Here is a 57,179-nt window from a genome sequence, read left to right on the forward strand (position 1 = left end):
AAGTCCGTGACCGCCCGCGCGCTGTTCCTGGCCGCCGCCGCGGACGGGGTGACCGTGCTGCGCGACCCGCTGCTGTCCGACGACACCGACGGGTTCGCCGAGGGGCTGACCCGGCTCGGCTACGACGTGCGGCGCGACGACGGCGCGTGGCGCATCACCGGCAGCCCGGCCGGACCGCCCGCCGCCCAGGCCGAGGTCTTCACCCGGGACGCGGCCACCGCCTCCCGGTTCCTGCCCGCGCTCGCGGCGGCCGGCCAGGGCACGTTCCGCTTCGACGCCTCCGCGCAGATGCGCCGCCGGCCGGTCGCGCCGCTGACCGAGGCGCTGCGTGCGCTCGGCGTGGACCTGGTGCACGAGGAGGAGGACGGCCGGCTGCCGCTGCGGGTGGCGGCGCGCGGCATCAAGGGCGGCGCGATCGACCTCGACGCGAGCCTGTCCTCGCAGTTCCTCACCGCGCTGCTGCTGGTCGGCCCGCTCACCGCCGAGGGCCTGCGGATCAGGGTGACCGGCATCGTCTCGGTGCCGTACGTCGAGATCACCCTGGCGATGATGCGGCGGTTCGGCGTCGAGGTGGCCCGTGACGGCGACACCTTCGTGGTGCCGCCCGGCGGTTACCAGGCGCAGGACTACCCGATCGAGCCGGACGCCTCCACCGCGAGCTACGTCTTCGCCGCGGCCGCCCTGGCCGGCCGCACGGCGACCGTACCGGGCCTGGGCAGCGGCACCATGCAGGGCGATCTGCGGTTCGTGGACGTGCTGCGCCGGATGGGCGCGCAGGTGCGCACCACCGCCGATGCCACCACCGTCACCGGCACGGGGCGGCTGTCCGGCGTGACGGTGAACATGCGGGACATCTCCGACACGATGCCCACCCTGGCCGCCCTCGCGCCCTTCGCGGACGGCCCGGTCCGGATCGAGGACGTCTACAACACCCGCGTCAAGGAGTGCGACCGGCTGGAGGCGTGCGCGGAGAACCTGCGGGCGCAGGGCGTCGAGGTCGCCACCGGCCGGGACTGGATCGAGATCCGGCCGGGCACCCCGAAGCCGGTCGAGATCGCCTGCCATGGCGACCACCGCATCGCGATGAGCTTCGCCGTCGCGGGCCTGCGCACGCCGGGAACGACCTTCGACGACCCGGGGTGCGTGAAGAAGACCTTCCCCGGGTTCCACGCGTTCTTCGCCGAGTTGCGCCGTACCTGGGACGTCTGAGGAGGCCGGCCGCCCGGGGCCGTTCTACGGTGCGGCGGCCAGGGCCGGCTCGCTGTCCAGCGCGATGCCGAAGTGCTCCCGGTAGGCGGCCAGCACCTCGGCGGGGCCGGGCAGTTCGCGCTCCCGGCGGGAGCCGCCGGCGGTGCTCACCAGGGTGCGTCCGCTGAGGGTGACCCGGCCGTCGGCGGTCAGCCGGGAGCACACCAGGGACTGCCGGAAGTGCGACAGCGGTGAGGTGCGCTGCCACCAGCAGGTGGCGGTGAAGTCGTCGAGCGCGCGGGCACGCTGCTCGACGCGGTACTGCGGCTGCCCGTCGCGCAGCACGTCCACGTCGCCGCCCGACGCCGGCCGTATCCGGAACACGCCGCCGGGCTCGCGCTGTTCGGCCCGGCTGTCCAGGGCGAGCGGGAAGTGGCTGTGCCGGCCGAAGCCGACGTCCGCCAGCCAGGCGGCGCCGTCCCCGGTGCGCACCCGCAGCGCCATGTGGTCGAAGGGCGGGCCGAGCGCGCCGCCCTCTCCGAAGGACCGGCAGGCCAGCAGCTCCACGTCGTACCCGAGCGTGCGCAGCAACACGGCGAAGGCGCCGTTGAGTTCGTAGCAGAAGCCGCCGCGCCGGGCATCCACGATCTTGGCCACCAGCGGTTCGGGCGCCAGCACGATGTCCTCGCCGAGGTGGACCGAGAGGTTCTCGAACGGCACCGCGCGCAGGTGGGCGAGGTGCAGCGCGCGCAGGGCGGCCGGGTCGGGGCGGTCCGGTCGTGCGGCGCCGATCCGCCGGAGGTAGGCCGCGGCCCGCTGTTCGTCCATGCCCCCGTTATCCCCCACGGCGTGCCCCGGCGTCATCCTCCCGGAGTCGGGCTTCGACCGGTACCCGGGACGTAGGCGGTGCGGGCCGGCCGTCACCCGGGTGCGGTCGGGACGCGCGAAGGCTTGACGGATACTGGGGCCGCCGGGAGGGTCACACGCAGCACTTTCATCCCGGCTGCACCAAGGATCGTAGCGAAAGGCAGGGCCACGTGGCGGAGGCAAGGGCGGGACGCGACCGCGGCGACCGCGGGGGGAAACGAAGGACACGTCGGGTGGTCGGGGCGGTGCTCGCGGCGGCACTCGCGGCGGCGGCCCTGGCCGGGTGCAGCGCCACGGGCGGCAAGCGCGCGGAGGACCGGGCGAAGCAACTCGCCGCCAACGGCTCCGCGGTGAACACCCCGCACTGGACGTTCGCCATGGTGACCCACTCCGGCGCCGGCGACACCTTCTGGGACATCGTGCAGAGCGGCGCGAAGCAGGCGGCCCAGAAGGACAACATCAAGTTCCTCTACTCCAACAGCGACCAGGGCGACCAGCAGGCGCAGCTGGTGCAGGCCGCGATCGACGAGCACGTCGACGGCCTGATCGTCACCCTGGCGAAGCCGGACGCCATGAAGGCGGTGGTGGCGAAGGCGGAGAAGGCGGGCATTCCGGTGATCACGGTCAACTCCGGTGCCGAGCAGTCCAAGCAGTTCGGCGCGCTGACCCACATCGGGCAGGACGAGACCGTCGCGGGCAACGCCGTCGGCGACGAGCTGAACCAGCGCGGCCGCAAGCACGCCCTGTGCGTGCTGCACGAGCAGGGCAACGTCGGTCTGGAGCAGCGCTGCGCGGGTGCCAAGGCGCACTTCCACGGCACCATGGACAAGCTCTACGTCGACGGCACGAACATGCCCGACGTGCAGTCCGCGGTCGAGGCCAAGCTGCAGTCCGACCCGTCGATCGACGCGGTGGTGACGCTGGGCGCCCCGTTCGCCGCGACCGCCGCGAAGGCCAAGCAGCAGGCGGGCTCCAAGGCGGAGATCGACACCTTCGACCTCAACGCGCAGGTGGCCGGTTCGCTCCAGGACGGCACCATCGGCTTCGCCGTCGACCAGCAGCCCTACCTGCAGGGCTACGAGGCGATCGACCTGCTGTGGCTGTACCGCTACAACAAGGACACCCTCGGCGGCGGGCAGCCGGTGCTCACCGGCCCGCAGATCGTCACGAAGTCGGACGCGGACGCCCTGCTGGCGTACACCAAGCGGGGCACCCGATGAGCGCCCTGGACGTGATCGGCACCGGTGACGAGCGGCTGGCGCCCAGATCCGTGGCGCGCCGGCTGCTCGGCCGGCCCGAACTGGGCGCGGTGGTCGGCGCGGCCGCGGTGTTCCTGTTCTTCTCGGTCGTCGCCGACTCCTTCCTGCGCGCCTCCAGCATGGGCACCGTGCTGTACGCGTCGTCCACGATCGGCATCATGGCGGTGCCGGTGGCGCTGCTGATGATCGGCGGCGAGTTCGACCTGTCCGCGGGCGTGATGGTGACCAGCTCCGCGCTGGTCTCCTCGATGTTCAGCTTCCAGATGACCGCGAACACCTGGGTCGGCGTCGGGGTGTCGCTGCTGGTGACGCTGGCGCTGGGCGCGTTCAACGGGATCATGCTGGTGCGCACCAAGCTGCCGAGCTTCATCATCACGCTCGGCACGTTCCTGATGCTCACCGGTCTCAACCTCGGCCTGACCAAGCTGATCAGCGGCACCGTCGCGACCAAGTCGATCAGCGACATGCAGGGCTTCCCGACCTGCCGCGACCTGTTCGCCTCGCACTGGACGGTCGGCTCGGTGGACCTCCAGGTGACCATCCTGTGGTGGCTGGGCCTGGTGGTCGTCGCCACCTGGGTACTGCTGCGCACCCGGGCCGGCAACTGGATCTTCGCCGCGGGCGGCAACGCGGACGCGGCGCGCGCGGTCGGCGTGCCCGTGGCCCGTACCAAGGTCGGCCTGTACATGGCAGTGGCGTTCTGCGCGTGGATCTCCGGGCAGCACCTGCTCTTCTCGTTCGACGTGGTGCAGTCGGGCGAGGGCGTCGGCAACGAGTTCCTCTACATCATCGCGGCCGTGATCGGCGGCTGCCTGATGACCGGCGGCTACGGCAGCGCGATCGGATCGGCCGTCGGCGCGTTCATCTTCGGCATGGCGAGCAAGGGCATCGTGTACGCGCAGTGGAACCCGGACTGGTTCCAGTTCTTCCTGGGGGCGATGCTGCTGCTCGCCACCCTGCTCAACGCGTGGGTGCGCAAGCGGGCGGAGGCGAGCAAGTGATCACGGTGGACGGGAACGACGCGAGCGGCACCCCCGGCCCGTCAGGCGACACGCCCGACCCCCTGGTGGCGCTCACCGGCGTCAGCAAGTCCTACGGGAACGTCCGCGCGCTGCGCGACGTGTCGCTGGAGGTGCACGCCGGGGAGATCACCTGCGTGCTCGGGGACAACGGCGCGGGCAAGTCCACCCTCATCAAGATCATCGCCGGCCTGCATCCGCACGACGCGGGCGGCTACACGATCGAGGGCGAGCAGGTGCGGCACAGCTCGCCGCGGCAGGCGCTGGACCGCGGCATCGCCACGGTCTACCAGGACCTGGCCGTGGTGCCGCTGATGCCGGTGTGGCGGAACTTCTTCCTCGGCTCCGAGCCGACCAGGGGACGCGGCCCGCTGCGCCGCCTGGACGTGGCCCAGATGCGTGCCACCACCCACCAGGCGCTGCTGCGGATGGGCATCGACCTGCGGGACGTCGACCAGGCGATCGGCACCCTGTCGGGTGGCGAACGCCAGTGCGTGGCGATCGCGCGCGCGGTCCACTTCGGCGCGAAGGTCCTGGTGCTGGACGAGCCGACCGCCGCGCTGGGCGTGAAGCAGTCCGGGATGGTGCTGAAGTACGTGGCCGCGGCCCGCGACGCCGGTCTGGGTGTGGTGCTCATCACGCACAACCCGCACCACGCGTACCTGGTCGGTGACCGTTTCGTCCTGCTCAAGCGGGGCGCGATGTCCGGCAGCCACCTGAAGGAGGACATTACGCTGGACGGGCTGACCCGCGAGATGGCCGGCGGCAGCGAGCTCGACGAGCTGACCCACGAGCTGAGCCGGTCCCGGAAAACCGGCACAATGGATGGGGACGCCGCCACGTCCGATGCCGCACCGGCCACCCCGGCCCCCGCGGCACCCGAGCCCACCCCCCACGCCGACCCAGCCGACCCGGAGACCACCGCTTGAGTGCCAATCGTGAACGCGTCTACCGCGGCGGTGCCGCCCGTGCCACCGTGTGGCAGAGCGTGGGCATGCGCGACCGCAGGGAGCGCCGCTCGCACCTGACCGCGCCCCGCGTGCCCACCGTGGGTATCGACATCGGCGGTACCAAGGTGATGGCGGGGGTGGTGGACGCCGACGGGAAGATCCTGGAGACGCTGCGCACCGAGACGCCCGACAAGTCCAAGAGCCCCAAGGTGGTCGAGGACACCATCGTGGAGCTCGTGCTCGACCTCTCCGAGCGGCACGACGTGCACGCCGTCGGCATCGGTGCCGCCGGCTGGGTGGACGCCGACCGCTCCCGGGTGCTGTTCGCGCCGCACCTGGCCTGGCGCGACGAGCCGCTGCGCGACCGCCTCTCGGAGCGGCTGCTGGTCCCGGTCATGGTCGACAACGACGCCAACACCGCGGCCTGGGCCGAGTGGCGCTTCGGCGCCGGCCGCGGTGAGGCCGACCTGGTGATGATCACCCTGGGCACCGGCATCGGCGGCGCGATCCTGGAGGACGGCCACGTCAAGCGCGGCCGCTACGGGGTGGCCGGCGAGTTCGGCCACATGCAGGTGGTGCCCGGCGGGCACCGCTGCGCCTGCGGCAACCGCGGCTGCTGGGAGCAGTACAGCTCCGGCAACGCGCTGGTCCGCGAGGCCCGGGAGATGGCCGCCGCCGACTCGCCGGTGGCGTACGGCATCAACGAGCGGGTCGGCGGCAACGTCCGCGACATCACCGGGCCGCTGATCACCGAACTGGCCCGCGAGGGCGACCCGATGTGCGTGGAGCTGTTCCAGGACATCGGCCAGTGGCTCGGCGTCGGCATCGCCAACCTCGCCGCCGCGCTGGACCCGTCCTGCTTCGTCATCGGCGGCGGGGTCAGCGCCGCCGACGACCTGCTGATCGCCCCGGCCAGGGACGCCTTCCGGCGCACCCTGACCGGCCGCGGCTACCGCCCCGAGGCGCGTATCGCCAAGGCCGAACTCGGCCCCGAGGCGGGCATGGTGGGCGCGGCGGACCTGGCGCGGCTGGTGGCCCGCCGGTTCCGCCGGGCGAACCGGCGCCGCGTGGAGCGGTACGAACGGTACGGACGAACCCTCGGACGACAGGCAGCCCAACCGTGACCACATCCCAGCACAGCGGCCCCGACCCGGCCGCTGTGGACGACCTCGCGGAGGCCGAGGCCGAGTTCGCCGCCGCGCCCCGGCTGCCGCGCAACCCGCCGCGCTGGGTGCGCTGGACCGTCGTGCCGCTGCTGGTCCTGGTGCCGATGGGCTACGTGGTGATCTCCGCCGCGCAGAGCCGCGGCAGCGGCGAGGACGTCCGGCACGAGCTGGCCGGCCGCCAGCTCACCCAGGTGTACCCGACCCAGCTCCAGCAGCGGATCTACCAGGTGACGATCCCGGTCGGCTCGCGCTACGTCCGCAACCTGGAGACCAACTCCTGGGACACCAGCGTGCTGTACGCCGAGTTCATCACCACCACCGGCGGCCTGGACACCTTCCTCGCGCAGATCGGCACCAGCCGGGCCGACCTCCAGGACGGCAAGGTGGCCATGACGGCCGCCCAGTCCAAGGCGGCCGGCTGGAACTTCACCATCCCGCACGACTGGGCCGGCATCAGCCTGCACCGCCCCGGCGACAAGCCCGACCACGACATCACCGTCGACATGACCAACCCGGACCACCCCCGGGTCTATGTCGTGTCCACCGTCAACTTCCAACACGGGTTCGGGGGCGGCTGAGTGCCACCCCGAGAGGGAGGCGCCTGCCGTGTCCCGCCCTTCACTCGATAGCGTGAGGCGATGAGCGACGCGACCGACCAGACCGCCGACCGGCTCGGCACGTACGCCGCCGCGGCCCCGTACTCCCCGTACGCCGGCCCGGTCGGCGCCCCAACCGACCGCGACGGCGGCCCAACCGACCGCGACGGCGGCCCCGGAGCCGACGGGGACGACGAACGGGACGACCTGCAGCCGCCGCTGCAGTACCGGTTCGACGGCCCCGACGACGCCCCCGTGCTGGTCCTCGGACCCGCGCTCGGCTCGACCTGGCACATGTGGGACCGGCAACTGCCGGTGCTCACCAAGCAGTGGCGGGTCCTGCGGTACGAACTGCCCGGCCACGGCGGCGCTCCGGCCGAGCCCGCCTCGACCGTCGACAACCTCGCCCGGCGGCTGCTGGCCGTCCTCGACGACGAGGAGGTCGACAGCTTCGGGTACGCCGGCTGCGAGTTGGGGGCGGCCGTGGGCGCCCGGCTCGCGCTGCTGCGGCCCGACCGGGTCGCCGCGCTCGCGCTGGTCTCCGCCGCCGCCCGCTTCGGCACCGCCGACACCTGGCGGCAGCGCGGCGTGGTGGTCCGCGCCAACGGCCTGGACCGCACCGCCGCCAACACCCCCGAGCGCTGGTTCACCGGGCCCTTCCGGACCACCCAGCCGGCGATCACCCAGTGGGCCGTGCAGATGGTGAAGACCACCGACAGCGCCTGCTACATCGCCGCGTGCGAGGCACTGGCCGCGTTCGACATCCGCGACCAGCTCGGCCACATCACGGTGCCCACCCTGGTGCTGGCCGGCGCCGACGACACCGAGACGCCGCCGGCCGACGCCCGGCTGCTGGTGGCCGGCATCCACGACGCGCGGCTCGCCGTCGTGCCCGGCACCGGGCACCTCGCGCCCGTCGAGGAGCCCGCGGCCGTCGGCACCCTCCTGGTACGGCACTTCGAGACCACCTGGTCGGCCGACCGCCCGTCCGTCCCGATGCCGTACGTACCCCCGCCGCCGCCGGTGCAGCCGCGCGCCGCCGCGCCCGCCCCGCCGCCTCCGCCGCCCGAGCCCGACGCGTACGACGAGGGCCTGCGGATCCGCCGCGAGATGCTCGGCGAGGCCGAGGTCGACGCGGCCGTCGCCCGGACCAAGACGTTCGGCAGCGGGTTCGACGAGTTCGCCACCCGGTGGGACTGGGGCGAGACCTGGACCCGCCCCGGTCTGGACCGGCGGAGCCGCACCTTCGTCGCCCTCACCGCGCTCACGGTGCTCGGCCGGCTGGACGACCTCGCCGACCACACCCGCGCGGCTCTGCGTGGCGGGTTCACCCCCGCGGAGATAGAGGAGACGCTGCTGCAGACGTCCGTCTATTGCGGATTGCCTGCGGCGCGGGCAGCGGTGGACCGGGCGCGCTCGGTCATCGAGCGCGAGGCTCCCAAGGGGAAGTCCTGAGCGGACCCGCCCGGCGGCCCCGTCCTGTGGACGACGGGACCTTGCGGTCGCCGGTGGCTTGTCGCGCGGTTCTCCCCCAGCCTGGCGGCTGGGAGGTGCCCCCACGCGCCCCTTGGTGGTGAGGCTCTTTTCGCGGAAGGAGCCGCGCAAACCCAGGGGCGCGGGGAACTGCGCGAGCCACCCACCACCGGACCGCAGGGTCCCGTCGTCCACAGGACGGGGCGCCCCGGCGGGTCCGGGCGCCCTGGAAACGGCAAGATGGCCTCATGGAGCTCACAAAGAAATCGCATGCGTGCGTCCGCATCGAGCAGGACGGCCGAACCCTCGTCATCGACCCGGGCGCCTTCAGCGAGCCCGACGCGGCGATCGGGGCGGACGTCATCCTCGTGACCCACGAGCATGCCGACCACTTCAGCGAGGACCGGCTGCGGGCGGGTCTGGAGGCGAACCCCGCGGCGGAGCTGTGGACGCTGGCGAGCGTGGCCGACAAGATGTCCGCCGCGTTCCCGGGCCGGGTGCACACCGTGGGGCACGGGGACAGCTTCACCGCGGCCGGCTTCGACGTGCAGGTGCACGGCGAGCTGCACGCGGTGATCCACCCGGACATCCCGCGGATCACCAACATCGGCTTCCTGGTGAACCGCGCGGTGTTCCACCCGGGTGACGCGCTGACCCTGCCCGGGCACGCCGTGGACACGCTGCTGCTGCCGGTGATGGCGCCGTGGAACAAGATCTCCGAGGTGATCGACTACGTCCGCGAGGTGAAGCCGCGCCGGGCGATCGACGTGCATGACGCGCTGCTGACGGACCTGGCCCGCCCGGTCTACGACCTCCAGATCGGCAACCTGGGCGGTGCGGACCACCTGCGGCTGTCGTCGGGCGAGGGCACCACCGTCTGAGCGCGGAGCGGGGCTGTCGTACCCAGCCGCTAGGTTGGGTGGCATGCGTATCGCGACCTGGAACGTCAACTCGATCACCGCGCGGCTGCCCCGGCTGCTGGCCTGGCTGGAGAGCAGCGGCACCGACGTGCTGTGCGTCCAGGAGACCAAGTGCACCACCGAGCAGTTCCCGCACGACGAACTGCGCGCGATCGGTTACGAGGCCGCCGTCGAGGCCACCGGCCGGTGGAACGGCGTGGCGGTCATCTCCCGGGTCGGCCTGGCCGACGTGGTGCACGGCCTGCCCGGCGGCCCGACCTACGAGGACGTGGCCGAGCCCCGCGCGCTGTCCGCGACCTGCGGCCCGGTCCGCGTCTGGTCGGTCTACGTGCCGAACGGACGGGAGGTCGACCACCCGCACTTCGCGTACAAGCTGCGCTGGCTGGAGGCGCTGACCGCCGCCGTCGCCGAGGACGCCGCCGGGCCCCGCCCGTTCGCCGTCCTCGGCGACTACAACGTCGCGCCGGCCGACGCCGACGTGTGGGACATCACCGCCTTCGAGGGCGCGACCCACGTCACCGCCGCCGAGCGGGACGCCCTGGCCACGCTGCGCGGCACCGGCCTGAGCGACGTGGTCCCCCGCCCGCTGAAGTACGACCACCCGTACACGTACTGGGACTACCGCCAGCTCGCCTTCCCGAAGAACCGCGGCATGCGTATCGATCTGGTGTACGGCAACGCGCCGTTCGCGAAGGCCGCCTCGGACGCCTACGTGGACCGCGAGGAGCGCAAGGGCAAGGGCGCGTCCGACCACGCCCCCGTGGTGGTGGACCTGGAGGTGTGAGGGAGGCGCCCGCAAGGGCGCCGGGAGGGTCCGCGGCGGCCCAGGGTCACTACAGCGGGGGACGGGAATGGCGTGTCAGCCGCGGAAGGGCCGGAAGCCCGCCGCCGCGCGTGCATGATGGCGCCAGCGGATTCCCGGGGCGCTCGGTCGCCCGGACGCTGACCCCCTCTCAGACCACCCTCACCACCGGCTCGCACGGAGGCACGACGTGGACTCCCTTCAGCAATTGCCGAACATCGGGGCGGTGCTGGCCGATCGGCTGCGCCGCGCCGGAGTGGACGACGCGGGCGAACTGCGCCGGCTCGGATCCGGCCGTGCCTTCGAGAAGATCCGACCGGAGCTTCCGGAGGATGCCCGCACCCACACCCTCCTCGCCCTGGAGGGTGCCCTGCGCGGCATGCGCTGGACCGCGATCCCGCAGACGGAGCGTGACACCTTGGTGCACCGCGTCCTCGGCTGCCCCTGATCTGATCGGTCCTCCCTGACCCCCGCACCGTCGGGGGCGCGCGACGTCCGCTCCGGGGCCACCCGACGGTGGACGGCCGCGCACCAGGTTCCCCACCCTGGGCCCCACCCGGTCCCGGGGCGCGAGACGCGGCGCGTTGCGGTCCGCGGCACCTGCGGCGAAGCGACGTGCCCGGCGAAGGTTCCGGCGCCCTGTTTGCCCGGCGTGCCGTCGGGCAGCCGCATCGAGGGGGACCGTCGCAGAAGGGAGAACCGCGCAATGCCCCCCACCGTCACGCAGGACGCCGTCCTCACGGACTCGCAGATCGCCGAACTCGCCCAGCAGCTCAGGGTGGACGCCGTTCGCGCCGCCGACGCCGCGGGCTCCGGGCATCCGACGTCGTCGATGTCCGCCGCCGAGCTCTTCGCGGTGCTGCTCGCGCGGCACCTGCGCTACGACTTCGACCACCCCGAGAACCCCGCGAACGACCACCTGATCCTGTCCAAGGGCCACGCCTCCCCGCTGCTGTATGCCGCGTACAAGGCCGCCGGCGCCGTCACGGACGACGAACTGCTCACCTTCCGCAAGCTCGGCAGCCGGCTGGAGGGCCACCCGACCCCGAAGATCCCCTGGGTCGACGTGGCCACCGGCTCGCTCGGCCAGGGCCTGCCGATCGGTGTCGGGGTGGCCCTGGCGGGCGCCCGGCTGGACCACCTCCCGTACCGCACCTGGGTGCTGTGCGGTGACAGCGAGATGGCCGAGGGATCGGTGTGGGAGGCGTTCGAGCAGGCCGGGATGGAAGGGTTGCAGAACCTCACGCTGATGATCGACGTGAACCGGCTCGGCCAGCGCGGTCCCACCCGGCACGGCTGGGACCTGGACGCGTACGCCCGTCGGATCCGGGCCTTCGGCTGGCACACCGTGGAGATCGACGGCCACGACATCGACGCCGTCGACGAGGCCATGGCGACGGCCCGCACCAACCGCGGCGCGCCCACCGCGATCATCGCCCGCACCCGCAAGGGGCGGGGCGTGGCCGCCGTGGAGAACCAGGAGGGCAAGCACGGCAAGCCGCTGCCCGACGCCGAGGCCGCGATCCGCGAGCTGGGCGGACTCCGTGACCTGCGCGTGCAGGTCCGCAAGCCCGCCGACGCCGAGCGGCAGCCGCGCGAGGCGGCCGACCCGCACGCTCCGCTGCCGCGGTACGACAAGGGCGCCGCGGTCGCCACCCGGACCGCCTTCGGCGAGGCGCTGGCCGTCCTCGGCGACCGGCGCGCCGACATCGTGACCCTCGACGGCGAGGTCGGCGACTCCACCAAGGCGCAGCTCTTCGCGGCCGGCCACTCCGAGCGGTACATCGAGTGCTACATCGCCGAGCAGGAGCTGATCGGCGCGGCCGTCGGCGTCGGGGTCCGCGGCTGGACGCCGTACGCGTGCACGTTCGCGGCGTTCCTGACCCGGGCGCACGACTTCCTGCGGATGGCCGCGGTCTCCCGCTCCGACCTCAACGTGGTCGGTACCCACGCGGGTGTCGCCATCGGTGAGGACGGCCCGTCCCAGATGGGCCTGGAGGACCTCGCGATGCTGCGCGGGATCCACGGCAGCACCGTGCTCTACCCGTGCGACGCGAACCAGACCGTGCAACTCGTCACGGCCATGGCCGAGCGCACCGGCATCACCTACCTGCGGGCCAGCCGCGGCGAGTTCCCGGTGATCTACGGTCCCGACGACGCGTTCCCGATCGGCGGCAGCAAGGTGCTGCGCTCCGGCGACGAGGACCAGGTCACCCTGATCGGCGCCGGCGTCACCGTGCACGAGGCGCTGGCCGCGGCCGACAAGCTCGCCACCGAGGGCATCCGCGCCCGGGTGATCGACCTGTACTCGCTCAAGCCGGTCGACGCGAAGACGCTGCGCGCGGCGGCCCAGGCGACCGGCCGGTTCGTCACGGTCGAGGACCACCATCCCGAGGGCGGCCTCGCCGACGCGGTCCTGGAGTCCTTCGGCAACGGGCACCCCATGCCGCGGCTGACCCGTCTCGCGGTGTACTCCATGCCCGGCTCCGCCACCCCGGCCGAGCAGCTGGACGCGGCCGGCGTGAGCGCCCCCTCGATCGCCGCGGCGGCCCGCAAGCTCGTCGCGGACTGAGCGGGCCCGGGCACAGCATGAGGGGGCGCCGCCCGCGGGCGGCGCCCCCTCATGCTGTGCGGCGCTCGTCGGCGTCAGTCGATGTTGGGTCCGCTGTGCCGCCGCGGATGGCTGCGGACGCGGCCGGAACGCACGCCGCTGTCGTGCACCTCGTGCGGGAAGCGGCGGCGGCCGTCCTGCGGCATCTCGTCGGGCACGACGCCCCGCGCGTCATGGCTGCGACGCCCGTCCCCCTGGTGGCCCGGCCCGTGGTCCTCGGGCGCCCCGGTCTCGTGTTCCTGGCGGGTCTGCCACGCACCCGAGCGCGGCCGGAGACCGAACGGCACGGCTGGCTCCTTGCCCAGCCGCCTCATCCCGAGCCAGACGGCCGCGACCAGGACGATCACGATGCAAATACCGATCACCAGGGGACCGACCGCACCGGCGGGGAGCGCGAGCTGGGTCATGTGCTGTTCGGAAACGGACATATCGGCACCTCCTCTCCAGACGGATGCCCGCGATCAGCGCGGGAACACGAAGCAGGAGCAGGAAAAGCGGAACCGGACAGGCACGAGCACCGAGCGTGACCGACAAGGGCGGTACTGATGGCAGGGAAGTCGCGGGACGAGGGCACACGCAGCGCGGTCCTGGTCGCGCTGGGGGCGAATCTCCTGATCGCCGCGGCCAAGACGGTCGCCGGACTGTTCGCGGGCTCCCCGGCCCTGCTGTCGGAGGCCGCCCACTCGGTGGCCGACAGCCTGAACGAGGTCTTCCTGCTCACCTCGCTGCGCCGCAGCCACCGCCGCCCCGACCGCCGGCACCCCTTCGGCTACGGCAAGGAGCGCTACTTCTGGTCGCTGCTGGCCGCGGTCGGGATCTTCGTGCTCGGCGGCTGCTTCTCCTTCTACCAGGGCGTCCACGCGCTGGGCGACCACGGGGGCGAGAGCCACGAGGGGTACATCGCGGGCCTGGTGGTCCTGCTGGTCGCGCTGCTCGCCGAGGGCGGCTCGCTGCTGCGGGCAGCGGTCCAGGCCCGCCGCTCCGAGGAGGGCAGCGACGACCCGGCGCTGCGCACGGTGCTCGCGGAGGACGCCACCGCCGTGATCGGCGTGCTGCTGGCCGCCACCGGCATCCTCGTACACATGGCCACCGGCGACGCCACCGCGGAGGCGGCCGCGTCGATGGCGATCGGCGTGCTGCTGATGATCGTGGCCACCGGCCTCGCGCGGACCGCGCACCGCCAGCTCATCGGGCTGGCCGCCGACCCGGGGTTGCGCGACGAGATCGAGGAGCTGCTGGCCCGGCAGCCGGAGGTCGACACCGTCGAGGAACTGCTGACGATGCGGCTCGGCCTGGACTCCACGCTGGTCGCCGCCCGGATCGACCTGGTGGGCGGGATGGACAGCGAACGGGTCGAGGAGGTCAGCATGCGGATCCGCCGTACCGTGCGCGACCGCTGGCCCACCGCGGACCGGGTCTTCCTCGACATCACCGACGCCCGCACCGAGCGTGCGGAACGCGCCGAGCGGGCCGGCGCCCGGCGCGAGGCCGGCTGAGCGGACCCGCCGCCACCCGTGTCCCTCCCGCCCCACCACGCTCTGACCGGGCCGGACACCCCGCAGGACGGGGCACCCGGATTCGCCAGCGTCAACGGCGTCCTGGATCATTGCCGCATGCCGGTCCTGATAGCCACGTGCGCCTTCGTGATGACTCTCATCGGCGGTGTGGTCGCTCAGCGGATCGGTGACCGCCGCCATCTCGTCCTCGGACTCGCCGCCGGGCTGATGCTCGGCGTGGTCGGGTTCGACCTGCTGCCCGAGGCGCTGGAGACCCAGCCGCGGCACGTCTTCGGGGTCCCGGCGGCGCTGCTGATGTTCGTCGCGGGGTTCCTCGCGCTGCACATCGTGGAACGCTCGGTCGCCATCCACCGCGCCCACGAGGGCGAGTACGCCTCGCACACCCACGGCCACGGCCACGCGCACGACCCGGTCAAGGGCATCGGCGTCGCCGCGGCCGGCGCGCTGGTCGGGCACAGCGTGATGGACGGCTTCGCGATCGGCGCCGCCTTCCAGGCCGGCAACACCGTCGGCATCGTCGTGGCCATCGCGGTCATCTCGCACGACTTCGCGGACGGCTTCAACACCTACACGATCACCCGGCTCTACGGGAACGGCCGGCGCCGCGCCCAGACGCTGCTGGCCGCCGACGCGCTCGCCCCGGTGGCGGGCGCCGCGATCACGCTCGCGTTCACCATCCCGTCCGGAGCGCTCGGCCTCTATCTCGGCTTCTTCGCCGGATTCCTGCTCTACCTGGCCACCTCCGACATCCTGCCGGAGGCCCACAGCCCGCACCCGTCCAGTTCCACGCTGATCTGCACCGTCGTGGGGGCGGGGATCATGTGGCTGGTGATCGGTCTCGCTGACTGAGGCCCTTGGGCGGCGTGGTCGCCGCCTTGGTGACGTCCGCGACCAGTTCCACCACGTCGGAGCCGTACGCCTGCGAGTTGACCACCCGCAGCAGCAGGCAGAACGTCGAGTCCAGGCCGTGCTTGCGCACGAGCCGGACGTGGTGGCGGGCCAGGTAGCGGGTCGCGGCCTGGTTGGCTATGCCGCGCTGGCCCGACGCGAGGAACACCGGCCGGTCGTTGCCCGAGTCGCGGCCGGACGCCAGCCGGGCCAGCAGCACGTACTCCACCGCGCCCTTCTCCAGCCGGTACGTCTCCCCGGCCACGGTGATGGCGCCCTGGTCCGGGCCCTGGTCCGGGTCGGTGTTGATCTCCACGCCGGGCAGCATCGAGTGCAGGTGTGCGGCCAGCCGGTAGTTCGCCGCGGGCCCGCCGATGCAGAACTCGGTGCGGGCCCCGAAGCCCTGCCACGCCGTGTCGTGCGCCAGCACCTCCGCGTGCGCGCCGCACTCCTTGATCACCGCGGCCAGTTCGAGCAGCGCGAATGCGTCGTGCCGGGCCAGGCTCCAGCCCCGCGCTCCCGGGTCGCGGGGCACCACGAGCAGGCACTCGGAGTCCTTCGGCAGCCCGAAGAAGCGCTGCCTGCGGTGCAGCCGGCGCCGCCACAGGTAGCCGCGGACGGCCCAGCCCAGCAGGCCGCCGATCACCAGTCCGGCCAGCGTCAGCACGAGATCGCGCACGTCGTCGCTCATGGCGGGGCATCGTAGCGGTGTTCGAGCCGGACCGTCGCCCCCCTGGCTCCAAGGGCGCCCGGTGAACAGGGGCCGCACGCACGCGAAGCCGCCGCCGGCCCGGGCAGGGCACGGCGGCGGCCGAAGGAGGGGCCGGGCGCTTCCGCCCGGCCCCGCGCCGGCTCCGGATCGTCTCCGGGCCGGTCCGGCTTCACTTCGCGGCGGGCAGGAGCGCCAGGATCTCGTCGGTGCTGCCGGTCTCGGCGAGGCGCGGGAAGATCCGCTGCAGCGAGTTGGCGTGCGCGTCCGCGTCGGTGTCGGTCACCGCGTCGGTGGCGATGGTGATGTGGTAGCCGGCCTCGTACGCGTCACGGGCGGTGGACTCCACCCCGATGCTGGTGGAGATGCCGACCAGCACGATCTGGGTCACCCCGCGCCGGCGCAGTTCCATGTCGAGTCCGGTGCCGTAGAAGGCGCCCCACTGCTTCTTGCTGACGGTGATGTCCTCGGGCTGCTGGTCCAGCTCCTTGACCAGGTCGGCCCAGCCCTCGGGGAAGGACACGTTGCCGCCGGGGCCGCCGTCGTTGCGGCCGGGCGCCATGCCGGTGACGTTCACCAGCACCACGGGCAGGTCGCGGGCGCGGAAGGCGGCGGCCAGGCGCGCAGACCGCTCGATCACCTCGGCGGACGGGTGGACGGTCGGCAGCGCGGTGATGCCCTGCTGGAGGTCGATGACGACGAGCGCGGTGCGCGGGTCGAGGGTGGTGGCGGTCATGGCGAAGTGCTCACTTTCACGGGTTGGGTGGTGCGTGATCCGGTACGGAAATGGTTCGGGGGGCGTTCAGCGGTCGTACGGTCCGGGTCGTCCGCGCCGGGTCGTCCGCGCGGGGCCGTACGGTCCGCGGTGGCGGAGTCGCGGCCGGGGGTCACTCGCCCGCCCCGCCGGTCCGGCGCAGCGAGCGGTCGGCCACGGTGAGGGCGAGGACGGCCACGCCGAGGACGGCCGAGGTCAGGGCCATCTCGTGCAGCCCGGCGTCGGTCGCCCGCTGGCCGTAGAACAGGCCGATCAGGCTCGCCGCGGTGATCGCGCCCAGGTACTGGGAGGTGCGCTGCAGCCCGGCGGCACTCCCGGTCTCGCCCGGCGGGGCCTGCGCGTACACCGCCGCCTGGTTGCCGGTCGAGGTCAGGCCCTGCGGCAGTCCGAACAGCGCGCCCGCCGCGCCCAGGGCGACCGCGGGGGTGGTGTGCCCGGAGAGCAGCAGCACCCCGCTGCCCGCGACCAGCAGGATCGCGGCGACGGTCAGCGGCGCCCGGATCCCCTTCGTCCGCGCGCCGAGCAGGGACGTGATCATCGCGGCCACCGACATCGGGAGCAGCAGCAGTCCGGCCGCGGCCGAGGAGTAGCCGTGCGCCTCCTCCAGCCACTGCGCGTAGCCGTACATCACGCAGTACACGACCAGGTACGTCATGCCGTGCCGCAGGTACGTCAGCGACAGCGGCCGGTTGCGGGCCAGCATCCGCAGGTCGAGGAAGGGCGCGCGGCGGCGCAGTTCCCACCAGGTCAGCACGCCGCCGAGCACGGCGGCCACCGGCAGCAGCGGCCACGGCGGGGCGTCCAGCCGCATCAGGAACAGCATCAGGGCGGTCAGCAGCGCGGCGAACAGGGCGATGCCGACCGGGTCGATGCCGCCCGTCGACGCGCTCGCGCCGGCGGTGCCGGCGGCCCGGTCCTTCGCCGGCGCGGGCGTGCGCGGCAGCCACAGCAGCGCGAGGACGAAGCCGACCAGCGCGAGCGGGAGGTTCACCGCGAAGACGGCACGCCAGCCGAGCGTCGCGGCCAGCACACCGCCCAGGACCGGGCCGACCGCCGCGCTCGACAGGCCCGCGAGCGACAGCAGTCCCAGGACCGGGCGCGGGGTGGGGACGCCGATCCGCAATGAGTGCGCCCGCAGCAGCGCCATCGCCGCCGGGTACGCCGCGGACGTGCCGATGCCGAGCATCACCCGCGACACGATCAGCCACGCCAGCGAGGGTGCCGCCATCCCCACCAGTCCGGCCGCCGCCACCACCAGCAGCCCGGTCAGGAACACCCGGCGGGGCCCGAGGCGGTCGGCCAGCCGGCCCATGGCGGGCTGTGCGACCGCGCTGGCCAGGTACAGGCTCGACACCAGCCACGCCGTGTCCGCGGCGCCCACGTGGAAGCTGGCGCCGATCGCGACCAGGGTGGTCGCGATCATCGTGGAGTTGATCGGGTTGAGCACCGAGCCGAGCATCAGCGGGGCGATCAGGCGGGGCCCGAAGGCGGTGGAGGCATCGGCGGGGAGCCCGTCGGCGGTGGAGGCGCCGGTGGGAACGGGGTGGGTCGTCGGCGCCGAGCGCGCGGGGAGGGTGCGCGTGACCGGGTCCGCCGGTGAGGCCGGTGCTGCCGAGTCGCGGCCGGGGGTCGGGTGCGGGGTGCGGGGTGCGGGGGTCATCAGGAGGCTGCCGTCATGCGGCGACCGCGGGCGGGTATCGCCTTCGCGGTCGCGGTGGGGTGGGTGGATCGGGTGGACCACGTGGACCACGTGGATCGGGTGGACCGGAACGTGCGGGTCGGGCGGGCGGAGCGGAAGATGCGGACGGCCGGGCGGGGCGTGGCGATCACGACTCCACCAGGCGCCGCAGCAGCGGGACCGCCTCGGTCATGGCGCGCTGCTCGGCCGGGCTGAGATGGGTCTCCATCGCCTCGGCGAGCCAGCCCCTGCGGGCCTCCCGGCCGGTACGCAGCAGGTGGGCGCCCTCGTCGGTGAGGGAGAAGACCACCTGGCGTCCGTCGGTCGGGTGCGGGGCGCGCACCACGAGGGCGCGCTCCTCCAGCGCGGCCAGCGTCGCCCGCATGGACTGCGGCCGGACGAGTTCGCCGCGGGCCAGCGCGGCCGTGGTGGCCGGGCCCTCGCGGTCGAGACGGCTGATCACGGACTGCTGGGAGGGGGTGATCTCGGCCCCGGCGGAAGCCGTGCGCATGCGTCGCGAGAGCTGCGCGACGAGCGTGGTCAGCTCGTCGGCGGTGCGGATGCGTTCGGCCCGGGACATGTCTCCAGCGTAGGAGATCAACAGGAAGACTTGCAAGTTTGCCTGTCGAACGGGGCGGGTGCGGAAGTGGCTGCTGGGTGGCTGCGGGTCGGGTGGGTCAGGTGGGGGTCGGGCTCGGGTCCGGCGGGGGTCCGGTGCGGGTCTCCCGCGGGGTCGGGTGCGCCGGACCCGGGCGGGCGTGCGCGGAGCCGAAAACTCGCTGTAGCAAGCCCGTAACGGAGCGGGTGTCCAATGCCGGACGGAGGCCGGACCCCCGCGTGGCCCGGCGCGTGACGGTGGAGGGTGTGATGGCGGGCGAATTCGCGTACTACTACCGGTCCTTGCTCGCGGCCCTCGGCGAACGGCCGGGCTGGTACGGGGTGTTCGCCGAGCGGGACCCGGAAGCCGCGGCCGCGTACAGCAGCGGCCGCCAGGTGCCGCCGTGGGACGTCGTCCGTACGATGCTGCGCGACGTCGCGGCCAACGCCGGTGCGGCCGACACCGATCCGGCCGAGGCAGGCCGGGCCTACGCGCTGCACCGCGCCGCGACCGCGGCCGAGGACGCGGCACAGGGTGCCCCCCATGTGCTGCGCGGGCGCCTCGAATCGGCGGTCCGGGCACGTGACGGAGCGGCGGCGCGCGCCCGTGGCGCCGCGCGTGCCTACGAGGACGCGGGTGGCGCCTCGGGTCCGGCCGCCGCCCGGCTGGCGAACGGGCTCGCCTGGGCGCGGGACGACCTGGCGCGGGCGTCGGCGCGCTGCGAGGAGTTGCGGGGGCGGCTGACGGGGGTAGCGGGCCCCACCGGTTCAACAGGTCTGGCAGGACCGGCGGGAGTCGCGCGACCGGGACCCGCGGATGAGCGTCCGGAGACGGTCGCGCCCACCCCGACGGGAGTGGACAGGCCGGCCGAGGAGACGGTGGTGCCGCGGCGGCCCACGGGAGCGCGGTTCGCCGGTTCCGGGGGCGGGGAGTCCGCCGGATCGACCGCCGAGGGCGCGGTACCCGCCGCCGGGGGCCGGGTGCGGTCGGCCGCGCCGCGCGGGGCCCGCTTCGCCGGGGCGCCCGCCGCCGTCGTCGTCGAGGCGGTGCTCCCGGGGCAGGCCGGGCCCGCCACCGGGCCGCTGCCGAGTGGTGCGCGGTTCGCCGGCGCCCCGAAAGCGTCCGAACCCGCGGCCGCGGCGGCGCCCGCCCGCGACCCGCGCTGGACCGCCGAGGCGCAGGCCGGCGCGGCCCGGCTCGGCGCGCTGCGACGGGCCGGGGAGAGCGGCGCCGCCTACCTCGTCCTGTGCGCCGCCGCCGAGGGGCCGGCAGACCGTATCCCTTACGTCGTACGGGAGTTGGAGCGCACCGGGCTCGGCGCCGACGTGGCCACCCTGCTCTGGGAGATCGCCGCGCTCCCGCCGCACCCGCTCGCCGAGGCCGTCGCCGCGCTCGCCGCCGACGGTCGCGGACCCGACTGCCGTACCCTCCTGCGCCAGGCCGCGGGCCGGCCGCCCGAGGACGTCGCCGTCGTGGCCGACCTCCTCCAACAGGCGGGCCGCACCGGCGAGTCCGGCGAGCTTCTCGAAACCCTCGCCCGGTCGCGCCCCGCGGCCACCGCGGCTGCCGTCGCCCGGACCCGGACGTCCCTCGCCGAACCCCTCCTCGCGGCCGCCGCCCGCGTCTCCCGCGCCTGCCGGCGGGACGTCTCCGCCGCGCTGCGCGGCTGACAGCGCGCGGCGGCGCCGCCCCGCGGCAGGCGCGGACGGAGTCGAACCGGGCTCAGCCGACGAGCAGTTCGGCCTTGAGCCGCTTCAGCGTGCCGGTGCCGAGCCCGAGGCCCTTGGCGAGGTAGGCGTCGAACGAGCCGTAGTTCTTGTGGACTTCGGCGAATCCGTTGGCGAGGTACTCCGGGCGCACGTCCAGCAGCGGCTTGTAGATCGCGGCCTGGGCGGCGGGCATCGACGCCAGGGTCGCGGCGTTGGACGCGGCCAGGTACTGGTTGCTGGCGAGGTAGTCCTGCTCCACCCTGTTCCGGGGCACGCCCAGCGCTGTCAGCAGGGTTGCGCTCGCCCATCCGGTGCGGTCCTTGCCGGCCGAGCAGTGGTACAGCGCGTTGAGGTCCTGCGACTGCGCCAGACCGGTGAAGACGCCGTGGTAGGCGGTCTGCGCCTGCTGCGAGTCCACCATCTGCGCCTCGCCGTCGACCATCATCTGCTCCGCCTGCGCGGCGGTGGTCGGGTTGAAGCCGGAGATGCTGCCGACCACGTTCTCCTGGATGTCGGTGGCACCGGCCGGGACCTGGTCGGGCGAGGCGGTGCGCTCGGCGTCGGTGCGCAGGTCGTAGACGGTGTGGATGCCGAGCCGCCGCAGCTCGGCGAGGTCGGCGGCGGTCAGCTTCGAGAGGTCGCCCGAGCGGTACACCACACCCATCCGCACCCACTGGCCGTCGCTGGTGCGGTAGCCGCCCGCGTCAAGGAAGTTGGGTGCCGACGCCAGGTGCAGGCTGCGGTCGGCCAGCGTCAGGCCCTCGCCCCGGCGGGGGACCAGTCGGAACCACCAGCGGTCCGCCGCGCCCAGCCCCTTGACCTCGACCGTGGCGCTCGTGCCGCCGTGCGCCACGGGGTGGCGGTAGTCGATGCCGTCCTGGGTGCGTCCGGCGTAGACCGTGACACCGTTCGACCGCGCGGCGGACCAGTTGATCGTGAAGGTCCCGTCGTCACCCCGGGTGACGGTGGCCGTGGTGAAGGGGATCGCGGGGGCGCTCGCGTGCGCGGGCTTCCGGCCGTGGTCGTCCGCCGCCTGCGCGGCCGGCGCGACCAGCGTCGCGCCGAGCCCGAGGGCGGTGAGCGTCGCCGCGGCGACGGCCAGACGCCGCCGCCCCCGCGGCACCTCGGCGACGGGAAGGGCGGAGCGGGTGGGGTCGTACGTGCTCTCGTTCATGCGGCGGACGCTAGGTGTACGACACACGTAAACGGTTGACCCGCGATGGCCCCGGGGTTGCGGTCGGGTGAACGCGAGAACGTCCGCGGTGCGGCTTGCGGGAACGGGTGCACCAGGGGTGCGTGTGGTGCGAGCGTGGTGCACTCACGACGTTTCCCGTGCGAGCCGCAGACGTGCGTCGTCCGGAGCGGCGGCCTGGTCCTGCTGATGTGCAACCTCACCGCTCCCGGGGGAGGCAAACCGCAGCCCGCCCTCGCGCTCAATCCCGCCCCCTTCGCATCCTGAACCCGCCCGGCGGATCCCGTGCCGGCCTCGTTCCGATGCCGCCGTATGGGTCGGGCGACCGCGAAACAAGCCCGTCGTCGGCTGGTAACCGCACGGGCCTTGCCAGAGTGGGGCGTGGGTTCTACGTTCGTCGGACGGCTGGATCTACGGGCGTAGAACCGACGTGAGGTCGCGTCAGAGGAGCTGCGGATGAGCAACGTCGTACGGGCCGCCTTGGTGCAGGCCACGTGGACCGGGGACACCGAGTCGATGATCGCCAAGCACGAGGAGCATGCGCGGGCCGCGGCCGCGCAGGGCGCGAAGGTGATCGGGTTCCAGGAGGTGTTCAACGCCCCCTACTTCTGCCAGGTGCAGGAGGCCGAGCACTACCGGTGGGCCGAGCCGGTGCCGGACGGGCCGACGGTGCGCCGGATGCGGGCGCTCGCCGAGGAGACCGGAATGGTCATCGTGGTGCCGGTCTTCGAGGTCGAGCAGTCCGGCCACTACTACAACACCGCCGCGGTGATCGACGCGGACGGCAGCTACCTCGGCAAGTACCGCAAGCACCACATCCCGCAGGTCAAGGGCTTCTGGGAGAAGTACTACTTCAAACCCGGCAACCTCGGCTGGCCCGTCTTCGACACCGCGGTCGGCCGGATCGGCGTGTACATCTGCTACGACCGGCACTTCCCCGAGGGCTGGCGCGCCCTGGGCCTGGCCGGGGCGCAGCTCGTCTACAACCCGTCGGCCACCAGCCGCGGCCTGTCGGCGTACCTGTGGCAGCTGGAGCAGCCCGCGGCGGCCGTCGCGAACGAGTACTTCATCGCGGCGATCAACCGCGTCGGCACCGAACCGTACGGCGACAACGACTTCTACGGCTCCAGCTACTTCGTCGACCCCCGCGGCCAGCTGGTCGACGGCGCCGCCTCCGACACGAAGGAGGAACTCCTCGTCCGCGACCTCGACTTCGACCTGATCGACGAGGTCCGGCAGACCTGGGCGTTCTACCGCGACCGCAGGCCGGACGCCTACGGCGACCTGACGGAGGCGTGAGCCGATGGCCACCGTGACCGAGAGCGCGCACGCCGCACTGTACGCCCGGCACCAGGCGGTCCTGCCGGACTGGCTGGCCACCTACTACGCCCGGCCGATCGAGCTGACGCACGGCGAGGGCCGGCACGTCTGGGACGCCGAGGGCAACCGCTACCTGGACTTCTTCGGCGGCATCCTCACCACGATGACCGCGCACGCCCTTCCCCAGGTGACCGCCGCCGTCGCCGAGCAGGCCGGGCGGATCCTGCACACCTCGACGCTCTACCTCAGCCGGCAGGCGGTCGAGCTGGCCGAGCGGATCGCCCAGCTGTCCGGCATCCCGGACGCACGGGTGTTCTTCACCAGTTCCGGCACCGAGGCCAACGACACCGCGCTGCTGCTGGCCACCACCCACCGCCGTTCCAACCAGGTGCTGGCGCTGCGCAACAGCTACCACGGCCGCTCCTTCACCTCCATCGGCATCACCGGCAACTCGGCCTGGTCGCCGACCAGCCTCTCCCCGCTCCAGACCCTCTACGTGCACGGCGGGGTGCGCACCCGCGGGCCGTACGCGCACCTGACGGACGCGGAGTTCACCGCCGCGTGCGTGGCGGACCTGGAGGACCTGCTGGGGCAGGCGAACGGGACCGTCGCGGCGCTGATCGCCGAACCGGTGCAGGGCGTCGGCGGGTTCACCTCCGGGCCGGACGGCCTGCTGGCGGCGTTCAAGCGGGTCCTGGACCGGCACGGCATCCTGTGGATCACCGACGAGGTGCAGACCGGATGGGGCCGTACCGGCGACCACTTCTGGGGCTGGCAGGCGCACGGCGAGGCCGGCCCGCCGGACATCCTCACCTTCGCCAAGGGCATCGGCAACGGCATGTCCATGGGCGGTGTGGTGGCCCGTGCCGAGGTGATGAACTGCCTGGACGCGAACTCCATCTCCACCTTCGGCGGCAGCCCGATCACCACCGCGGGCGCGCTGGCCAACCTCGCGTACCTGCTCGACCACGACCTGCAGGGAAACGCCCGCCGGGTCGGCGGCCTGCTGAAATCGCGGCTGGACGCGGTCGCCGCCCGCAGCGGGATCGTCCGCGAGGTGCGCGGCCGGGGCCTGATGCTCGGGGTGGAGCTGGTCGAGCCCGGCACCGACACCCCGTCACCGGCCGCGGCCTCGCTCGTCCTGGAGGCCGCACGCGAGCACAGCCTGCTGATCGGCAAGGGCGGCCGGGCGGGCAACGCGCTGCGGATCGCGCCGCCGTTGACGCTCACCGTCGCCGAGGCGGAGGAGGGCGCCGACGCGCTGCGCGCCGCCCTGGAGGACGCGCAGGCCGAACTGGAGAAGTCCGGGACGCGGAAGGGGGAGACGCGATGACCCGCACGCTGATCCGGGGCGGCCTGGTGATCACCGCCGCCGACGAGGTCCACGCCGACGTGCTGATCGAGGGCGGCCGGATCGCCGCGCTCGCGGCCCGCGAGAGCGACACCGCGGCCGGCTGGACCGCCGACACCGTCATCGACGCCACCGACCGCTACGTCATCCCCGGCGGCGTCGACGCGCACACCCACATGGAGATGCCGTTCGGCGGCACCGTCGCCTCCGACACCTTCGAGACCGGCACCCGCGCCGCCGCCTGGGGCGGCACCACCACCATCGTCGACTTCGCCATCCAGCAGATGGGCGGGAGCCTGCGGGCCGGGCTGGACGCCTGGCACGCCAAGGCCGACGCGCGGTGCGCGATCGACTACGCCTTCCACATGATCGTCGCCGACGTCAACGAGCCGGTGCTCAAGGAGATGGACATCCTCGTCGAGGAGGGGGTGACCAGCTTCAAGCTCTTCATGGCCTACCCCGGCGTCTTCTACAGCGACGACGGCAGGATCCTGCGGGCGATGCAGCGCGCCTCGGCCAACGGCGGACTGATCATGACGCACGCCGAGAACGGCATCGCCATCGACGTGCTGGTGCAGCAGGCTCTCGCCGCGGGGAAGACCGACCCGCGCTACCACGGCGAGGTCCGGCACGCCCTGCTGGAGGCGGAGGCGACCCACCGGGCGATCCAGCTCGCCCGGGTCGCGGGCGCGCCGCTGTACGTGGTGCACGTCTCCGCGCAGCAGGCCGTGGCCGAGCTGATCACGGCCCGCGACCAGGGCCTGCCGGTCTTCGGCGAGACCTGCCCGCAGTACCTGTTCCTGTCCACCGACAACCTCGCCGAGCCGGGCTTCGAGGGCAGCAAGTACGTGTGCAGCACCCCGCTGCGGCCGCGCGAGCACCAGGCCGCGCTGTGGCAGGGCCTGCGCACCGACGACCTCCAGGTGGTCTCCACCGACCACTGCCCGTTCTGCTTCACCGGGCAGAAGGACATCGGCGTCGGCGACTTCTCCAAGATCCCCAACGGCCTGCCCGGGGTGGAGAACCGGATGGACCTGCTGCACCAGGCCGTCCTGGACGGCCACCTCACCCGCCGCCGCTGGATCGAGATCGCCTGCGCCACCCCGGCCCGGATGTTCGGGCTCTACCCGCGCAAGGGCACCCTCGCCCCGGGCGCCGACGCGGACGTGGTGGTCTACGACCCGCACGCCGAGCAGGTGCTCTCCGCGCAGACCCACCACATGAACGTCGACTACAGCGCGTACGAGGGCCGCCGGATCACCGGGCGGGCCCAGACCGTGCTCTCCCGCGGGGTGCCGGTGATCCAGGACGGCGCGTACGTCGGCAGGGCCGGGCACGGGCAGTACGTGCCGCGCGGCACCTGCCAGTTCCTCGGCTGACCCGCGCGCCGCCCCACCCGTGATCCGCCGCCCACCGTGACCTCCCACCCATGATCCGCCCTGAACGAGCGCCCCCGTTGAAGGAGTGATGCCGCCATGGACTTCGGCCTCGTCCTGCAGACCGACCCGCCCGCCTCCGACGTCGTCGGGCTGATGCGCCGCGCCGAGGCCAACGGCTTCAGCCACGGCTGGACCTTCGACTCCGCCGTGCTGTGGCAGGAGCCGTTCGTCATCCACAGCCGCATCCTCGACCACACCGACCACCTCACCGTCGGCACCATGGTCACCAACCCCGGCACCCGCACCTGGGAGGTGACCGCCTCCACCTTCGCCACCCTCAACTCGATGTACGGCAACCGCACCGTGTGCGGCATCGGCCGCGGCGACTCCGCGATGCGGGTGGCGGGCCGCCCGCCCAACACCCTCGCCCGCCTCGGCGAGGCGATCGGCGTCATCCGCGACCTGGCCGAGGGCCGCGAGGCCACCGTCGACGGCACCGCGCTGCGGCTGCCGTGGGTGGAGGACGGGCGGCTGCCGGTGTGGATGGCCGCCTACGGCCCGAAGGCCCTGGCCATGGCGGGGGAGCAGGCCGACGGCTTCATCCTGCAACTCGCCGACGTCTACCTGACCGAGCAGATGGTCAAGGCGGTGCGCGCCGCCGCCGAGCGGGCCGGCCGCGACCCGGCCGCGGTCACCGTCTGCGTGGCCGCGCCCGCGTACGTCACGGACGGCTCGGCCGAGGGCCTCGCGCACGCCCGAGAGCAGTGCCGCTGGTTCGGCGGCATGGTCGGCAACCACGTCGCCGACCTCGTCGCCCGGTACGGCGAGCACTCCGCCCTGGTGCCCGACGAGTTGACCGCCTACGTCAAGCAGCGGCGCGGCTACGACTACGCGCACCACGGCCGGGCCGGCAACCCCGACACCGCCTTCGTGCCCGACGACATCGTGGACCGCTTCTGCCTGATCGGCCCGCCCCAGGCCCACCTGGACAAGCTGGCGGCGCTGCGCGCCCTCGGCGTCGACCAGTTCGCCCTCTACGCCATGCACGACGCCAAGGAGGCCGTCGTGGACGCCTACGGAAAAGACATCATTCCCGCGCTGAGGTGAACCGCACCGAGATGAGGTCCTCATGGCCATAGCCGAGACCGCGGGCGACCGCGTCGATCTCCCCGCCGGGGCGGCCCCGCCCGCCGGCACCTACGCCAACCCCGACCTGCTGCCCGTCCCCGTCGCCCGGCGCACCTGGACCACCTACAACTTCGCCGCCCTGTGGGTCGGCATGGCCCACAACGTCACCTCCTGGACGCTCGCGTCCGGCCTGGTCGCCCTCGGCATGGACTGGAAGCAGGCCGTGCTCACCATCGCGCTGGCCAACGTCATCGTCCTGGCCCCGATGCTGCTGGTCGGGCACGCCGGGCCGAAGTACGGCATACCGTTCCCGGTGCTGGCGCGCGCGGCGTTCGGGCTGCGCGGGGCCAACCTGCCGGCCGTGGTGCGCGCGGCGGTGGCCTGCGCGTGGTTCGGCATCCAGACCTGGATCGGCGGCCAGGGCATCTTCGTGCTGCTCGACCGGGTCATGCCCGGGAACTGGGCCGGCGCGGCGAGGATCGGCGCCTACCCATGGCCGCTGTGGCTGTGCTTCGGGCTGTTCTGGCTGCTCGAACTGGCCATCATCGCCCGCGGCATGGAGACGCTGCGCCGCTTCGAGAACTGGGCAGCGCCCTTCGTCCTGGTCGGCGCGGTGGCCCTGCTGGTGTGGATGTCGGTGAAGGCCGGCGGCTTCGGGCCGCTGCTCGACCAGCCCTCCCGTCTCGGCTGGGGCCACCACTTCTGGAAGGTCTTCTTCCCCGCCCTGATGGGCATGATCGGCTACTGGTCGACCCTCTCGCTCAACATCCCCGACTTCACCCGGTTCGGAGCCGGCCAGCGGGCCCAGACCCGCGGCCAGGCGCTCGGCCTGCCCACCACGATGACCGCGTTCGCCCTGCTGTCGGTGCTGGTCACCTCCGGTGCCCAGGCGGTCTACGGCGGCGGCGACGCCACGCTGTGGGACCCGGTCGCGCTCAGCGCCAGGAGCAGCAGCGACCTGGGGCTGCTCTACGCGCTGGTCACGGTGCTGATCGCCACCCTGTCGGTCAACCTCGCGGCCAACGTGGTCTCCCCGGCGTACGACCTGTCCCATCTCGCGCCGCGGTTCATCACCTTCCGCACCGGCGCGCTGATCACCGGCGTGGTCGGCGTGGTCATCTTCCCCTGGAAGCTGATCTCCAGCCCGGAGATCTACATCTACACCTGGCTCGGCGTCGTCGGCGGGGTGCTCGGCACGGTGGCCGGCGTCCTCATCGCCGACTACTGGGTGATCCGCCGCACCACCCTGCACCTGGGCGAGTTGTACGACCCGGCCGGCCGCTACTGGTACGACGGCGGCTGGAACTGGCGGGCCGTGGCGGCGTTCGTGGTCGGCGGGCTGCTCGCGGTGGGCGGCTCCTCCTCGGCAGCGGGCGAGGGCCCCTTTCCACGGCACGGCCTGATCCCCTTCCTCGAACCGCTCGCCGACTACGGGTGGGCGGTGGGCCTGGCGGCCGCGTTCGTCGTCTACCTCACGCTGATGAGGATCGCCCGACCGAGGGAGGCGGCCGTCTGATTGGATGGCGGCATGGGCGACGAGGCAGGCGTGGCGGGGCTCGACGCGGCGGACCAGGTGTCCGACGCGCTCATGGCCACCGTGGAGGAGACGATCAGGGACGTCGTCGCGGCGGAGGTCGTGCCGCGCTGGCGCCGGCTGGCCGACGCCGACATCGTCGAGAAGCACGGTCCGCACGACCTGGTCACCACCGCCGACCGGCGCGCGGAGGAGGCCCTGACCGAGCGGCTGCCCGCCCTGCTGCCCGGGTCGGTCGTCGTCGGCGAGGAGGCGGTGGCCGCCGACCCGTCGCTGCTCCAACTGCTGCTCGGCGACGCCCCGGTGTGGGTGATCGACCCGGTCGACGGCACCTCCGCGTTCGTCCGCGGCGACCCCGGCTTCTCCACGCTGGTCAGCCTCGTCGTCGGCGGCCGGCCGGTGGCCTCCTGGACGTACGCCCCGCAGCTGGGCATGTTCGCCACGGCCCGGCGCGGCAAGGGCGCCTACCTCGACGGCGAGCGGCTGCACACCGCGCGGGGCCGCGAGCCGCTGCGGCTGTGGATCTCCAACCCGGTCTTCCGCGACGAGGAGGAGCGCGCCGCGCTCGTCCGGCTGGAGGCCGCCGGCGTGGAGACGGTGCCGTGCGTCACCAGCGCGGGACTGGCCTACCTGGAGGTGGCCCGCGGCCTCGCCGACGGGGTGGCCTTCTTCTGGGAGGCGCCCTGGGACCACTCCGCGGGCCTGCTGCTGGTCTCGGAGGCGGGCGGAGCGAGCCTGACGCCCGCGGGGGAGCCGTTCCGTGTGGCCGGGGGCAACCGGCTGCCGTTCACGGTGACGAGGGACGCGGCGACCGCCGAGCGGGTGGTGCGCACCCTGGGAGTGGGCTTCGCGGAAGGCGCGAAGACCCCCGGTCAGGAAGGCGGCGCGCGGTGAGCCGGGCGGTCGTGGCCGACGCGGTCGTGGTCGGCGCCGGGCCGAACGGTCTGACGGCCGCGGTCGAACTCGCCCGCGCGGGACTGTCCGTCCAGGTCTACGAGGCGGCCGGCACCGTCGGCGGCGGCGCCCGCACCGAGGAACTGACGCTGCCCGGGTTCCGCCACGACCCCTGCTCGGCGGTGCACCCCTTCGGCATCGGCTCGCCCGCGTTCGGCGCGCTGCCCCTGGCCCGGCACGGCCTGGAGTGGCTCCAGCCGGAGGTGCCGATGGCGCACCCGTTCCCGGACGGCACCGCGGCCGTGCTGGGCCGCACCGTCGGCCAGACCGCCGCCTCGCTCGGTCCGCGCGACGCCCCCGTCTACCGCCGGCTGATGGCCCCGTACGTCGGCCACTGGGAGAGCATGGCCGCCGACTTCTTCCGGCCGCCGTGGGCCGGGCTGCCCCAGGACCCGTACCGTTTCGCCCGGTTCGGGCTCGCCGGGCTGCCGCCGGTCGCGCTGCTGGCCCTCAGGTTCCGCGGTGCCAAGGCCCGCGGGATGCTCGCCGGCCTGGCCGGGCACGCCATCACCCGCCTCACCGGGCCACTGACCGGCGCGATGGCGATGATGTTCGCGCTCGCCGGTCACGAGCGCGGCTGGCCGGTCGCCCGTGGTGGCTCGCAGGCGATCAGTGACGCCCTCGCCGGCCACCTCGCGGAGCTCGGCGGGTCGATCACCACCGGCGTGACCGTCCGCAAGCTGGACGAACTCCCGCCCGCCCGCGCCTACGTGTTCGACACCTCGCCCACCGCGCTGGCCCGGATCGCCTCGCTCGGCGACGCCTACCGGGGCTATCGCTACGGCCCGTCCGTCTTCAAGATCGACTACGCGCTGGACGGCCCCGTGCCGTGGACCGCCCCGGTCGCCCGGCGGGCCGGCACCGTCCACGTCGGCCCCACCTACACCGAGATCGGCGACGCGCTGAACCGGGCCGTGGTCGGCCGCCCGCCCCAGACGCCCTTCCTCATCACCACCCAGCCCAGCGTGGTCGACCCGTCCAGGGCGCCCGAGGGCAAGCACGTCTTCTGGGCGTACGGCCATGTCCCGCGCGGCTGGCACGGGGACGCCACCGACGCCGTCGAGCGGCAGATCGAGCGCTTCGCGCCCGGTTTCCGCGACCTGGTGCTGGCCCGCGCCGTCACCGGGCCCGCCGCGCTGGCCGCCCGCAACGCCAACTATGTCGAGGGCGACATCGCCTGCGGCGCCTTCGCCGGCCTGCAGACCGTGCTGCGGCCCCGGCTCGCCGCGATCCCCTACGCCACGCGCCGGCCCGGCGTGTTCCTGTGCTCCTCCGCGACACCGCCCGGCCCCGGTGTCCACGGCATGAGCGGCCACAACGCGGCCAAGGCGGTGCTGCGCCACCTGCGCCGATCGGCCGCGCGGGACTGAGGCGGCGTCCGGCGGCCGCCCCTGTCCCCGGATCAGGAGCGGTGCACCCGGCGGTGGCTCCAGATCAGCAGCCCGAGCACGATGAGGCCGGACAGGATCAGACTGGTCCCGGTGCTCCAGCCCGCGAACGGCAGCCAGGAGAGCGCACGCGTGCCCCAGACGACGCCGGCCCCGATCAGCGCCAGGCCGGCGAGCGCGGTCCCGGCGATCCGCCAGCGCGACGCCACGCTCGCCTCGACGCCCTGCATCGCCTGGGTGCGGACCGGATCCACGAAGCGGGCCACCGCGGGCAGCGCGCGCGAGAGCAACACCAGCCCGGCCAGCACCAGCAGCAGTCCGGGCCCGGGCAGCACCAGCAGCGCCACCCCGATCACCAGCACGACGACCCCGGCGGCTCCCAGCAAGAGGCGTTTGACCGGGTGCAGGGGCCGGGAGCGGCGTGCCGTGCCGGGGCGCCCGCCGTCGTCCGCACCGTCCGACGGTCCGGCTTCCTCCGGTTCGTCCTCTCCCGACCGCCGCGTGCTCACCCGCTCACGGTAACCGCGGGCCCGCCACCGGCCCGCGGCAACGCGCCCACCGGCGCGACCCGGACCGCCCCGGTCAGAGCTCCGACGCACCCCACGCGGTGACGGACACCTCGTCGCCCACCGCCAGCGCGCCGGGCCGGGTCACGGAGAACTTGCTGCCGAACGCGACCCCGCCCGCGGCCGCCCGGCGGTACGCCGCCAGCGTGCGCAGCGGCTCCGGCCCGGCCCGGGTTCCGCTGTGCTGGTCGACCAGCGTGACCGCACAGCGGATGGCGAGCTTGGTGTAGCCCAGTTCCGCGCTCCCGACGGCCAACCGGCGGACCAGGTCCTCCTGATGGGGCTCGTCCCACCCGTCGACGACGAGGTTGGGCCGGAACCTGCTCATGGGCAGCGGGCGGCCCCCGCCCGCCTCGATCCGCCGGTTCAGCGCGTCCAGCGAGGAGCGGGAGAGGACGTGTACGGCACTGCTGTCGGCCCAGCCGGACGTGCCGGGGGTCAACCCGTCGGTCACGCGGTCGTGTTCGGGTGGCACCCGGACCAGCCGGCTCGGTGCGCCGAGCACCTCCGACAGCCACGTGGCGGCCGCCTCGCCCTGGTCGATGCCCTGGTAGGCGGTGCCGAACAGCCGCACCTCGCCCCGCGCGGACGCCGTGTCGACCTCGACGCGCAGGGGGTCGGCCCCCGGGGCCCGCAGCGTGAGCCGCTCCCCGTCCGCACCGATCTCGGGGCGGACGACGGCCAGCCGCGGGTCGCGCCGCTGGCTGCGGAACACCCCGTCCTTGTCGACCACCATGAAACCGCGGTCATGGGCGACTCCCGCGCCGGCCAGGAAGGCCGCGGCAGCGGGAGCGCCCGCGCATCCTTTGACGGGGTAGCAGATCAGATCGACGACGCGGGCCACCGGGCGATCGTACTGAGCGGCACCGACAGGAGGGCACGGGCCGCCGCGCGGCAGCCTGTCGCGGAAACGGCGAGCGGGCCGTGCCCCGCAACCGCGACGGGGCGGTTCGGGGGCACGGCCCGCTGCGGGCCGGTCCGCGGATCGAACGGAGCGATCAGGCGGACGGGTAGCCGTAGCCCTGGCCGGGCTGCTGCGGGGGCTGCGCGCCGCCCTGCTGCGGGTAGCCGTAGCCGGGGGCCGGGGCCTGGTAGCCCTGCTGCTGGTAGCCGATCTGCGCGGGCTGGTTGACCTGGAAGGCGGCGTTGGGGTCGCGCACCTCGGACAGCGCGCGCTTGAAGATCACCTTCGAGAAGTAGCCGGCGCCGAAGAATATGCACTGCATGACGTACCAGAACTGCTCGGCGCCGGTCAGCTCGACCAGGCCGTACTCGCTCAGCGCCTTCTTCGCCGGGACCTTGGCGAAGTAGTAGGCGCCGAAGTAGATGCAGCCGAGGACGTACCAGAACTTCTCCCAGGACGTGTTGGTGCCACGTCCGAGGTACTGCCGTTCCGCCATGGGTCGTTCCGCCTTCTGTCGCTCGTGGTGGGAAAGCCGGGGTATGCCGATCCGGCTCCTCTCGGAGCGATGCCAGATTGCCCGACCGTCGTGTGGTGGGCACGTCCCCCGTGCGCAGACCGCATCCTACGAGGTGAGGAGCATGAATGTCCCGCCGATTGGGTGAACTCTTGCGACGTGGGCAGGCGTTCACTAATCTTACTCGCCAGTAAGATTACTCTGGAGTCAGAAAGAGGCGCCGGCATGGCCGCACTTGGTGATCTCGACCTGGAGGCACTCGACTTCGGTGCGGTGGCCCCGCAGGAGTTCGCCAGGATCGTGAAGGGCCTGCCGGGCCGGCGGATCGCCGAGCTGATGGCCGGGCCGCAGCGCCGCCGGGTGCTGGACGAGGTGTTCGGGCGGATGCACACCCTGTTCAAGCCCGAGGCCGCGGGCGACCGGGACGCCCTCATCCGCTGGCGGATCACCGTCAGCGGCCTGGAGCCGGGCGCCGACGACGACGTCTACGAGACGCACATCGCCGCCGGCACCTGCACCGTCACCCCGGAACGCACCGACCGCACCCCGCAGTTGAGCCTCACCATGGCCGCGCCGGAGTTCCTGCGGCTCGTCTCGGGCAACGCCTCGGGGCCGACCCTGTTCTTCACCCGCAAGCTGAAGGTGAACGGCGACATCCGGCTGGCGGGCGGCCTCACCTACTTCTTCGACATCCCCAAACCCTGAGCCTGCGCCCTGGCCTTCCGCTCCGGCCTTCCGCGCCGACCGTCCTCGGGTCAGCCGCGCGCCGGGGTCCCGTCGACCAGTTCGGCGGGCCCGGTGCCGTCCGCCAGCGCGGCCAGCCCGGCGCGGATGCGGCGCGCGCCGCCCTCGTAGAGGTACTCCTCCAGGTCGTCCACCGCGACCAGCCGCCAGGAGTCCAGCTCCTCCTCCTGCAGCCGGATCGCCCCGAACTGCTCCTCGTCGAGCAGCCCGCCGTCGTAGAGGTAGATGACCAGCGGCGGTCGCGCGGTGCCGGCGATCCAGTCCACCGCGAGCAGCGCGCCGGGCGGCAGGTCGAGGCCGATCTCCTCCAGCGTCTCCCGGCGGGCGCCCTCCCGCGGGGTCTCGCCCCGGTCCGACTCGATGGTGCCGCCCGGCAGCGTCCAGGTGCCGTCGTCCCGGTAGTTCGGCTCGACCAGCAGGACCCGGCCGTCGGCGGAGCGGAACAGGGTGTTCGCGCTCGCCAGGATCTTCGGCAGCGAGGCGATGTAGGTGGCGTAGTCGGTGGTCATGGCATCCAACCTACGGGGCCCGCGCGGCAGGTGGGATAGGGTCCGGAGCGGCGCGACGTTCCGTTTCGGATCAGGAGATCTCAGGTGTCCGATGCTGCAAAGAGGCGGACGGGGCATGTGCTCGTCGCCGCCGACAAGTTCAAGGGCTCGCTGACCGCGGTCGAGGTCGCCGCCCACGTCACGGCCGGGCTGCACCAGGTCGCGCCCGAGGTGACCGTCGCGTCGCTGCCCGTGGCCGACGGCGGTGACGGGACCGTGGACGCCGCCGTCGCCGGCGGATTCGAGCGCCGCACCCTGCGGGTGACCGGCCCGCTCGGCGAGCCGGTCGAGGCCGCGTACGCGCTGCGCGAGGACACCGCCGTGGTGGAGATGGCCGAGGCGTCGGGCCTGCGGCACCTGCCGCCCGGAGTCTTCGCACCGCTCACCGCCACCACGTACGGCACCGGCGAGCTGCTGCGCGCCGCGCTCGACGCCGGTGCGCGCACCCTCGTGCTCGGCGTCGGGGGCAGCGCCACCACCGACGGCGGGGCGGGCATGCTCAGCGCGCTCGGCGCCCGGTTGCTGGACGCGGAGGGAGTGCCCGTCGCACCCGGCGGCGCCGCGCTGGCCGCGCTCGCCACCGCCGACCTGTCCACGCTGGACCCGCGGCTGGCGGCCGCCGAGATCGTGCTCGCCAGCGACGTCGACAACCCGCTGCGCGGGCCGAAGGGCGCCGCCGCGGTCTACGGCCCGCAGAAAGGCGCCTCCGCGGAGGAGGTGGCCCTCCTCGACGGCGCGCTCGGGCAGTACGCCGCGGTGCTCGGCGCCGCGCTCGGTGGTGCCGCGCTCGCCGCCGTCGACGCGCCCGGGGCGGGCGCGGCCGGCGGGATCGGCTACGGCGCCCTCGTCGGGCTGGGGGCGTCCTTCCGGCCCGGGATCGACGTGTTCCTCGACGTCCTCGGCTTCGCCGCCGCCCTCGAACGGGCCGACCTCGTCATCACCGGGGAGGGGTCCCTGGACGCCCAGACGCTGCACGGCAAGGCGCCGGTCGGGGTGGCCGCGGCGGCGGGCGCCCGCGGCGTGCCGGTGGTCGCGGTGTGCGGCCGCCTCGCCCTTTCTCCCGCGGAGCTGGCGGGGGCGGGGATCAGCCGCGCGTACGCTCTCGCGGAGCTGGAGCCGGATCCGGCCCGCAGTATGGCCCAGGCCGGGCCGCTGCTCGAACGCGTGGCGGTGCGGCTCGCCTCCGAGGTTCTGGGGCGCCCCTGAGTTTCCGGGGTGCCCCTGACCCTCCGGGGTGCCCCGTCCTGCGAGTTGCGGGACCTTGCGGTCCGCGGTGGCTTGTCGCGCAGTTCCCCGCGCCCCTGGTGGTTGCCCTCTCTTCGAGGAGAGCCGCACAACCCTGGGGGTGGTGGCCCTTTTTCGCGGAGGGAGCCTCACAGCCCTGGGGGTTGTTGGCCTTCTGTTCGCGGAGGGAGCCGCACATACTCAGGGGCGCGTGGGGGCACCTCCCAGCCGCCAGGCTGGGGGAGAACTGCGCGACAAGCCCACCACCGGCAGGGTGGTCCCTCGACCGGTGAGCAGGGGCACCCTGGGGGGTCAGGGCGCCCCAGGGGTCAGCGCGCCGTCGCCCGTTCGCGACGGTTGGCTCGGAACGTGTTGACCCGGCGGGTGGTCGCGAACCCGGGGATCGTCGCCGCGGCCACGCACTGGAGGGCGCAGCCGGCCTGGAGGAGCTGGTGGCCGCCGGGGATGTCGAGCGACCAGGCGGCGAGGCAGCCCATGCTCACCAGGGTCCAGCAGAAGGTGATCAGGGCGAGCCGGCCGCGCGGTTTCGGGTACTCGACCCGGCTCACCATCAGCCAGGCGACCCCGACGATCGCGATCACGGTGGGCAGGAACGGCAGCTCCAGCAGCACCAGGGAGACCACGGTCATCGCCCCGAAGGGGCTGGGCATGCCCTGGAAGACCCCGTCACGGAGCGTGGTGCAGGAGAAGCGGGCCAGCCGCAGCACCACCGCGAGGACGACGAGGACGGCAGCGGCAGCGGCCACCTTGCCGTGCGCGTCGTCGGACACGATGCCCCAGACGACGATGAAGTAGGCGGGAGCGAGCCCGAAACTGATCAGGTCGGACAGGTTGTCCAGTTCGGCGCCCATCGCGGAACTGCGCAGCTTGCGCGCGACCAGCCCGTCGAAGAGGTCGAAGACCGACGCCATCAGCATCAGCGTCACCGCGTTGGCCGCGCTGTGCATCGACATCGCACTGTCGCTGCTGCCCATCAGGTGCGGGACGAGCACGCCGGTGGTGGTGAAGTACACCGCCATGAAGCCGCAGATCGCGTTGCCGAGGGTCAGCGCGTCGGCGATCGACAGCCGTGTCGACAGGGGCAGGGCGTCGTCCTGCTCCTCGATCTCGCTGACCCAGTTGCCGCGCGTCTCGTGCTCAGTCACGGTCAAGGCGCGTCACCCCAGCCGTCATGGTCTCCCCGACCTCGACCGCGGAGCCCATGCCTTCCGGCAGGTAGACGTCCACCCGGGAGCCGAACCGGATCAGCCCGATCCGCTCGCCCTGCTCGACCTTGCAGCCGCGCGGCACGTACGGCACGATCCGCCGGGCCACCGCGCCGGCGATCTGCACCACCTCGACGTCACCGATCTCGGTGTCGAAGTGCCAGATCACCCGCTCGTTGTTCTCGCTCTCCTTGTTGAACGCCGGGACGAACCCGCCGGCGACGTGCTCGACCGAGGTGACCGTGCCGCTCAGCGGGGCGCGGTTCACGTGGACGTTCAACGGGCTCATGAAGATCGCGACGCGGGTGCGCCCGTCCTTCCACGGCATGACGCTCTGGACCACGCCGTCGGCGGGGGAGACCACCCCGTCCTCGGTGATCTCCCGCTCGGGGTCGCGGAAGAACCACAGCATGCCGGCCGTGAGGACCGTGGCGGGAACGGCCACGGTCGCCCAGCGTCCGGAGCGGCGGGCGCGCAGCAGGCTGACCGCCGCCGTGGCCGCGGTCGGGAGGAGCCACGGCGACGCTCCGCGCGCGAGGCCGACCCGGCGGCGTGGTGCAGAGGATTTGCTGTGGGGCATGGAAGACCTTCGTAGCGGAGGGTGCCGCGAATTGCTTCAGGGGACGGCGGCTTTGGTCGATGGTATCGGCTGACACCGGCAACTCGGCAAGCTGATGGGCGAGTCGATGGCTGGTTCCCGCGACCCCGATCTTTACGCAGTGTGACCCTCGCCTCAGGTAAACCACCGCGAACGCGGACAATCATCCTGAGACACGGTACTCCTCCAGCAGCCGCCTCCCAATGATCATTTTCTGGATCTCGGCGGTGCCTTCGCCGATCAGCAGCATCGGGGCCTCGCGGTAGAGCCGCTCGATCTCGTACTCCTTGGAGAAGCCGTAGCCGCCGTGGATACGGAAGGCGTCCTCCACGACCTCCTTGCAGTACTCGGAGGCGAGGTACTTGGCCATGCCCGCCTCGAGGTCGTTGCGCTCGCCGGAGTCCTTCTTGCGGGCGGCGGTCACCATGAGCTGGTGGGCGGCCTCGACCTTGGTGGCCATCTCGGCCAGCCGGAACTGGATCGCCTGGTGCTGGGCGATCTGCTTGCCGAAGGTGTGCCGCTGCTGCGCGTAGGAGATGCCCAGCTCGAAGGCCCTGCGGGCGACCCCGCAGCCGCGGGCGGCGACGTTCACCCGGCCCACCTCGACGCCGTCCATCATCTGGTAGAAGCCGCGGCCGCTGCCTCCGCCGAGCACCCGGTCGGCCGGGATGCGGACGTCCTCCAGGATCAGCTCGGTGGTGTCCACGCCCTTGTAGCCCATCTTCTCGATCTTGCCGGGCACGGTGAGCCCGGAGACCTTCGGGTTCGGGCCGAATCCCGGCTCCTTCTCGATCAGGAAGGTGGTCATCGACCGGTGCGCGGGCGCGTCCTCCGGCTGGCCCTCCTCGGTGCGGCACAGCACGGCGACGAGATTCGCCGAGCCGCCGTTGGTGAGCCACATCTTCTGCCCGTTGATCACATAGGAGTCGCCCTCGCGGACGGCTTTGGTGCGGATCGCGGACACGTCGGAGCCGAGTCCCGGCTCGGACATCGAGAACGCTCCGCGTACGTCACCGGTGGCCATTTTCGGCAGGAAGTAGTCCTTCTGTTCCTGCGTGCCGTGCTGCTGGATCATGTACGCGACGATGAAGTGCGTGTTGATGATGCCGGACACGCTCATCCAGCCGCGGGCGATCTCCTCCACGGTGAGCGCGTAGGTCAGCAGCGACTCGCCGAGCCCGCCGTACTCCTCGGGAATCATCAGCCCGAAGATGCCGAGTTCCTTCAGCCCCGCGACGATCTCGGTGGGGTACTCGTCGCGGTGCTCCAGCTCGGTGGCGACCGGCAGGATCTCCTTGTCCACGAAGGAGCGGACTGTGGCGAGGATCTCCTGCTGGATGTCGGTCAGGCCGTCGGTCTGCGCGAGGCGGTGGGCCATGTCACTTTCCTCCCCGGGAGTCGGTGCCGGTGGCGGCGGGTTCCGGCCGCCCGGGCTGCTCGCCGCCCCGCTCCTTGACGTAGGCGGCGGTCGGCACCATCACCTTGCGGCGGAAGACGCAGACCAGGGTGCCGTCCTGCTTGTGGCCGCGGGTCTCCACCTCGACGATGCCGCGGTCGTTCTTCGACGCCGACGGCCGCTTGCCGAGCACGGTCGTCTCGCCGTAGATCGTGTCGCCGTGGAAGGTCGGTGCCACGTGCCGCAGCGACTCGATCTCCAGATTGGCGATCGCCTTTCCCGACACGTCGGGCACGGACATGCCCAGCAGAAGCGAGTAGACGTAGTTGCCCACCACCACGTTGCGGCCGAATTCCGTGGTGTGCTCGGCGTAGTTCGCATCCATGTGGAGCGGGTGGTGGTTCATGGTGAGGAGGCAGAAAAGATGGTCGTCGTATTCCGTGACCGTCTTTCCGGGCCAGTGCTTGTACGTCGCACCGATCTCGAACTCCTCGTAGGTCCGCCCGAACTGCACCGTCATACCTCCAGCTTGTTCGCTCGCCGGATCTCGTCCACGATCCGGCCGATGATCCCGGTGATACCGAAGTCCTTCGGCGTGAAGACGGCCGCCACACCGGCCGCGCGCAGTTCTTCCGCGTCCGCGGCCGGAATGATGCCGCCGACCACCACCGGTACGTCGTCCACGCCGGCCCGCCGCAGCCGCCCCAGCACGTCCGGCACGAGCGCCGCGTGCGACCCGGACAGGATCGACAGGCCCACGCAGTGCACGTCCTCGGCGACGGCCGCGGAGACGATCTGCTCGGGTGTGAGCCTGATCCCCTGATAGACCACTTCGAAACCGGCGTCGCGGGCCCGGACCGCTATCTGCTCGGCACCGTTGGAGTGGCCGTCCAGGCCCGGCTTGCCGACCAGCAGCCGCAGCCGCCCGTCGCCGAGTTCCGCCGCCGTCTTCTCCACCCGGCGCCGCACGGCGGCCAGTTCGCCGTCCTCGTCGGCGCTTGCGGCGACCGGCGCGCCGCCCACCCCGGTCGGGGCGCGGAACTCGCCGAACACGTCGCGCAGCGCCCACGACCACTCGCCGGTGGTCACCCCGGCCCGCGCGCACTCCAGGGTGGCGGGCATCAGGTTCTCCGTGCCGGCCGCGGCGGCCCGCAGTTCGGCGAGCGCCTTCTCCGCGCGCTGCTCGTTGCGGGCCAGCCGCCAGTCGTGCAGCGCGGCCACCACGCGGGCCTCGTCGTCCGGGTCGACCGTCATGATCGCCCGGTCCAGGTCCGCGGTGAGCGGGTTCGGCTCGGTGGACTCGTAGACGTTGACGCCGACGATGCTCTCCGCGCCGGACTCGATCCTGGCCCGCCGCTCGGCGTGCGAGGCGACCAGCTGCGTCTTGAGATAGCCGGACTCCACGGCGGCCATCACCCCGCCGAGTTCGGCGATGTGCGCCATCTCCGCGGTGGCCTGATCGACCAGTTCGGTGACCTTCGCCTCGATCACGTGGCTGCCGGCGAAGATGTCGTCATACTCCAGCAGGTCGCTCTCGTGCGCCAGCACCTGCTGGATGCGCAGGCTCCACTGCTGGTCCCAGGGCCGGGGCAGGCCCAGCGCCTCGTTCCACGCCGGGAGCTGGACGGCGCGGGCGCGGGCGTCCTTGGAGAGCGTGACCGCCAGCATCTCCAGCACGATCCGCTGGACGTTGTTCTCCGGCTGGGCCTCGGTCAGGCCCAGCGAGTTGACCTGCACCCCGTAGCGGAAGCGGCGGTGCTTCGGGTCCTGGACGCCGTACCGTTCGCGGGTGACGGTGTCCCAGATCCGGCCGAAGGCGCGCATCTTGCACATCTCCTCGACGAACCGCACGCCGGCATTCACGAAGAAGGACATCCGCCCGACCACGTCACCGCGCCGCTCCCTCGGGACCTGCCCCGAGTCGAACACCGCGTCCAGCACGGCGATCGCGGTGGACATCGCGTAGGCGATCTCCTGGACCGGGGTGGCCCCGGCCTCCTGGAGGTGGTAGCTGCAGATGTTGATCGGGTTCCACCGCGGGATGTGGTTCACCGCGTACGTGATCATGTCCGTGGTCAGCCGCAGCGAGGGTCCGGGCGGGAAGACGTGGGTGCCGCGGGACAGGTACTCCTTGACGATGTCGTTCTGCGTGGTGCCCTGGAGGGCGGTGATGTCGGCGCCCTGCTCCTCGGCGACCACCTGGAGCAGCGCGAGCAGCCACATCGCGGTGGAGTTGATCGTCATCGAGGTGTTCATCCGCTCCAGCGGGATGTCCTCGAACAGCCGCCGCATGTCGCCCAGATGGGCCACCGGCACCCCGACCCGGCCCACCTCGCCGAGCGCGAGCACGTGGTCGGGGTCGTACCCGGTCTGCGTCGGCAGGTCGAACGCCACCGACAGCCCGGTCTGGCCCTTGGCGAGGTTCCGCCGGTACAGCGCGTTGGACGCCTCCGCGGTGGAGTGCCCGGCATAGGTGCGCATCAGCCAGGGCCTGTCCCGGTCCCTCTTTTTGTGTTCGCTCGCCTCCGGCCGCTTCGACCCGGTGTCGACGGTCCTCGCTCCGCCGCTCGTTCCTGGCTTGCCGCTCGTCTCTTTCGACACCGGCGCGGCCTTTGGCTCGCTCACCGGGGGCGCCGTCCTCATCGGGGCGCCGTGCGGAGACTGGTTGTCCGCCATGGCGACTCCTCACGCGTCCCGGAAGCGGTTGATGGCCGGCAGGTGGCGCTCGCGCAGCTCGGGGTCGGTGACGCCGAGGCCCTCCTCCGGGGAGAGCGCGAGGACGCCGACCTTGCCCTGGTGCAGGTTGCGGTGCACGTCGTACGCGGCCTGCCCGGTCTCCTCCAGGGTGTAGGTGCGCGACAGCGTCGGGTGGATCTTCCCCTTGGCGACGAGCCGGTTGGCCTCCCACGCCTCGCGGTAGTTGGCGAAGTGCGAACCGACGATGCGCTTGAGGCTCATCCACAGGTAGCGGTTGTCGTACTCGTGGGTGTAGCCGCTGGTGGACGCGCAGGTGACGACGGTGCCGCCCTTGCGGGTCACGTAGACCGACGCGCCGAACGTCTCGCGGCCGGGGTGCTCGAAGACGATGTCGACGTCCTCCCCGCCGGTCAACTCCCGGATGCGCGCGCCGAACCGCTTCCACTCGCGCGGGTCCTGGTGATGGTCGTCCTTCCAGAACCGGTACCCCTCGGCCGAGCGGTCGATGATCGCCTCGGCGCCCATCCGCCGGCAGATCTCGGCCTTCCGCGGGCTGGAGACCACGCACACCGGCGTGGCCCCGCCGGCCAGCGCGAACTGCGTGGCGTACGAGCCGAGTCCGCCGCTCGCGCCCCAGATCAGCACGTTGTCGCCCTGCTTCATGCCGGCGCCGTTGCGCGAGACCAGCTGCCGGTAGGCGGTGGAGTTGACCAGCCCGGGAGCGGCGGCCTCCTCCCAGGTCAGGTGCTCCGGCTTGGGCATGAGCTGGTTCGACTTGACCAGGGCGATCTCGGCGAGGCCGCCGAAGTTCGTCTCGAAGCCCCAGATCCGCTGCTCGGGGTCGAGCATCGTGTCGTTGTGCCCGTCGGCGGACTCCAGTTCCACGCTCAGGCAGTGCGCCACCACGCGGTCGCCGGGGTGCCACTTGTTCACCCCGGGCCCGGTGCGCAGGACCACGCCCGACAGGTCGGAGCCGATCACGTGGTACGGCAGGTCGTGCCGGCTCGCGAGCGGCGACAGCCGGCCGTAGCGCTCCAGGAACGCGAAGGTGGAGACCGGCTCGAAGATCGAGGTCCACACCGAGTTGTAGTTGACCGAGCTGGCCATCACCGCGACCAGGGCCTCGCCCGGGCCGAGTTCGGGCACCGGCACCTCGTCCAGGTGCAACGAGGTGCGCGGGTCCTTGTCGCGTGACTCCAGGCCCGCGAACATCTCCGCCTCGTCCTTGTGCACGGTGACCGCGCGGTACGACGCCGGCAGGGGCAGGGCCGCGAAGTCGGCGGCGGTGGTCTGCGGCGCCTGGATCGCGTCCAGGATTTCCTTCGTGGCACTCGACGTCATGGGACTCGCCTCCGGCATTGCGTTCTGCGCGTGCTGCGGTGCGGCGTGGTGAACGCAGGGGTTGATGGGATGGAGGTGCCGTCGTCGGTTCGGCGAACGAAGTGGGGTGGGATGCGGCCGGGCCTGGGGGACAGGTGCCCGAACCAGGACTACCGTATGGCACCCCGTGCCACTCGTAAAGACACTGGGTGCCACTAATTCCCTCAAGTGTCACCCCGCCGGCGGAGACGGGCAACGCGAGCACCACCCGCCGCATGCGACGCGAACGGCCGCCCTGGCGGGTGCCAGGGCGGCCGTGTCGGGGAACCGCTGCCGGAGAGGGTGCCGGGAGGCGGCAGAGCGGATCGGCGGGCGCTACGCCTTGCGCAGCGCCTCCTCGATACTGCGCAGGATCTGCGCGGGCGAGGCGTCCGTGCGGGCCACCGCCACCACCACGTCGCCCTGCCGGGAGACCGCCGGAGTGCCGCCGTTCCCGGCCCTGGACGGTATGCGACCCGCCCCGATACCGGTGCCGAAGGTCGACTTGATCACGTCGAAGGCATGGTCGAGCTGCGCCTCCACGTCACCCTTGCCGTCCGCCCGCAGCCAGCGCCGCAGCACGTGGTTGTGGGCGGCGACCACGGCGGAGGCGGCCACCTCCGCGAGCAGCGGGTCGTCGTCGCCGTCGTGGTGCGCGTTCTCGTCGAAGTGGCCCAGCAGGTAGCGGGTGAACAGCCGCTCGTAGCGGGCCACCGAGGCGATCTCGCGCTCCCGCAGGGTGGGCACCTCGCGGGTGAGCCGGTACCGCTCCACCGACACCTCGGGCACGGCGGCGTACATCCGCAGTACCTCGGTGATGCCGCGGCAGACCGTGTCCAGCGGGTGCTCGTGCGGATCGGCGGAGTCCAGCACCGCCTGCACCCGGACCAGGGTGTCGTCGTGGTCCGGGAAGATCGCCTCCTCCTTCGAGCGGAAGTGCCGGAAGAAGGTGCGCCGGGCCACTCCGGCGCTCGCGGCGATCTCGTCGACGGTCGTGGCTTCGTACCCCTGCGTCGCGAACAGCCGCATGGCCGCCGACGCGAGGTCCTGCCGCACCCGGTGGCGCTGGGCGGCCGCACGGCGGCCGCTCGCGGTGTCGGCGGCGGCGGACTTCACAGGCTGGGACATGTGGGGAACGTAACACGTGCATCCGCCCCTCTTTTGCCGCCGGCTCTCCCCCTACCTCGGGCGGGGGGACCCCCACCGGGCGCTTGGACCCGGTGTGGGGGGCACCCCCGGACGAAGGTCCGGTGGAAGTCGATCATGCGCGATCACCTCGTTCCTCGGCGATCTCCGCGTTCCCCCAGGGCTTCGCCTGGGAGGTACCCCCACCTTTCGACACCGGCGCGCCCTTTGGCTCGCCGGCTGCAACGGTCTGCCGTGGGGCGTCTTGGCGCCCACAGGGGGCCGCCGGCGGACGCCGGGTGGAGCCCGACTTTCATCGGCGGGCATATTCCCGGAAGCCGCGGCCGGTCTTGCGGCCCAAGCAGCCCGCGGATACCAGGTGTTCCAGCAACGGGGCCGGGGCCAGTCCGGGGTCGCGGAACTCCTCGTGCAGCACCTGCTCGATCGCCAGGGAGACGTCCAGGCCGACCACGTCGAGGAGTTCGAACGGTCCCATCGGGTAGCCGCCGCCCAGCTTCATCGCCGCGTCGATCGCGTCGACGGTCGCGTAGTGGTCCTGCACCATCTTCACCGCGTTGTTCAGATACGGGAACAGCAGGGCGTTGACGATGAAGCCGGCCCGGTCGCCGCAGTCCACCGGGTGCTTGCGCAGTGTCCGGCTCACCGCGTGCCCGGTGGACACCACGTCGTCCGAGGTCAGCACGGTCCGCACCACCTCGACGAGCTTCATCGCGGGTGCGGGGTTGAAGAAGTGCAGGCCGACCACGTCCTGCGGGCGCCCGGTGGCCCGCGCGATCGCCACCACCGGCAGCGAGGACGTGGTGGTGGCGAGCACGGCGCCCGGCCGGCACACCTTGTCCAGCACCTGGAACAGCTCCTGCTTGACGTACAGGTCCTCCGCGACCGCCTCGACCACCAGGTCCGCGTCCGCGAGCACGTCGTACGACCCCGACGGCGTCACCCGCGCCACCGCCTCGTCGCGCTGCTCCCGCGTCAGCCGTCCCTTCGCCACCGAACGGTCCAGGGACGCCGCCAGCCGCTCCACCGCCCGTTCGGCCTTCTCCGGGGACCTGGCCACCAGCGCCACGTCGAACCCGGCCTTCGCGAAGACCTCCGCGATGCCGGTGGCCATGGTGCCGGACCCGGCCACCCCGACCGCCTGCACCGGCCGGCCCCGCTCGCCGACGGCCCGCTCGGCGGGCGTCTCGGCGTCCGGCACGACGGTGGCCGACCCGGGGCCGTCGTAGGTGTAGAAGCCGCGCCCCGACTTGCGGCCCAGCAGGCCGGCGGCGGTCAGCTGCCGCAGTACCGGCGCGGGCGCGTGCAGCCGGTCCCTGCTCGCCTCGTACATCGCCTCCAGCACGGTGGTGGCGGTGTCCACCCCGATCAGGTCGAGCAGGGCCAGCGGGCCCATCGGCAGCCCGCAGCCCAGCCGCATCGCCGCGTCGATGTCCTCCCGCGTGGCGTAGCTCGCCTCGTACATCGCCGCCGCCTGGTTCAGATAGCCGAACAGCAGGCCGTCCGCGATGAAGCCCGCGCGGTCGCCGACCGGCACCGGCTCCTTGCCCAGGCTGTTCACCAGGGCCGTCACGGTGCGGGTCGCCTCGGGCGCGGTGAGCACCGTGGAGACCACCTCGACCAGCTTCATCGCCTGCGCGGGCGCGAAGAAGTGCAGTCCCAGCACGCGGTCGGGCCGTCCGGTCTCGGCCGCCAGCCGCGTGACGGACAGCGCGTTGGTGCCGGTGGCCAGGATCGCCCCGGGTTTGGCGATCCGGTCCAGCGCGGTGAACACCTCGCGCTTGGCGTCGTACCGCTCGTCGACCACCTCGATCACCAGGTCCGCCTCGGCCGCGGCACGCAGTTCGGGGTAGGTGCGGAAGCGGGCGAGCACGTCGGACCGCTCGGCCGGCGTCAGCCTGCCGCGCTCGACCTGGCGCGCGGTGCGGGCCTCCAGCGCGGTGACGGCCCGGCGGGCCGCCGCATCGTCGATGTCGACGCCGATCACCTCGTGCCCGGCGCAGGAGAGTACCTCGGCGATGCCGGTGCCCATGGTGCCCAGGCCGATCACGGCCACCACCGAGGGGAGCACGGGGTGTTCGGCCGCCGGCACGGGGTGCCCTGCGGCGGATCCGGTCGTGGGTGCGGTCGCGGAAGAAGCAGGGGGACGTTCCATCGCGTGACTCCAGGGAGAGCGGGTGGCCGCGCCGCGTGCGCGCGCACGACCGAGGGATGAGTGGAGTCGCGGGCCTGACCGCAGAAGACCGTGCGTGTGTGCGCCCGCGCGAGCCGGCGGGCCCTGTCCCGGGGCCACGCCGCAATGTGCCGAACCGACAACGGCATGCGCCGAGCGGCTGGTTCACCGGCCGCATGGCGTCTTCGTCGACTGTAACCCGCGGGTAACTTGGGCGCCAGTCCTCCGCACAGATGAATTGTGGGGACGACAGATGAGCGGGTGCACGCGGTGGCGCGGGTGGCGGTCACGCGGAGTCGCCGCGCCCCGATCCGTCACCGGTGGCGGCCTACCCCAGGCCGCGGATGTAGCGCATCTCCTCGACCGGCGTCCCGTCGTACGACTCGGTCGCCGTCGCGCCGTCGGGGGAGAAGCCCGCGGCGGCGTAGAACCGCCGGGCCCGCGCGTTGCCGGTGAGGACCCACAACGCCAGCCGGGAGCGGCCGAGTTCGGCGGAGCGGCGGATCACCTCGGCGGTGAGCAGGCGGCCCACGCCGGTGCCGATCCGCTCCGGGCGCACGTACAGCGCGTACAGCTCCCCGGTGGCTGCCTCGGTCTCCTCGCCGCGGTACGGCCCGAAGGAGGCCCACCCGACCACGGTGCCGGCGCCGGCGCCGTCGGCCTCCTCGGCGACGAGGTTGTGCACCCGCCCGGCCGACTGGACGAACCACTCCCGTCGCCGCTTCGTCTCCTCGACGGGGTCCATCGCGTCGAGGTAGTCCTGCGGCACCATCCCCACGTACGCGGACCGCCAGCCCCCGATCCGGATCGCCGACACCACCGCCGCGTCCGCCTCGGTCATCGCCCTGATGCGCATCATGCCCCGCACTCTAGGCAGTTCACAGCAGGGTGAGCTGGGTGTTCTCCGGATGCGGCCGGGGAACCTGCTGGACTCCCGGCACGGCGTCGGCCGGCTCCTCGGCCGCCTCGGGTTCCGCCAGGCCCCGCGCGCCGCCGATCCGGGCGGGTCCGCAGCCGAACTCCGCCGCGAACTCGTGCACCTGCCGGGTGATCCGCCGCTGGTACCACTTCGGCGCGTACGCACCGGTCGCGTACAGCGCTTCGTAGCGCCGGACCAGGTGCGGGTGGTGCTGCCCGAGCCAGTTCATGTACCACTCGCGCGCCCCGGGCCGCAGGTGCAGCACCAGGGGCGTGATCGAGGTGGCCCCGGCCGCGGCGATCGCGCGTACGGTCGCGCGCAGTTGGGCGGGGGAGTCGCTGAGGAAGGGCAGCACCGGGGCCATCAGCACCCCCGTCGGTATCCCGTTCTCGCCCAGGGTGCGGCAGACCGCCAGTCGCGTCTCGGGGGAAGGCGTGCCCGGCTCCACGCTGCGCCACAGCTCCCCGTCCAGGAAGCCGACCGACAGCGCTACGGACACATCGGTGACGCTCGCGGCCTGCCGCACCAGTTCGAGGTCGCGAAGGATCAGCGAGCCCTTGGTGAGGATGGAGAAGGGGTTCGCCCGGTCGCGCAGCGCGGCGATGATGCCGGGCATCAGCCGGTACCGGCCCTCGGCCCGCTGGTAGCAGTCCACGTTGGTGCCCATGGCGACGTGCTCGCCCTGCCAGCGCGGCGAGGCCAGTTCGCGGCGCAGCAGCTCCGGTGCGTTGACCTTCACCACGATCTGCGAGTCGAAGTCGTGGCCGGTGTCCAGCTCCAGGTAGCTGTGCGTCTTGCGGGCGAAGCAGTAGACGCAGGCGTGCGAGCAGCCGCGGTAGGGGTTGACGGTCCAGTCGAACCGCATCCGGGAGGTGCCCGGCACCTTGTTGAGGATCGAGCGGGCCCGCACCTCGTGGAAGGTGATCCCGCGGAACCCCGGGGTGTCGAAGGTCCGCGTCGTCACCGCCGAGGTACCGAAGAGCGCACCCGCGGAGTCCTCGGCGTTCAGCCCGTCCCAGCGCATCGCGCCCTCCTTCCGTCGTCCGTCGGCCCCCCGGCGGTCCGGTGGCCCGCCTCCGTATCCACAATAGAACACAGATTCGAAAAGCGAGTGTGGTTGGGTGGTGTGTCGCGCGGCACCTGCGCGCACGAAGCACCCCGATGCCCCCAGGGGCATGGACCCGAGGAGAAGTCATGGCGCTGGTCGAGGCCACCACGGAGCGGATCGTCGCGGCGGAGCCGGAGCGGGTGTTCGCCGCGCTCTCCGACTACGCCGGCACCCGCGGCCGGGTCCTGCCCGGTCAGTACAGCGAGTACGAGGTCCGCGAGGGCGGCGAGGGCGCGGGCACCGTCGTGCACTGGAAGCTCCAGGCCACCAGCAAGCGGATCCGCGAGTGCCTCTTCGACGTCACCGAGCCCGAGTCGGGAAAGCTCGTCGAGACCGACCGCAATTCCACGATGGTGACCACCTGGACCGTGACCCCGGCGGGCGAGGGCCGCAGCAAGGTCGTCAACGCGACGGCCTGGCAGGGTGCGACCGGCGTCGGCGGGTTCTTCGAGCGGACGTTCGCCCCCAAGGGGCTCAACGCCATCCACGACGAGCTGCTCGCCAAGTTCGCCGCCGAGGTGGAGCAGTAACTCCCCTGACACTCGCCCGGTTTCGCGATCGTTCACTGGTAAGGGTGGTTTTGCCAACTTCCTGAGACTCGTCGGGCCTGCTCCTCGTTGTCGCCTCGTGGCGGGAGACGCGGTGAAGCAGGTGCGACGAGGGGAGCGGCAGTGAGTGGCGGCACGCTGATCGAGCGACCGGGAGGACTCCCGGACGACGCTCTGGGTGAGGCGGGGCCGGCGGACGAGGTGCCGGGCGGCGCGGTGCAACCCCCGCCCGACGACCTGTCCGCCGGCCCCGACGGGGCCGGCGGCACCCTCACCCCGCGCCGGCTGCGGCTGGTCTTCCTCGGGCTGATGCTCGCCCTGCTGCTCGCCGCCCTCGACCAGATGATCGTGGCCACCGCCCTGCCCAAGATCGTGGGCGAACTGCACGGCCTGGACCGGATGTCGTGGGTGGTGACCGCGTACCTGCTCTCGTCCACCATCGGCCTGCCGATCTACGGCAAGCTCGGCGACCTGCTGGGCCGCAAGAGTGTCTTCCAGTTCGCGATCGTGACCTTCGTGATCGGCTCGGCGCTCGCCGCCTGGTCGCAGAGCATGAACGAGCTGATCGCCTTCCGCGCGGTCCAGGGCATCGGCGGCGGCGGGCTGATGATCGGCGTGCAGGCGATCATCGCCGACGTCGTCCCGCCCCGGCAGCGCGGCCGCTACATGGGCCTGATCGGTGCCGCGTTCGGCGTCGCCTCGGTCGCGGGCCCGCTGCTCGGCGGCTTCTTCACCGACCACGCCTCGTGGCGCTGGTGCTTCTCCATCAACGTGCCGTTCGGACTGGTCACCCTCCTGGTGATCACCCTGGTGCTCAAGCTGCCCAAGCCCACCGCACGCCCCCGGCTCGACGTCCTCGGCGCCCTGCTGCTGGCGGCCGGATCGACCTGCCTGGTGCTGCTGACCACCTGGGGCGGCTCCACCTACGGCTGGCGGTCCAGGGAGATCCTCGGGCTTGGCGCGGGCACCCTGCTCTGCGTGGTGCTCTTCGTGATCGTGGAGCGGTTCGCGGTCGAACCGGTCATCCCGCTGCGGCTGTTCCGCGACGGGGTGTTCAACACCACCGCCCTCGTCGGTGCCGTGGTCGGCGTCGCGCTCTTCGGCGCGGCCAGCTACCTGCCGACGTTTCTCCAGATGGTCGACGGTGCCAGCGCCACCGGCTCCGGGCTGCAGATGCTGCCGATGATGCTCGGCGTCGTGGTCGCCTCCATTGTCGGCGGTCAGCTCATCAGCCGCACCGGCCGCTACAAGATCTTCCCCGTGCTCGGCGGCGCCCTGTCCGCGGTGGGCATGTACCTGCTGTCGCGGATGGACGCCGACACCGGGCGGCCCGAGTACAGCGTCTCCATGGCCGTCCTCGGCCTGGGCATCGGCATGATCCTCCCGGTCCTGGTGCTCGCCGTGCAGAACTCGGTGCGGCCCGCCGACATCGGCGCGGCGACCAGTGCCAACAACTACTTCCGGCAGATCGGCGGGTCGGTCGGCGCCGCCGTCTTCGGCACCCTGTTCGCCAACCGCCTCGCCCACCGGCTCGCCGTGGAACTCCCGCGCGGCGTCAAACTGCCCGACCCCGAGTCGGTCACCCCCCAACTGGTCCGCACCCTGCCCGCGCCCGTGCGCGACGGCTACGTGCACGCGTACGCCGACGCCATGCCGCGGATCTTCCTCTACCTGGTGCCGGTCCTCGTCCTCGGCTTCCTCTTCGCCTTCCTGCTCAAGGAGAAACCTCTGGTGACCCAGCACGGCCCCGCCGCCCCGGCGGCGTACGAACCCGGTTACGACCCGGGGTACGAACCCCCCTACGAGTCCGGCAACGAGCCGGTCTACGGCGCGCATCCGGTGGCCGCCACCGCCACCCTCGCGCCGGGCGTTCCCGTGCACGACTCGGAGGTGCCGGGCGCTCGGCGCGGCCCCGGCGGCGGTGTGCCGGTGTGCGGCACCGTCCAGCACTCCGACGGGACCTCCGTCGGGCGCGCGGCGCTCACCCTCATCGACGGGTCAGGACGCCAGGTCGGCAGGGGCGCCACCGCCCAGGACGGCCGGTACGCGCTGAGCACGCCCGGCGCCGGGAGCTACGTCCTGATCGCCGCGGCCGGCGGCCACCAGCCGCAGGCGGTCACCGTCGCGGTCGGCGACCACCCGGTCGAACTCGACGTCGTGCTCGGCGGCGCGGGACGGCTGGCCGGCACCGTGCACACCGCCGACGGCACCCCCGTCCGGGACGCGATCGTCACGCTCACCGACGTGCGCGGCGACGTCGTGGCCACCTCCCGCAGCGGGCGGGAGGGCGTCTACGCGCTCACCGAACTCGTCGCGGGGGAGTACACCCTCGCGGCCAGCGCGCCCGCCTACCGGCCGGCCGCCCTCCCCGTCACCGTCCAGGCCTCCCGCGAGACCCGCCAGGACGTCGAACTCGCCGGCGGCGCCTCCCTGCGCGGCATCGTCCGCGCTCCCGGCGGGCGGCTGGTGGAGGACGCCCGCGTCACCCTCCTCGACGCCGCGGGCAACGTCGTCGACTCCGTCACCACCGGCCCCGACGGCCACTTCCGCTTCGTGGACCTCGCGGCCGGCGAGTACACGGTCATCGCCGCGGGGTACCCGCCGGTGGCCACGGTCCTCCAGGTCGCCGGCGGCGGCCGCACCGAACGCGACCTCCAACTGGGCCACGCCGACTGACCCCCCACCCCGGGGTGGCCCCCACCGCACAGGGACCACCCCGGCCCGCAACGGCGCGTCTCCGAGGAGCTCGGCCCACCACGAGCCGGTCGGCCGGCGTACTTCCGCACCCGCGACGGTGCTTTTCCGGGGGGCGCGGGAACCCCCCACCAGGCGGTTGGCCGGCCTTCTTCCGCACCTGCGACGGCGTATCTCCGGGGGCGCGGGGTACCCCATCGGCGGGTCGGCCGGCCTTCTTCCGCACGCGCGGCGGCGTATCTCCGGGGGGCGCGGGGAACTGTGCGAGCAACCCCCCACCGGGCGGATGGTCGGCCTTCTTCCGCACCCGCGACGGCGTATCTCCGGGGGGCGCGGGGAACTTCGCGAGAACGCCCCACCGGGGGGATGGCCGGCCTACTTCCGCACCCGAGGCGGCGCATTCCCGGGGGCGCGGGGAACTGCGCGAGAACGCCCCACCGGGGGGATGGTCCCGCGACAAGCAGGACGGGGCAGCCGGGTGGGACCGCCACCCCGGGGGACCCGCTCAGCTTCCTCCGGAGGAGGGCTCGCGCCCGGTCCCATCCTGAATCTGCGCCTTGTCGCACTGCGTCCCGCGAATCAACGCGTACGTCCCGCCGATCTTGTACGTCCCGGCCGCGGGAGCGTACAACCGCGTCCAGTCCCCATCAGGCGCCAGACACCCGCTGTTACTGTCCGTCGCCCCCTCGATTCCCAGCACAGGCGACCACGGGATACGCAACAGCACCGACCCGCTCCCCGGCATCGAGACGGTCAGCTCGGCCGGCCCGGCCTGGTCCACCACGGCCGGCGGGTCCGCCATCGGATCCGCGCCCGACACGGAGTACACCTGCCAGTCCGCGTTGCGCCACACCGACGTCAGCCAGGGCTGCCCCGCCGCCACCAGCTTCGCCTCGGCGACGGCCGCGCCATCCGGCTGGGCGGCGGGCAGCACCACGTAGTTGACGCTCCAGCGCCGCAGCCAGTCCCGGTAGGTGTCGGCGGTCAGCGTCCCGTCGTAGAAGAGCGGGTTCCGCTCGACGTCGGCCTGCCGGTTCCAGCCGCGGGCCAGGTTGACGTACGGCGACAGGCCGGACGCCTCCCAGTGCGAGCGCAGCGGCACCACCTCGACGCGGCCCCGGTCGGCGTGCACGTCGCGCAGCTCGTGGATCAGGGGACCCGCCTGCACCGTGGTGGTCGAGGAGGAGGTGGTGACCTGGTCCACTATCGGCTTCGTGATCTGCCAGGACGCGGCTCCGGCGAAGGCCAGCCAGAGCACCAGCGCCTTCTTGGTGCCCCAGGTGCTCGCCATCGCGACGATCAGCAGGATGGTGCCGCCGTACAGCAGCGGGAGCCGCTCGACGTTGCTGCCGATCGGCGAGGGGATGACGAAGGTCAGCACCACACCGGCCGCGTAGATCCACGAACCGAGGTGGACGGCCTTCCACGCGCGGGGGACGGCCAGCGCGATCGCCACCGACACCGCGAACGGGATGATCGCGAAGTACCACTTGAACGGCTGCACCCCGTAGAAGGGGAACAGCAGCGAGGTCGCGCCGACCACCAGCGGCGGCGCGGCGGCCAGTACGTACGCGTCCTTGCGCCGGCCGGTCAGGAACAGCGCGGCGGCCACCACGAGCAGGAACAGCCCGGCGACCGGGCTGCACATGGTGGCGAACGCCGCCATCATCGTCGCGGTCGCCAGCCGCGGCGAGCGGCCGCGTACGGCCTTCTCCGCCGGGTAGAGCAGCATCGTGGCGACCACCGCGAAGAGCATGCCCAGCGCGAACGTCACCCGGCCGGAGACGACGTCACCCCAAAGAGCGAACGTCGTCCACAGCACCGGCACCAGCGGGCGCTTCACCCGCGACCGCATCAGCATCGCCGCGGAGAACGTGGCGGTGAGGGTGCCCGCGATCACCCCGGTCATCCGCACGCCGAGCGCGGCCATGATGTAGGGCGACAGGATGCTGTACGACGCCGGGTGCATGCCGCCGTACCAGGAGAGGTTGTACGACGCGGAGGGGTGCGCCTTTATGAACTCCGTCCAGGCGTACTGGGCGGCCATGTCGCCCGAGTCCTTGGCCAGGTAGAGCGCCCACACCACGTGCAGCACCGCGGCCATCATCGTGGCGACGACCACCGGGTGGCGCAGGTCCACCCGCCGGAGCAGTCCCCTCGGTCCGCGGACGACAGCGACGCGCGCGGGCTGCCAGGTGGTCACGTGGCCTCTTCCGGTAGCGGGTGCGGAGTTTCCCGGCCGGGTCCCGTCCGGCGGGGACGAACCCCCGCCCTCACGAGAGTTCGAACACAGACTTTGGACGCTAGCACGCCGGGATCGGTTGCTCCCTTGCGGGCGTACGCCGGTTTCGCACTTTGCCTCCCCTGCCGGTCCGCTCCGGCCGTACCGTGGTAGCGGCACCGCGGATCATGTGCCGGGGACGGGCCGACGCGCACTCGGGCAGGCTCCCCGCGGTCGCCGAGGGAAGGAGCCCAACGAATCATGGACCGCCGTGATCCGCCAGTGATTTCCGGCCGGGTGCCGCTCGCGGTGGTGGTGGTCGATGCCGAGGGTCTGGTCTCCCACTGGAGCACGGGCGCCCGTCGGTTGTTCGGGCCCACCCGTGAAGAGGCGGTCGGCCGTCCCGCGGTCGACGTGTTACCCGTGGTCGGAGCGCTCGACGCGACCGGCGCGGAGGACGGCGGCGGCGCAGCGGCCCTGGGCGCGCGACCGGGCGACGACCTGGAGCCCGCGCGGGACGGCGGGGGCTCGTACCCGACGGCGGGCCGGGCCCGTGTGTTCGACCGCACGCGCGGTGCCGCCGACGGGCAGGACGGCCCGGGCGAGGGGCCGCTGGACCTGCTGTGGTGGGCCTACCCGCTGGTGGGCCCGGGCCCCGAGCGGCTGCTGGTGCTCGCCGCGGACGCCGAGCAGGCCGGGATCGTCGAACCCGAGGCGCTCGCCGTGGCCGGGGCGGACCCCGCGGAACCGGCCGGACTGTTCGAACGGATAGCGCCGGGCTTCGCCCTGCACTCGGTGTTCGCCGAGTTCCCCGGCTCCGATCGGCTCGCCAAGCGGCTGCCGGAGATCCTGCCCAGCATGAACCCCCTGGACAGCGCCAGGATCGTCGCCCAGGTGCTCGAACTCGGCTACCCGGTACTGGAGGTCAGCCACCACGACCGGGTGCCGGTCACCCCGGACTGGGGCGTGCCGCGCCGGGCCGAGCGCGAGGCGAGACGCAAGGCGGCGCGGGAGAGCCTGCGCGGCGACGGCGGACAGGGGGCGCACGCCGGCGCGCGGCCCGCCGGGTCCGCGGTCCCGGCGGGGCGGGCCGACGACGACCTGGCGCCGGACCTCGAACACGCGGCGGTCCGCGAGCACCTGGAGTTCCTCAACGAGGTCAGCCGCGGGATCGGCAGTTCCCTCGACCTCGCCCGCACCATCCAGGAGGTGAGCGCCGCGGTCGTGCCGCGCTTCACCGACGTGGCGGGGACCTACCTGCGCGAGCAGGTGCTCGCCGGTGAGGGCTTCCCGGACGGCCCGCCCGACGTCACCACCATGTGGTATCGCGTGGCGGTCGAGCACACCGACGAGCCCGGCCGCTGGGACGACGTGGTGCCGGTCGGCGAGTCCATGCCGTTCCCCGCGCAGACCCCCTTCTTCCAGTGCATGACCACCGGCGAACCCGTCCTGGTGCCGCGGATCAGCGAGGAGGCGGGCAACGCGATAGCCGCGCAGTTCCCCAAGCGCGACATCAGCCCGCTGATCAACCACCGCTCGATGCTGGTGGTGCCGCTCAAGGCCCGCGACGTGGTGCTCGGCTTCATGATCCTGCTGCGCCACCGCGAGCGGCCCGCGTTCGACGACATGGACCGGGTCACGGGCGCCGAACTCGCCGCCCGCGCCGGGCTGGTGCTCGACAACGCCCGGATGTACACGTACCAGGAGAACGTCGCCGACACGCTGCAGGACAGCATGCTGCCGCACATCGCGCCGCACATGCCCGGCTGCGACGTGGCCACCCGATACCTGCCGGGCGCCCGGTTGGGGCGGGTCGGCGGTGACTGGTTCGACACCATCAAGCTGCCCGGCTCCCGGCTGGCGCTGGTGGTCGGCGACGTGATGGGCCACGGCCTGAACTCCGCGGCGATGATGGGCCAGTTCCGCACCGCCGTGCAGACCATGGCCGGGCTCGACATGCCGCCGGCGGACCTGCTGCGCAACCTCGACGACCTCGCCCAGCGGCTCGGCGAGCAGTACCTGGCCACCTGCCTGTACGCGGTCTACGACCCGGTCGAGTCCGACCTGCTGATCGGCAACGCCGGGCACATCCCGCCGGTCCTGGTACGCGCCGCCGACGGCCGCAGCGAGCTGCTGGAGGTGCCCACCGGCGCCCCGTTGGGCGTCGGCGGGGTCGCCTTCGAGACGGTCCGCGTGCCGGTGGCGCCGGGCGACCGGCTGGTGCTGTGCACCGACGGCCTGGTCGAGGTGCGCGGCCAGGACATCGGCACCGGGCTCGCCGCGCTGTGCGAGAGCGCCGCACATCCGGCCGCGTCCATGGACGACGCCTGCGACACCATCATCCGCGCCCTCAACCCGCGCGGCGGCCGCAAGGACGACGTGGCGCTGCTCATGGCCCGGCTCAACGGCATCCCGCGCGACGACGTGGCGGCCTGGGAGCTGGCGGCCGACCCGCGGGAGGCGGCCCGGGCCCGCGGGCTGACCCGCGCCGCGCTGCGCGGCTGGGGACTGGACGCGCTCGGCGAGACCGCGGAGCTGCTGGTCGACGAACTCGTCGTCAACGCGCTGCGCCACGCCCGCACCGGCCGGGTGGGCCTGCGGCTGGTGCGGGCGGGCGCGCTGCTGTGCGAGGTCAGCGACGACGACCACACCGTGCCGGTCCTGCTCGGGGCCGGCCCCGAGGACGAGGGCGGCCGCGGCATGCGGATCGTCAGCCGGCTGGCCCGCGAATGGGGCACCAGCCGCTCGGCCCACGGGAAGACGGTCTGGTGCGAGCTGACCCTGCCGAGGGCGCGGCGCCCCGGTTCGTAGCGGGAGGCTCGGGCACGCGGGTGCCAGGCACGGGATGCGCGGCGGACTCACGGCGGAGGGTGGCGTACTGATGAAGGTGTCCAGCGAGTACGAGCAGGCGTGGGAGAGCTTCTGGCGGGACGTGCCGGACGAGGTGGGCGGGGCGTTCTGGGACGCCGACCCGGCACTGGCGTCCGAGCTCCATCTGCCGCACTTCGAGAAGCACTTCGACCCGGGGCTGCCGCTGGTCGACCTGGGCTGCGGCAACGGCACGCAGACGCGCTTCCTCGCCGAGCGGTACGGCCGGGTGGTCGGGGCGGACCTGTCACGGGAGGCGGTGGCCCGGGCGCGGCGGGCGGACCCGCGCGGCGCCGCGGGCTACGAGGTGGTGGACGCGGTGGACCTCGACGCGGTGCGGGCGCTGCACGCGGAGACGGGCGACGCGAACGTCTATATGCGCGGCGTGCTGCACCAGTGCGCGCCGGCGGACCGGGCCGGGCTGGTGGCGGGGATCGCGGAGCTGACCGGCCGGCGCGGCCGGGTCTTCGCGGTGGAGCTGGCGGAGGCGGCGAAGGGCGTGCTGGGCGCGCTCGCGGGAGCGCCCTCCGGTCCGCCGCTGAAACTCCGCGCGGTCTTCGCGCACGGCATCGCGCCCGGCGAGGTGGCCGACGCCGCGGTGCCCGGCTACTTCGCCGACGCGGGCCTCGACGTGCTGGCGCAGGGTGAACAACCCTTGCTCACGGCGGAGTTCACGGCGCGGGGCGAGCGGATCGCGGTGCCGTCGAAGTGGCTGGTCGCGGGGCGTGCGGGCTGATTTCGGGCCGTCGCGGTCGGTC

The 57,179-nt window shown here is 73.0% G+C and carries 49 protein-coding genes (1 of these 49 cut by a window edge); 27 read left to right on the plus strand and 22 right to left on the minus strand.

Annotated features, from left to right (window positions below; genetic code table 11):
- On the plus strand, positions 1 to 1,209 hold the 3' portion of the coding sequence (gene aroA, locus C4U44_RS08685; RefSeq protein WP_103885073.1) for a 3-phosphoshikimate 1-carboxyvinyltransferase. 27 nt of this gene lie to the left of the window's left edge; only the last 1,209 of its 1,236 coding nucleotides appear in the window; its start codon lies off the left edge, out of view; the stop codon is at positions 1,207 to 1,209.
- 24 nt (positions 1,210 to 1,233) lie between these two features.
- On the opposite strand, the gene C4U44_RS08690 is transcribed toward aroA, so the two are convergent.
- Entirely contained in the window at positions 1,234 to 2,016 is a 783-nt protein-coding gene (locus C4U44_RS08690) for an arylamine N-acetyltransferase family protein (protein ID WP_103885074.1), read from the minus strand.
- Positions 2,017 to 2,288: 272 nt separating this feature from the next.
- On the opposite strand from C4U44_RS08690, the gene C4U44_RS08695 reads away from it, so the two are divergent.
- From C4U44_RS08695 to C4U44_RS08740, 10 genes are all read left to right on the plus strand, one after another.
- A complete protein-coding gene (locus C4U44_RS08695; RefSeq protein WP_103885075.1) occupies positions 2,289 to 3,275 on the plus strand; it encodes a sugar ABC transporter substrate-binding protein in 987 nt (328 codons plus the stop codon).
- A complete protein-coding gene (locus C4U44_RS08700; RefSeq protein ID WP_103885076.1) occupies positions 3,272 to 4,315 on the plus strand; it encodes an ABC transporter permease in 1,044 nt (347 codons plus the stop codon). Before C4U44_RS08695 ends, C4U44_RS08700 begins: the two co-directional genes overlap by 4 nt.
- Positions 4,315 to 5,262, plus strand: a complete 948-nt coding sequence (locus C4U44_RS08705) for an ATP-binding cassette domain-containing protein (RefSeq protein WP_407642816.1) — start codon at positions 4,315 to 4,317, stop codon at positions 5,260 to 5,262. Before C4U44_RS08700 ends, C4U44_RS08705 begins: the two co-directional genes overlap by 1 nt.
- Entirely contained in the window at positions 5,259 to 6,407 is a 1,149-nt protein-coding gene (locus C4U44_RS08710) for an ROK family glucokinase (protein WP_103885077.1), read from the plus strand. The genes C4U44_RS08705 and C4U44_RS08710 overlap by 4 nt, the downstream gene beginning before the upstream one ends.
- Positions 6,404 to 7,027 carry a hypothetical protein gene (locus C4U44_RS08715; RefSeq protein ID WP_235031916.1) on the plus strand — a complete coding sequence of 208 codons (624 nt, stop codon included), beginning with the start codon at positions 6,404 to 6,406 and terminating at the stop codon, positions 7,025 to 7,027. Before C4U44_RS08710 ends, C4U44_RS08715 begins: the two co-directional genes overlap by 4 nt.
- 60 nt (positions 7,028 to 7,087) lie before the next feature.
- On the plus strand, positions 7,088 to 8,500 hold the full coding sequence (gene pcaDC, locus C4U44_RS08720) for a bifunctional 3-oxoadipate enol-lactonase/4-carboxymuconolactone decarboxylase PcaDC (protein ID WP_103885078.1): 1,413 nt from the start codon (positions 7,088 to 7,090) through the stop codon (positions 8,498 to 8,500).
- 266 nt (positions 8,501 to 8,766) lie between these two features.
- On the plus strand, positions 8,767 to 9,399 hold the full coding sequence (locus tag C4U44_RS08725; protein ID WP_103885079.1) for an MBL fold metallo-hydrolase: 633 nt from the start codon (positions 8,767 to 8,769) through the stop codon (positions 9,397 to 9,399).
- Between the two features lie 43 nt (positions 9,400 to 9,442).
- Positions 9,443 to 10,222: an exodeoxyribonuclease III gene (locus C4U44_RS08730; RefSeq protein WP_103885080.1), complete on the plus strand. Its 780-nt coding sequence runs from the start codon at positions 9,443 to 9,445 to the stop codon at positions 10,220 to 10,222.
- 208 nt (positions 10,223 to 10,430) lie between these two features.
- Positions 10,431 to 10,688, plus strand: coding sequence for a TfoX/Sxy family DNA transformation protein (locus C4U44_RS08735; protein ID WP_103885081.1), 258 nt, complete (start codon positions 10,431 to 10,433; stop codon positions 10,686 to 10,688).
- 258 nt (positions 10,689 to 10,946) lie between these two features.
- On the plus strand, positions 10,947 to 12,812 hold the full coding sequence (locus C4U44_RS08740; RefSeq protein WP_103885082.1) for a transketolase: 1,866 nt from the start codon (positions 10,947 to 10,949) through the stop codon (positions 12,810 to 12,812).
- A gap of 74 nt (positions 12,813 to 12,886) precedes the next feature.
- Here the strand turns inward: C4U44_RS08740 and C4U44_RS08745 are convergent, their stop codons facing one another.
- Positions 12,887 to 13,279: a DUF6479 family protein gene (locus tag C4U44_RS08745; RefSeq protein ID WP_103885083.1), complete on the minus strand. Its 393-nt coding sequence runs from the start codon at positions 13,277 to 13,279 to the stop codon at positions 12,887 to 12,889.
- A 117-nt stretch (positions 13,280 to 13,396) separates the two neighbouring features.
- Between C4U44_RS08745 and C4U44_RS08750 the strand changes: the two genes are divergently transcribed.
- A complete protein-coding gene (locus tag C4U44_RS08750) occupies positions 13,397 to 14,347 on the plus strand; it encodes a cation diffusion facilitator family transporter (RefSeq protein ID WP_103885084.1) in 951 nt (316 codons plus the stop codon).
- Positions 14,348 to 14,464: 117 nt separating this feature from the next.
- Positions 14,465 to 15,217, plus strand: coding sequence for a ZIP family metal transporter (locus tag C4U44_RS08755; protein WP_103885085.1), 753 nt, complete (start codon positions 14,465 to 14,467; stop codon positions 15,215 to 15,217).
- Here the strand turns inward: C4U44_RS08755 and C4U44_RS08760 are convergent.
- The 4 genes from C4U44_RS08760 to C4U44_RS08775 form a co-directional block, all read right to left on the minus strand.
- Complete coding sequence (locus C4U44_RS08760; RefSeq protein ID WP_103885086.1) at positions 15,186 to 15,947, minus strand: hypothetical protein; 762 nt, start codon at positions 15,945 to 15,947, stop codon at positions 15,186 to 15,188. The genes C4U44_RS08755 and C4U44_RS08760 overlap by 32 nt on opposite strands.
- 190 nt (positions 15,948 to 16,137) lie before the next feature.
- A complete protein-coding gene (locus C4U44_RS08765) occupies positions 16,138 to 16,701 on the minus strand; it encodes an isochorismatase family protein (protein ID WP_103885087.1) in 564 nt (187 codons plus the stop codon).
- Positions 16,702 to 16,852: 151 nt separating this feature from the next.
- On the minus strand, positions 16,853 to 18,400 hold the full coding sequence (locus C4U44_RS08770; RefSeq protein ID WP_103885088.1) for an MFS transporter: 1,548 nt from the start codon (positions 18,398 to 18,400) through the stop codon (positions 16,853 to 16,855).
- Between the two features lie 166 nt (positions 18,401 to 18,566).
- Positions 18,567 to 18,998 (minus strand): MarR family winged helix-turn-helix transcriptional regulator, encoded by a 432-nt coding sequence (locus tag C4U44_RS08775; RefSeq protein WP_103885089.1) that lies wholly within the window; start codon positions 18,996 to 18,998, stop codon positions 18,567 to 18,569.
- A gap of 287 nt (positions 18,999 to 19,285) precedes the next feature.
- On the opposite strand from C4U44_RS08775, the gene C4U44_RS08780 reads away from it, so the two are divergent.
- On the plus strand, positions 19,286 to 20,686 hold the full coding sequence (locus C4U44_RS08780; RefSeq protein ID WP_146088219.1) for a hypothetical protein: 1,401 nt from the start codon (positions 19,286 to 19,288) through the stop codon (positions 20,684 to 20,686).
- A 52-nt stretch (positions 20,687 to 20,738) separates the two neighbouring features.
- Here C4U44_RS08780 and C4U44_RS08785 read toward each other — a convergent pair whose 3' ends face one another.
- Positions 20,739 to 21,899, minus strand: a complete 1,161-nt coding sequence (locus C4U44_RS08785) for a tyrosine-protein phosphatase (protein WP_103885091.1) — start codon at positions 21,897 to 21,899, stop codon at positions 20,739 to 20,741.
- A 474-nt stretch (positions 21,900 to 22,373) separates the two neighbouring features.
- Here C4U44_RS08785 and C4U44_RS08790 point away from each other — a divergent pair, with 474 nt between their 5' ends.
- The 7 genes from C4U44_RS08790 to C4U44_RS08820 all read left to right on the plus strand — a co-directional run bounded on the left by C4U44_RS08790 (position 22,374) and on the right by C4U44_RS08820 (position 30,953).
- A complete protein-coding gene (locus C4U44_RS08790) occupies positions 22,374 to 23,216 on the plus strand; it encodes a nitrilase-related carbon-nitrogen hydrolase (protein WP_103885092.1) in 843 nt (280 codons plus the stop codon).
- 4 nt (positions 23,217 to 23,220) lie between these two features.
- Entirely contained in the window at positions 23,221 to 24,570 is a 1,350-nt protein-coding gene (locus C4U44_RS08795; RefSeq protein WP_103885093.1) for an aspartate aminotransferase family protein, read from the plus strand.
- On the plus strand, positions 24,567 to 25,967 hold the full coding sequence (gene hydA, locus C4U44_RS08800; protein WP_103885094.1) for a dihydropyrimidinase: 1,401 nt from the start codon (positions 24,567 to 24,569) through the stop codon (positions 25,965 to 25,967). Before C4U44_RS08795 ends, hydA begins: the two co-directional genes overlap by 4 nt.
- A 96-nt stretch (positions 25,968 to 26,063) precedes the next feature.
- Complete coding sequence (locus tag C4U44_RS08805; protein WP_103885095.1) at positions 26,064 to 27,074, plus strand: TIGR03842 family LLM class F420-dependent oxidoreductase; 1,011 nt, start codon at positions 26,064 to 26,066, stop codon at positions 27,072 to 27,074.
- 22 nt (positions 27,075 to 27,096) lie between these two features.
- Positions 27,097 to 28,611 carry an NCS1 family nucleobase:cation symporter-1 gene (locus C4U44_RS08810; RefSeq protein WP_103885096.1) on the plus strand — a complete coding sequence of 505 codons (1,515 nt, stop codon included), beginning with the start codon at positions 27,097 to 27,099 and terminating at the stop codon, positions 28,609 to 28,611.
- Positions 28,612 to 28,623: 12 nt separating this feature from the next.
- The gene (locus tag C4U44_RS08815) at positions 28,624 to 29,523 is read left to right on the plus strand and encodes an inositol monophosphatase family protein (protein ID WP_200823180.1); all 900 of its coding nucleotides are present in this window, start codon (positions 28,624 to 28,626) and stop codon (positions 29,521 to 29,523) included.
- A gap of 11 nt (positions 29,524 to 29,534) precedes the next feature.
- Complete coding sequence (locus C4U44_RS08820; protein ID WP_103885303.1) at positions 29,535 to 30,953, plus strand: phytoene desaturase family protein; 1,419 nt, start codon at positions 29,535 to 29,537, stop codon at positions 30,951 to 30,953.
- A 32-nt stretch (positions 30,954 to 30,985) separates the two neighbouring features.
- On the opposite strand, the gene C4U44_RS08825 is transcribed toward C4U44_RS08820, so the two are convergent.
- The 3 genes from C4U44_RS08825 to C4U44_RS42365 form a co-directional block, all read right to left on the minus strand.
- A complete protein-coding gene (locus tag C4U44_RS08825; RefSeq protein WP_235031917.1) occupies positions 30,986 to 31,480 on the minus strand; it encodes a PGPGW domain-containing protein in 495 nt (164 codons plus the stop codon).
- Between the two features lie 73 nt (positions 31,481 to 31,553).
- Positions 31,554 to 32,381, minus strand: a complete 828-nt coding sequence (locus C4U44_RS08830; protein ID WP_103885097.1) for an MOSC domain-containing protein — start codon at positions 32,379 to 32,381, stop codon at positions 31,554 to 31,556.
- A 154-nt stretch (positions 32,382 to 32,535) separates the two neighbouring features.
- A complete protein-coding gene (locus C4U44_RS42365; RefSeq protein WP_103885098.1) occupies positions 32,536 to 32,937 on the minus strand; it encodes a hypothetical protein in 402 nt (133 codons plus the stop codon).
- A gap of 243 nt (positions 32,938 to 33,180) precedes the next feature.
- Between C4U44_RS42365 and C4U44_RS08840 the strand changes: the two genes are divergently transcribed.
- The gene (locus C4U44_RS08840) at positions 33,181 to 33,660 is read left to right on the plus strand and encodes an SCP2 sterol-binding domain-containing protein (protein WP_103885099.1); all 480 of its coding nucleotides are present in this window, start codon (positions 33,181 to 33,183) and stop codon (positions 33,658 to 33,660) included.
- A 50-nt stretch (positions 33,661 to 33,710) separates the two neighbouring features.
- On the opposite strand, the gene C4U44_RS08845 is transcribed toward C4U44_RS08840, so the two are convergent.
- The gene (locus tag C4U44_RS08845) at positions 33,711 to 34,208 is read right to left on the minus strand and encodes an NUDIX domain-containing protein (RefSeq protein ID WP_103885100.1); all 498 of its coding nucleotides are present in this window, start codon (positions 34,206 to 34,208) and stop codon (positions 33,711 to 33,713) included.
- Between the two features lie 84 nt (positions 34,209 to 34,292).
- On the opposite strand from C4U44_RS08845, the gene C4U44_RS08850 reads away from it, so the two are divergent.
- The gene (locus tag C4U44_RS08850) at positions 34,293 to 35,453 is read left to right on the plus strand and encodes a glycerate kinase (protein WP_235031918.1); all 1,161 of its coding nucleotides are present in this window, start codon (positions 34,293 to 34,295) and stop codon (positions 35,451 to 35,453) included.
- A 347-nt stretch (positions 35,454 to 35,800) separates the two neighbouring features.
- On the opposite strand, the gene pssA is transcribed toward C4U44_RS08850, so the two are convergent.
- The 10 genes from pssA to C4U44_RS08900 form a co-directional block, all read right to left on the minus strand.
- Complete coding sequence (pssA, locus tag C4U44_RS08855; RefSeq protein WP_103885102.1) at positions 35,801 to 36,643, minus strand: CDP-diacylglycerol--serine O-phosphatidyltransferase; 843 nt, start codon at positions 36,641 to 36,643, stop codon at positions 35,801 to 35,803.
- Positions 36,630 to 37,277, minus strand: coding sequence for a phosphatidylserine decarboxylase (locus C4U44_RS08860; protein WP_103885103.1), 648 nt, complete (start codon positions 37,275 to 37,277; stop codon positions 36,630 to 36,632). Before C4U44_RS08860 ends, pssA begins: the two co-directional genes overlap by 14 nt.
- A gap of 181 nt (positions 37,278 to 37,458) precedes the next feature.
- Positions 37,459 to 38,673, minus strand: coding sequence for an acyl-CoA dehydrogenase family protein (locus C4U44_RS08865; RefSeq protein WP_103885104.1), 1,215 nt, complete (start codon positions 38,671 to 38,673; stop codon positions 37,459 to 37,461).
- Position 38,674: 1 nt separating this feature from the next.
- Positions 38,675 to 39,205, minus strand: a complete 531-nt coding sequence (locus C4U44_RS08870; RefSeq protein ID WP_103885305.1) for a MaoC family dehydratase — start codon at positions 39,203 to 39,205, stop codon at positions 38,675 to 38,677.
- A 2-nt stretch (positions 39,206 to 39,207) separates the two neighbouring features.
- Entirely contained in the window at positions 39,208 to 41,172 is a 1,965-nt protein-coding gene (locus C4U44_RS08875; RefSeq protein ID WP_235031919.1) for a protein meaA, read from the minus strand.
- A gap of 204 nt (positions 41,173 to 41,376) precedes the next feature.
- The gene (gene ccrA / locus C4U44_RS08880; RefSeq protein ID WP_103885105.1) at positions 41,377 to 42,729 is read right to left on the minus strand and encodes a crotonyl-CoA carboxylase/reductase; all 1,353 of its coding nucleotides are present in this window, start codon (positions 42,727 to 42,729) and stop codon (positions 41,377 to 41,379) included.
- Between the two features lie 354 nt (positions 42,730 to 43,083).
- Positions 43,084 to 43,875, minus strand: a complete 792-nt coding sequence (locus C4U44_RS08885; protein ID WP_103885106.1) for a TetR family transcriptional regulator — start codon at positions 43,873 to 43,875, stop codon at positions 43,084 to 43,086.
- A 310-nt stretch (positions 43,876 to 44,185) separates the two neighbouring features.
- Positions 44,186 to 46,045 carry a 3-hydroxyacyl-CoA dehydrogenase family protein gene (locus C4U44_RS08890; RefSeq protein WP_103885107.1) on the minus strand — a complete coding sequence of 620 codons (1,860 nt, stop codon included), beginning with the start codon at positions 46,043 to 46,045 and terminating at the stop codon, positions 44,186 to 44,188.
- 346 nt (positions 46,046 to 46,391) lie between these two features.
- On the minus strand, positions 46,392 to 46,922 hold the full coding sequence (locus C4U44_RS08895) for a GNAT family N-acetyltransferase (RefSeq protein ID WP_235031920.1): 531 nt from the start codon (positions 46,920 to 46,922) through the stop codon (positions 46,392 to 46,394).
- Positions 46,923 to 46,941: 19 nt separating this feature from the next.
- Positions 46,942 to 48,006, minus strand: coding sequence for an Rv2578c family radical SAM protein (locus C4U44_RS08900; RefSeq protein WP_103885108.1), 1,065 nt, complete (start codon positions 48,004 to 48,006; stop codon positions 46,942 to 46,944).
- Positions 48,007 to 48,176: 170 nt separating this feature from the next.
- On the opposite strand from C4U44_RS08900, the gene C4U44_RS08905 reads away from it, so the two are divergent.
- Together C4U44_RS08905 and C4U44_RS08910 are read left to right on the plus strand one after the other, a co-directional pair.
- Positions 48,177 to 48,620, plus strand: a complete 444-nt coding sequence (locus C4U44_RS08905; RefSeq protein WP_103885109.1) for an SRPBCC family protein — start codon at positions 48,177 to 48,179, stop codon at positions 48,618 to 48,620.
- Positions 48,621 to 48,761: 141 nt separating this feature from the next.
- Entirely contained in the window at positions 48,762 to 51,314 is a 2,553-nt protein-coding gene (locus C4U44_RS08910) for an MFS transporter (protein WP_407642810.1), read from the plus strand.
- Positions 51,315 to 51,837: 523 nt separating this feature from the next.
- Here C4U44_RS08910 and C4U44_RS08915 read toward each other — a convergent pair.
- Positions 51,838 to 53,535, minus strand: coding sequence for a hypothetical protein (locus C4U44_RS08915; protein WP_103885110.1), 1,698 nt, complete (start codon positions 53,533 to 53,535; stop codon positions 51,838 to 51,840).
- Between the two features lie 279 nt (positions 53,536 to 53,814).
- Between C4U44_RS08915 and C4U44_RS08920 the strand changes: the two genes are divergently transcribed.
- Entirely contained in the window at positions 53,815 to 56,364 is a 2,550-nt protein-coding gene (locus tag C4U44_RS08920; RefSeq protein ID WP_103885111.1) for a SpoIIE family protein phosphatase, read from the plus strand.
- A 70-nt stretch (positions 56,365 to 56,434) separates the two neighbouring features.
- Entirely contained in the window at positions 56,435 to 57,157 is a 723-nt protein-coding gene (locus tag C4U44_RS08925; protein WP_103885309.1) for a class I SAM-dependent methyltransferase, read from the plus strand.
- Positions 57,158 to 57,179 lie beyond the last annotated feature (22 nt).

The organism is Actinacidiphila yanglinensis (assembly GCF_900107965.1).
Lineage (GTDB): Bacteria > Actinomycetota > Actinomycetes > Streptomycetales > Streptomycetaceae > Actinacidiphila > Actinacidiphila yanglinensis.

Bases quoted from the DNA above. Each gene is read 5' to 3' on its own strand.
- C4U44_RS08690 (WP_103885074.1), bottom strand. From the start codon at position 2,016: ATGGACGAACAGCGGGCCGCGGCCTACCTCCGGCGGATCGGCGCCGCA.
- C4U44_RS08700 (WP_103885076.1), top strand. From the start codon at position 3,272: ATGAGCGCCCTGGACGTGATCGGCACCGGTGACGAGCGGCTGGCGCCC.
- pcaDC (WP_103885078.1), top strand. From the start codon at position 7,088: ATGAGCGACGCGACCGACCAGACCGCCGACCGGCTCGGCACGTACGCC.
- C4U44_RS08725 (WP_103885079.1), top strand. From the start codon at position 8,767: ATGGAGCTCACAAAGAAATCGCATGCGTGCGTCCGCATCGAGCAGGAC.
- C4U44_RS08730 (WP_103885080.1), top strand. From the start codon at position 9,443: ATGCGTATCGCGACCTGGAACGTCAACTCGATCACCGCGCGGCTGCCC.
- C4U44_RS08740 (WP_103885082.1), top strand. From the start codon at position 10,947: ATGCCCCCCACCGTCACGCAGGACGCCGTCCTCACGGACTCGCAGATC.
- C4U44_RS08745 (WP_103885083.1), bottom strand. From the start codon at position 13,279: ATGTCCGTTTCCGAACAGCACATGACCCAGCTCGCGCTCCCCGCCGGT.
- C4U44_RS08750 (WP_103885084.1), top strand. From the start codon at position 13,397: ATGGCAGGGAAGTCGCGGGACGAGGGCACACGCAGCGCGGTCCTGGTC.
- C4U44_RS08755 (WP_103885085.1), top strand. From the start codon at position 14,465: ATGCCGGTCCTGATAGCCACGTGCGCCTTCGTGATGACTCTCATCGGC.
- C4U44_RS08760 (WP_103885086.1), bottom strand. From the start codon at position 15,947: ATGAGCGACGACGTGCGCGATCTCGTGCTGACGCTGGCCGGACTGGTG.
- C4U44_RS08765 (WP_103885087.1), bottom strand. From the start codon at position 16,701: ATGACCGCCACCACCCTCGACCCGCGCACCGCGCTCGTCGTCATCGAC.
- C4U44_RS08770 (WP_103885088.1), bottom strand. From the start codon at position 18,400: ATGACCCCCGCACCCCGCACCCCGCACCCGACCCCCGGCCGCGACTCG.
- C4U44_RS08775 (WP_103885089.1), bottom strand. From the start codon at position 18,998: ATGTCCCGGGCCGAACGCATCCGCACCGCCGACGAGCTGACCACGCTC.
- C4U44_RS08780 (WP_146088219.1), top strand. From the start codon at position 19,286: ATGGCGGGCGAATTCGCGTACTACTACCGGTCCTTGCTCGCGGCCCTC.
- C4U44_RS08785 (WP_103885091.1), bottom strand. From the start codon at position 21,899: ATGAACGAGAGCACGTACGACCCCACCCGCTCCGCCCTTCCCGTCGCC.
- C4U44_RS08790 (WP_103885092.1), top strand. From the start codon at position 22,374: ATGAGCAACGTCGTACGGGCCGCCTTGGTGCAGGCCACGTGGACCGGG.
- C4U44_RS08795 (WP_103885093.1), top strand. From the start codon at position 23,221: ATGGCCACCGTGACCGAGAGCGCGCACGCCGCACTGTACGCCCGGCAC.
- hydA (WP_103885094.1), top strand. From the start codon at position 24,567: ATGACCCGCACGCTGATCCGGGGCGGCCTGGTGATCACCGCCGCCGAC.
- C4U44_RS08805 (WP_103885095.1), top strand. From the start codon at position 26,064: ATGGACTTCGGCCTCGTCCTGCAGACCGACCCGCCCGCCTCCGACGTC.
- C4U44_RS08810 (WP_103885096.1), top strand. From the start codon at position 27,097: ATGGCCATAGCCGAGACCGCGGGCGACCGCGTCGATCTCCCCGCCGGG.
- C4U44_RS08815 (WP_200823180.1), top strand. From the start codon at position 28,624: ATGGGCGACGAGGCAGGCGTGGCGGGGCTCGACGCGGCGGACCAGGTG.
- C4U44_RS42365 (WP_103885098.1), bottom strand. From the start codon at position 32,937: ATGGCGGAACGGCAGTACCTCGGACGTGGCACCAACACGTCCTGGGAG.
- C4U44_RS08840 (WP_103885099.1), top strand. From the start codon at position 33,181: ATGGCCGCACTTGGTGATCTCGACCTGGAGGCACTCGACTTCGGTGCG.
- C4U44_RS08845 (WP_103885100.1), bottom strand. From the start codon at position 34,208: ATGACCACCGACTACGCCACCTACATCGCCTCGCTGCCGAAGATCCTG.
- C4U44_RS08860 (WP_103885103.1), bottom strand. From the start codon at position 37,277: ATGCCCCACAGCAAATCCTCTGCACCACGCCGCCGGGTCGGCCTCGCG.
- C4U44_RS08865 (WP_103885104.1), bottom strand. From the start codon at position 38,673: ATGGCCCACCGCCTCGCGCAGACCGACGGCCTGACCGACATCCAGCAG.
- C4U44_RS08875 (WP_235031919.1), bottom strand. From the start codon at position 41,172: ATGCGCACCTATGCCGGGCACTCCACCGCGGAGGCGTCCAACGCGCTG.
- ccrA (WP_103885105.1), bottom strand. From the start codon at position 42,729: ATGACGTCGAGTGCCACGAAGGAAATCCTGGACGCGATCCAGGCGCCG.
- C4U44_RS08885 (WP_103885106.1), bottom strand. From the start codon at position 43,875: ATGTCCCAGCCTGTGAAGTCCGCCGCCGCCGACACCGCGAGCGGCCGC.
- C4U44_RS08890 (WP_103885107.1), bottom strand. From the start codon at position 46,045: ATGGAACGTCCCCCTGCTTCTTCCGCGACCGCACCCACGACCGGATCC.
- C4U44_RS08895 (WP_235031920.1), bottom strand. From the start codon at position 46,922: ATGATGCGCATCAGGGCGATGACCGAGGCGGACGCGGCGGTGGTGTCG.
- C4U44_RS08900 (WP_103885108.1), bottom strand. From the start codon at position 48,006: ATGCGCTGGGACGGGCTGAACGCCGAGGACTCCGCGGGTGCGCTCTTC.
- C4U44_RS08905 (WP_103885109.1), top strand. From the start codon at position 48,177: ATGGCGCTGGTCGAGGCCACCACGGAGCGGATCGTCGCGGCGGAGCCG.
- C4U44_RS08920 (WP_103885111.1), top strand. From the start codon at position 53,815: ATGGACCGCCGTGATCCGCCAGTGATTTCCGGCCGGGTGCCGCTCGCG.
- C4U44_RS08925 (WP_103885309.1), top strand. From the start codon at position 56,435: ATGAAGGTGTCCAGCGAGTACGAGCAGGCGTGGGAGAGCTTCTGGCGG.